Source organism: Pseudomonas asplenii (genome assembly GCF_900105475.1).
GTDB lineage: Bacteria > Pseudomonadota > Gammaproteobacteria > Pseudomonadales > Pseudomonadaceae > Aquipseudomonas > Aquipseudomonas asplenii.
The window spans coordinates 5,387,361-5,445,031 of record NZ_LT629777.1 but is presented as its reverse complement, the minus strand read 5'-3'; the positions used below and the strand labels follow the sequence as shown (position 1 = coordinate 5,445,031).

Genomic DNA, 57,671 nt, shown 5'->3' with positions numbered 1-57,671 from the left:
TACCCCGGCACAACTGCAGGCCTGGCTGTTCGATGGCCGGGAAATCGCCCTGTTCGATATTCGCGAGCACGGCCAGTATGGCGAGGCGCACCTGTTCCATGGTGTGCACCTGCCCTATAGCCGCCTGGAGCTGGAAGTCCGGCGCCTGGCGCCGAACCCGGCGGTGCGCCTGGTGATCTACGACCAGGACGGCGGCGAGCTGTCGTTGCGTGCGGCGCAGCGCCTGGCCGACCTTGGTTACACCCGCGTGCATCGCCTGGAAGGCGGCGCCGACGGCTGGCAGGCGGCCGGCCTGCAACTGTTCGCCGGCGTGCATGTGCCGTCCAAGGCCTTTGGCGAACTCGTCGAGGTGGCCTGCCATACGCCACATATCAGCGCTGGCGAGTTGGCGAGCTGGCAGGCCGAGGGCAAGCCGCTGGTGCTGCTCGACGGCCGGCCGTTCGACGAATACCGCAAGATGACCATTCCCGGTTCGCTCTGCTGCCCGAACGGCGAGCTGGGCTACCGCCTGCACGACCTGGTGGCGGACGAGTCGACGCCGGTGGTGGTCAACTGCGCCGGGCGTACCCGCAGCATCATCGGCGCGCAGACGCTGATCAACCTGGGGGTGAAAAACCCGATCTACGCGCTGGAGAACGGTACCCAGGGGTGGTACCTGGCTGACCTGCAACTGGAGCATGGCAGCACCCGGCGTTATCGCGACGAACAGAAGCCGGCCGGTGTCGAACGGCAGCGTATCGCTGCGCGGCAACTGGCGCAGCGCGCCGCCGTAGCGAATGTCAGTGCTGCGCAGGTCGCAGCCTGGGCGGCGAGCGGCGAGGGCAGCCTGTTTCTCTGCGACGTGCGCAGTGCCGAAGAATTCGCCCGCGGCAGCCTGCCCGGCGCGCAACACACCCCGGGCGGCCAGTTGATCCAGGCCACCGACCTGTATATCGGCGTGCGCGCGGCGCTGCTGGTGCTGTTCGACGACGACGGTGTGCGTGCGCCGATCGTGGCCAGTTGGCTGCGGCAGCTGGGGCATGATGCCCGGGTACTGGAAGGCGGGTTGAACAGTGGCCTGCAGTTGTCAGTGCCGGCTACGCCACCGCCGCCGGCACTGCCGACCCTCGATGCGACGCAGTTGCAGCGGGCCCTGGCCGAAGACCAGGTGGCGCTGATCGACCTGCGTCCGGGTATGAGTTTTCGCAAGGGCCACCTGGCGGGTTCGCAGTGGTCGATCCGGCCGCTGCTGGCGGCCCAGGTGGCCGGGGAAACCCGCTCGCTGGTGCTGGTCGCGGATGATCCGGCGGTCGCTCGTCTGGCGCTGCTGGAACTGCCGTCGGCGCAACAGGCCAATGCGCGCTTGCTGTCGGGCGATCCTGCCCGTTGGCAAGCTGCCGGCCTGCAATGGGTGAGCGATGCCACGGCGTTGCCGGATGAGCGTTGCATCGACTTCCTGTTCTTTACTCATGATCGCCACGCTGGCAACAAGGACGCCGCGCGCCAGTACCTGGCCTGGGAAACCGGCCTGCTGGGGCAGATGACCGAGGCAGAGATTGCCAGTCTCAGTCCGCTGGTGCCGACGGTCGATGTCCGTACTCGCCTGGTTCATGCCGGGCGTGCTGGGCAGGGCAGTGGCGCGCGAGCGGTGAATGTGCCGGTCACGCGCCTGAGCACGGTGCTGTTCGACAACGTCGCCCAGCAACGGGATGCCCGCAGCCGGCGCGACAGCGAGCGGTTACTGAGCTACGGTGCCCGCGGCAACCCCACGGCCTTCGCCCTGGAAGACCTGGTGACCGAGCTGGAAGGTGGCTACCGTACCCGGTTGTTCGGTACCGGTCTGGCGGCGGTGGCGCAGACCCTGCTGGCCTACCTGCGGCCGGGCGATCACGTGCTGATCACCGATGGCGTGTATGGCCCCGTGCGCCGGCTGGCGAGCGAGTTTCTCGGGCCGTTCGGCATCGAGGTCGAGTATTTCCCGGCCGATGGTCGCGACCTTGAATCCCGCCTGCGCGCCAATACGCGGATGGTCTACTGCGAAGTACCCGGTTCGCTGCTGTACGAGTTGGGCGACCTGCCGGCGATTGTCGCGCTGTGCACGCCGCGCAATATCCTGGTGGCGGTGGACAACACCTGGGGTTCGGCCTACCACTACCGGCCGCTGGCCTTGGGCGCCGATATCTCGATCATGGCCCTGACCAAGTACCTGGCCGGCCACAGCGATGTGGTAATGGGCAGCGTCTGCACCACCGAGGCGGCCTGGCCGGCGTTGTCGCGAATGAGCGACAGCTTTGGCAACACGGTCAGCCCGGATGATGCCTACCTGGTGCTGCGCGGTGCGCGGACCCTGGCGGCGCGACTGGAGGTGCACCAGCGCCAGGCGCTGGAGATTGCCCAGTGGCTGAAGCTGCAACCGCAGGTGCGGCAGGTGTTCCACCCGGCCTTGCCCGAGCATCCGGGGCACGCGTTGTGGCTGCGGGACTTCAGCGGCAGCAATGGCTTGCTCTCGTTCGAGTTCGCCGAGGCCGACCAGCGCCAGGCCGAGGCCTTCATCGACGCCTTGACGGTGTTCGGGCTGGGCGCCTCTTGGGGCGGTTATGAAAGCCTGGTGACCCTGGCCGACCTGGCGGATCGGCAATTCCCGCTGCCGTCTCGCCAGCCGGTGATTCGCCTGCACATCGGCCTGGAGGCGGTGGCGTCGCTGATCGAGGATCTGCAGCGCGGGTTTGCCGCGCTCTGACAGCGGCTTGACGGTGACTGGAGGTCCCACACCCTCTTGTGGCGAGCGGGCTTGCCCGGCGCTGGGCTGCGCAGCAGCCCCCAGCCCTCTGATCTCATTCGTCCTGACACCATGGGGGCGCAGGCTTCAGGGCCGCTGTGCGCCCCAGCGCGGGCAAGCCCGCTCGCCACAGTTCCAATCAGGCTCCCCACCTCTTTCATCGTTCCAGGTGGCCTTCCTGTGCTCCTCACAGAGCCCGGCGCTGCCTCAGCAGGCGCTTGACCCCTTCGAGCACCAGGACCAGCACCGCCAGCCAGATCGGCAGGTAGGTCAGCCATTCGCCCGGGGCGATACTTTCTCCCAGCAGCAGCGCGACCAGCACCAGCAGCACCGGCTCGACATAACCCAGCAGGCCGAATAGACCAAAGGCCAGCAGGCGGCTCGCCAACAGGTAGCAGATCAGCGCCGCCGCACTGATCGCTCCCAACAGGGGAATCAGGGCATACAGTGCCGGGCGCTGGTCGACCACGGCAAAACCCTGTGGGCCGCTGTGCACGAACCACCAGGCCACCGGCAACAGCAGCGCCATGTCCAGCCACAGGCCGCCAAGGTTGTCGGTACCGTTGCGCCGGCGCAGCACGAAGTACATCGGGTAGCCCAGGGCAACTACCAGGGTGGTCCAGGAAACACTGCCGATCTGGATCAACTCGTTGAGCACGCCGCCGAACGCGAGCAGGGCGGCGAGGATCTGTGGCCGCGAGAGTTTTTCGCCATAGGCTATACGCCCGGTCAGCACCATGCTCAGTGGCAGCAGGAAGTAACCCAGGGAAACATTCAGGCTGTGGCCGTTGAGCGGTGCCCAGAGAAAGATCCACATCTGCACGCCGAGCAGGGCTGCTGACAACAGCAACTGAGGTACCAGCAGCGGTTTGCGGCGGATCTGCGCACAGATCGCCAGCACTAGCTTCCAATCGCCGGAGAGCAGCATGAACACAGTCATGCACGGCGCAGTCAGCAGCATGCGCCAGCCAAAAATGTCCTCGCCGTTGAGGGGGTCGAGCAAGGACGTGTAGAAATACATGATGGCGAACAGGCAGGACGCCGATACCGATAAAACGATGCCTCTGGACACAACAGCCTCGCTGGTGGGCGGGTAAAGGTTTGCGGGTAATGGTTTTTATGGGGCGACAGCTTGCAGCTTAGCGGCGCGTGACGCAAACCGCCTGGCACATCTTGTGGGTTGTCGGTTTTGGGAAGAGCTCAGTCGCCCTTGGGGTAAGCGGGTTTTGTGGTGAGCCTGCTCGCCACGGTACATTCCTGCCAGATGGGGGATGGTTCTTGTCAGCCTTCGCTGCCATGCAGGCGAAACACCAGGGCCTTCAGGCCACTGTTGGTATCGCTGTCGGGGAACTCCGGCGGGTTCTCCAGGCGCTGCTCGAAGCGCAGGGCCGGGGCTTCGCGGGTCACGCCGTCGATCAGGAAGTCCGGGCCGATCGACGGGTCGTTCATGCATGCCAGTACCGTGCCGCCCGCGCAGAGCAGTTCCGGCAGGCGGCGCAGGACCCGTTGGTAATCCTTGGTCAGCAGGAAGCTGCCTTTCTGGAACGACGGCGGATCGATGATCACCAGGTCGTATGGGCCGCTGTTGATCACCTTGCCCCAGGACTTGAACAGGTCATGGCCGAGAAACACCACCTTGCCCAGGTCGTGGCCGTTGAGCCGGTGGTTGTCGCGCCCGCGGCTCAGGGCTGCACGGGACATGTCCAGGTTCACCACATGCTCGGCACCGCCGGCGATGGCCGCCACCGAGAAGCCACAGGTGTAGGCGAACAGGTTGAGCACGCGTTTGCCTTGGGCATTGGCGCGGACCCAGTCGCGGCCATGACGCATGTCGAGAAACAAGCCGTTGTTCTGCTTCTTGCCCAGGTCGACGCGGTACTGCAGGCCGCCTTCGGTCAGGGTCCATTCGTCGATGGCCTCGCCCAGTAGCCATTCGGCCGGGCTCAGCGGCAGGTAGCGGTGTTGCAGCAGTAGGGTGTGGGCGCCACTGCCTTGCCAGGCCGGGCACTGGGTCAGTTCGCCGAGCATGTCCTTGAGCGCGGCCAGTTGCGCCGGTTCCGGTTCGCGGAACAGCGACACCATCAGCACCCCCTGCAACCAGTCCACGGTCAGTTGCTCCAGCCCCGGCCAGCAGCGGCCGCGGCCGTGGAACAGCCGGCGGGTTTCCTCTGGCGCACAGGCTAGTGCGTCGAGCAGGTGAGCGTGAAGGGTGGACAGGGCTTGGGGATTCATCGGGCAGGATCGGCAATGTGAACGGGCCGGCAGTTTAACGCCATGTCGACGGAAAATCGTCGGTTTCCTGGCTCGGTACTGTCAGTCTGCCAGCTTTCACGCTGGGTGCAGGGCGGCCGGATCATTTTCCTGTCATTTGTCTGCGGCAGATGGTAGAAGCCTCGCCGAGCCGCGATATAGAGGGCTCTGTAGGATAATTTTCGACCACCCGAAGTGAAGAAGCGACGCATGAAACCAGGCAAGATAGCAGTCGGTTTGTCAGCCCTTTTATTGTTCACCAGCGGCGCGGCCCAGGCCCGCAGCGTACTGGATCTGCTCGATCCACCGGCACAACAGGAAAAATCCGCGCACCGTTCCGGCTCGATCAGCCAGGGCGCGGCGCTCGACCTGTATTCCAGCCAGGAGCGGCAGCCCTCGTTCGATGGCTGCGCGCAGATGTTCCCCAACGCCCGACCGATCAATCTGGGCAGCATCCCGGCCAGCATGAAACCGCTGGCGCTGTGTTCCGACACCTTCGCCGTGCTCTATTCGCAAACCAGCAAGACCCCGCTGGTGGTGGTCGAGCGCCTGAACTCGGCGCAGCTCAAGGACGCCAAGGGCGAGGAACGGACCAACCAGTTCTACCCCGACCCGCGCATACCCAAGGGCGCTCGGGCCGAACTGAGCGACTACCGTGGCCAGCACCCGGCAGTGGACCGTGGGCACCAGGCGCCGGCTGCCGATGCGCCGACCCCGAATGCCATGGCCCAGTCCTTCGCGCTGTCGAACATGGTGCCGCAGGACCCGACCAACAACCGCAAGATCTGGAGCAAGGTCGAGGCCGATGTGCGCAAGTTTGCCCAGCGTGCCGATGGCAACGTGTACGTCTTCACCGGCCCGTTGTTCGATGACGGCCACGGCACCATCGGCGACAACCACGTCTGGGTGCCGACGCGGCTGTTCAAGCTGGTCTACGACAGCGCCTCCGGGCGGGCCTGGGCCTATGTGCTGCCCAACGCCGAGACCCGTATCGAGCGGCCGATGGATTATCCGACCTTCGTCAAGACCACCGGCCTGCGGCTGCTCGACAGCCTGCCGGTGTCGGGCTCGCTGGCCAAGGGCTGAGGCGCCGGGGGCAGACCTACTGGAACGGCTGATACTCCACGGGCCTGCCCAGGTGGGCGATCAGCAGGGCCAGTGAGTCGGCATTGTCCAGCGTGACATCGACCCGCTTGTCGGCGTCGCTCAGAAAAACCTGGCGGGCGGCATCCAGGTCCGGGGTGTCGGTGAGGCGCAGCAGCCGGCGCTTGGGTTCGCCTTCCAGGTCATACCAGTGGCGGTCGTATTCATCGAATGCCTTGAACAGCTCGTTGGCTGGCGTGGTGGTGGAAAAGGCCTCCTTCTGTAGCTGTTTGAGCGTCGAGTAGCGCAGTTGGCCCTGCGTTGTCCGGGTATCGATCAGATCGAGAAACGGCCGGCTCGCATCCAGGTAGGCGAAATCGAGGGTGTCGAGGCCGATATGACTGATTTCGTGCAGTAACACCGTGCCCATGTTGTGCCCATACGCGTCGAAGGTTCGCGGCCGGATAGGCAGGTAGACCTCCAGGCCAGGGTCGAAAAAGCGTTCGGTGAGGTAGATTTTTCCTTCGCGGTCCTTGGGCAGGACGAAGGCCTGGCTGATCTGGTCCGGGTGCTGGAATGAGCCGACGACGAAACGTGACGAGTTCAGCGGGTTGAGTGAGGGCCTGAGCAGCTCATCGAGCATGATCTGCAGGCGAACCTTGATTTTCCTGACGGTGTCCGCACTGACCGAGGGGATATCGAAGAAGTCTTGCAGGAACAGTCGGCGCTTGTTGTCCAGTCGTGTGTCGCTGAACAGGCTGTCCATGTTGCGTATGGCCGCGTTGAGGTAATCCACGGCCTGCTGGTGGGCACGGTGGATCATCCGGGCGCGGTTGGGATACAGCCGCCGGATATTGTTGATGCCGACCGCCTCCACGCGGATTTCCTGCTGGACCGTTCTTCGATTGATGCACTCATCAAGCATTTTCATCATGACGCTCCTCGCGGCACTGCGCTGGCAGGTCGAATACCCAGCGGCCCTGGTTATCCTGGCGCAAGCGCGGGCCTTTGCCGATGTCGGTGACGATGCGCCAGCGCTGCTGCTCCTGGCGTACCTGGAACACTGTTCCGCCGACGGCGACGAAGGTGTCGCCAGTGGTCGGGTCGGTATACAGGTCGCCGGCCGGGTTCGGGCGTGTCTGTTCCAGCGCGATGCGATGGGCCTGTAGCGCCAGAAGCCGGGTTTTTTGCCGTGGAACGAGGCCTTGCCCGTTCCACGGGGTTTCGGGAAAGGGCGATTCGAGGAAGCGTTCGGCGCTGGTCTGGGTGACCCCACCAAGGTTGGAGTGGCTCCAGCCACGGCGCGCCGTCGCCAGATGGGCCAAGGCCATGACGAACTCTTCGATCGCTTCGCTCCAGCGGCCCTGCCAGGCGTGTTGCGTGGCGTCCTTGAGTTGGGAAAGGCTCTGCCAGACCAGCCAGGGCAGGCGCAGGCGGCCGAGCAGGTGCGTCGCGCCCTGGTACAGCTCGCCCTTGAGCCAGTCCAGTGCCTTGCTCCAGACCGAGCCCTGGCCCTGCACACTCTGTCGACCGAGCATGTCCTTGAACAGCTCGGTCATGTCCTCATAGAGCCGATGGAACAGATTGCCCCGCAGCGGGCTGCCGCCGATCCCCAGGGCTGGCGACGAGGCCTTGAACAATTGCGCGTAATGTCCGTGCCGCTCGGGCGCCAATCGTTCAAGGAGTTGCTGCTGCAGGCTGGGCGAGGTGCGGATAGCGCCGAGGCACGCCGCGTCGTTGGCGTACTCCTGAAACATCGGTCGCTCCCCCTGTGGGCTGAACAGAATGCTCGGGCCTTGCCCGCCTGCGTCCGGACCGATCAGGTAAAAACCGCGCACCGCGTCGGCCGCGGACTGCAGGCCACTGAGCAGTTGCAACGGGCGCAATTCGATCGATTGGCCGTTGAGGGGTAGCCGGGCGATGCCGTCCGGCATCGCCAGCAGGTGCTTGATGAAGCCGTGGGCGGTACGCGACAGGGTTTTGCCGAGCAGTTGTGTGAACGCCTGCAACAGGCCCTGCCAGTAACCGTGCCGGCTGAACATCGGGCGTCGATGGATGTTGTGCGGCTCGTCGGGCGCCAGGTGCGAGGCCAGCAGCACCGCATAGTGACTGCCGATGGCGGCCTCCTGCACCAGGGCCTTGATGCGGTCGCCGGTCAAGGCGTCGGGCAGGGTCCCGAGCGCCAGGCTGACCTCGATCGAGCGCTGCCCGATGTCGTCGAAGTGCCGCAGGGCGAAGTCGGTCAGTGCTTCATGAACCGGCAGCGCCGAGTCGCTAGGGGTCAACCAGATCCTGATCTGGTTCGGGTCGAGCCGCTGGTCTGGAAAGTCCCGCGACAGCAGGCTCCTGAGCTTGGTCCTGGCGGTATCACGCAACAGGGGAATACCCAGGTGATAATCGTCGGTCGTCGCCGCAGCCTGACGATAGCGGTCGAGCAGGGCGGCCAGGGCGAATTGCCGGCTGTCGCTGACGCTGCCCAGCCACGACGGCAGGGCCAGGTGGGTTGCGGTGTTCTGTGCGGCCTGGATCGCTCGCTCCAGCATGGGCACCGTCGAGTGGCTGTCGAGGCAGCTTTGCAGGTTCTGCTGGAACTGCTTGCCGGTGTACCCGGAGGTGGCGGCATGGTTCAGGTCGGCCAGGGCCTTGTCCGTCAGCGAATTGAAGCGGTTGCTCAGCAGGCTGGTGTGGATGAGCTTGAACCCCAGGCTGGGATAGACCCGGTGATTGCCGCGTGGCACCGGCGTGATCGGCGGATGGGCCGGCCGTTGGTCATTGGCGAGGTTCTCCAGCAGCGACAGGCGCTCCACAGGGTGATGCAGGCGCCGCTGCAGTTCGACTTCGGCGTCGTGAAAGGTATCAAAGGGTTCTGTGCCCTGGGCCGGTGTCCACAGTAGCGTGGTGCCGCAGTGCTCACTGTTCAGGCCGCCACGGGCGGTCAGCAGGAAGCAGTTGTGCAGTTTGCTCGGTGGGCTCGTGCTATCGCGTTGGTAGGTCAGTTCGAAGGCATCGGGGATGAACCCGCGCAGGCCCGGCCGCTCGGCACGTGGGTGACCATCGAGCAGGTTGTCGAGCAGGGCCAGGTCGTCGGCTCCCAGGGCACCGCGGACTTCCTTCAATTGCGCCTCTCGCCGCAACCCGGAGGTGATCGCCTCGTTCAAGGGGGTGGAGAGCGAGCCGTATATCGAGCGATGCCGACGCAGGTAATGGCCGAGAAAATCCGGCAGCAGCCGCTCGACAATAGCGTTGAGCTGGTCGATGTCCAGGTTGGGCACCCGCGCCCACAGGCCGCTGGTATCTTTGCTGAACAGACCGCTGCTGCTGACGGAGGCCAGCGCACCGCTGTGCTGGCTCAGGCGTTCGAGGACATGCGCGACGACACTTTGCGAGGCAATCGGCTCCAGGCTGGTGTTGCCGAATCGGGGCAGGGCGGCGGCATAGTGATTGATATAGAGATTGTCAGGTGACAGGTTGCCCACCTGAGCGCGTTGCAGTGCGCTGGACAGTTCGCCACGGATAAAATCACTGAGCGCTGGACGTTGTTTGAACCCGGCGCTCAGTTGGGTACGGATCTGCACCAAGGTGGCCAGTTGATGCCGGGCGGTGTCCAGGCTCGGTTTCAGGGTGTGAGTCAAGCCCGGCTCCACAGGTTTTTCACTGGCCGTCAGGTCCAGGCGATGGCTCCAGCGGGCCAGGGGCACAAGTTCCGCCAACTGTGGCGAGAGCAGGTCGCGGATGTCCAGCGCGCTCTCGAATGCCGAGGGCAACGCCAGGGCCGCATTGCTGCGGCGATAACGTTCGAGCACGTAGCGGACATTGTCCAACTGCTTGTCGATACTGAGGTTGAACAGTGCATCGAAGATCGACGCTTTGCTCGCCATCAGCGTGACCCGGTCGATGTCGGTGTTGTGCAGTTCACCGCGCTCGCGCAGCGACAAGCCCAGGCGCAAATCATGTTCGCGGCTGGGAGCCTCCAGTTGAATTTTCACCGAATCGAGCAGGGCCTGTTCGCTTTCGAAGGTCTGCAACCATTCACCCCCATAGAGGAAGTAATCGGCGTACCCGGAACGATCGTGGCGCACCACGAAGGCGTTGACCAGGCTGAGCGAACCGTTGGCGACCTGTACATCCAAGGTATGCAACGTCACCGATTCGAGCCGGGATCGATCCAGTGGGTACAGGCCGCAGAGCCACTGGTAGTCCTCGGCGGCGATTGCGTTCCAGTCCAGTTCCTGCTTCAGCAGTTCGGCACGAAAGCGGCTGCCCAGGGCATCGATGAACAACTGACGGCGTGGTTCGCCGCTGCTCAAGGGGGTGTCCCAGAATGTCTTGAGCCGGTTTTGCAGGTGTTCCTGCAACTGGTTGGCGAGCGTCGCTAGGGTGCTCTCCCAGAGGGTGATTTCCGCGGGCTGGGCGCTGTAGCCCGGGGCGATGAATTCGCGGCTCTGCCCACTGGGCCAGCCGCCGCGGTTATAGTGCTCCAGCAGGCTTTCGCTGAGTGTCTGGATCGACACCTGGCGCAGTGGAAGGCCGGTCGAGGTGTCATGGCTGATGACCCGCAGGGCGGGCAGTCGAATCTGGGGAAAACGCGCGCCGAGGGTGTTTTCCAGCAGTTGATTGAGCAGGAGCGCAAGGCTCGGCAACTGCAGGAGTTCGTTGCGCAGATCATTCAGGGTGCTGTCGAGGTAGGCTTGCACCGATTGCCGGCGATCGCTCAGCACGATGCCCTGAATGGGTCGCGTGACCAGGCCGGGCGCTGGCTCGACGCCGAGGGTGTGCCTGATCTTCAGGGGAACGAACCGCAGCAGTTCGTCGCGTTGGGCCGGGACGCGCAGGCGTGCACGCACTTGCTCCAGCGCCTGCTGGCTGGACTCGAAGCGCTCCAGGCCGAAGCCGGGTGAGCAGAGGTACACCGGGTGTCTGGCAGGGCCACGGATCAGGAAGGTGCCGGCCAGGTCTGCGGTGCTGGCGTTTGCTGCGATGATGAACAGCTTGTCGACGAACATCGGGGTGTCGAGTGCCTCGCGGGCGCTCTGACTGGCCAGGAACAGATTGCTCAGCCAACTGCGCTCGGTGCTGTCGATCTGCAGCGTCTGTTCGGCGGCGCTGAGGGTATCGCGCAACTCCAGGGCCTGGGACAGGTAGTAGAGGGGAGTGGATTGGGTCATGGATGATGCCTTCGTTCGGGAGGGCCGCACGGCCCCGCCGTAGCGGGAGCGTGCGGTTGCAATGGCGTCAACGCTACGGTGAGCGCATGGCGTGTCGGGTGTAGAGCGTGTCGGGCGGGGCTCGGTCCGCCTACAGGCCGTGCTGGTGGCGAAGTTCCTCGGTCAGTTGCGCCAACTCTCGGCGATAGGTCCTGGCGATGCGTTCGGCGTGGTCCTTGTAGGCGCTGTCCTTCATGGCCTGGATGAACACTTCGCTTTGCATCAGGCCCAGGGTCCGGGCCGACTGGCTGATGGCCTGTTGCAGTTCGGTCTTGCGTCCCGTATCGAGGTCGCTGCCGGTGAACCATTCGCGCTGGGCATCGAGCAGGTCGTCGAGTGCACCGATCATCTCGTCACGTTGCTCCCTGGGCGCCTTCAGCCGGGTCGGGCCATAGCGGGTTTCCAGGTATTGCTCCCAGAACGGCTGTTCGAGCAGGCGCCTGGCGAGTTCGCCGGGCAGGCGCTCCTCGGCCAGGACGGCCTGGCTGGTCTGTTCGAGGAGGTGTTTATCGACATTCGCTTCGTCGGTGTACAGCATGCTCCGTGCTTGCCAGGGCAGTTCGAGGCGGTCGGCCAGGCCGATGCGCATGGCCAGGTGGATCTCGGCTTCATGCACGGTCTCGTGGCGGGCCTTGCGGCTCTCGATCAACTGGTGCGCCGACTGTTTCACCTGCGCCAGCCGGACCTTGCCGCGCGCCAGGCGCAGCAACGGCGCTTCGCGTTCTTCCAGGGGCAGGCTCTGCGCCTCATGCAACAGCACGTCCAGCCCCATGTCGTCGAAGGTCACGGTCATGCCGTCTTCGCAGGTGTCCGCCTCGATCAACGGGCCGGTGGTGTTGACGGCCCGGTTGGCGAGGAGGAACAGCCGTTTGCGCAACACGCTGTCCTGTTCGGCGGCCTTGACCATGCGCCACACGCGTTCGCGCAGTGCGGGCCGATGGGCGCCGTTGTCGCGCAGATAGTCAGCACTCTGCCTGAGGTCGGCCAGTACCTTGAAGAACGCTTCGGACGCTTCGATGTCGTCGCTGGCCAGGCGCAACCAGACGTCGCGCCGGGCCTGCTGTTCGGTCGTGGTCAGCCCGTCGAGCCAGGGCTGACTCTCGCGGGTGACGGGCGAGGGGCTGCCCCAGCGGTTGTGGTAGGAGCCGGCATGGGATTGCGGGCGCGAGTCGCTGCTCCACTCGGACGGTTCGTCGCTCTCGATCAGGGGTTCCAGGCCCAGGTCGATACCGGTCTGCTGTCGATAAAGGTCGATCCGCCGGTGCAGGTCGACGGGTATCAGGTTGTCATCGAGGTTGATCGTCATGTTGAGCCGCTGGCGGGCCGTACTCATGCCGAAGACGGCTTCGGGCACCTGGCTGATCCGGTTGTCGCGCAGGTCCAGGCGGCGCAGTTCGGGCAACTGCTCATAGCCTGGGGGAAACGTGCTCAGGCCGGTATTGCGCAGGTACAGGCAGCGCAGGCGCGTCAGCGGGCTCAGGTCGGGTAGCAGGGACAGTTCGGGGTTGCTCTCCAGGTTGAGGGTCTCCAGCCGCGTCAGTGGAATGAGCAGGGGCGCGGTGGCTGGGGTGATGACGATCTGGTTGTTGCGCAGTTCCAGGTGCCTGAGCTGGGTCAACTGTTCAAGGGCCGCTGGCAGGCGGGTCAGCAGATTGCCGGACAGGTTCAGCCGCTGCAGGTTGGGAAAGAGGCCGAGAAAACCGTTCAGTTCCGTCGAGTCCGGCAGCAGTATTCCGCGCAGTTGCAGCTCGGCGACGTGCGCCAATGGCACGGAGAGGCTGGGTGGTCGATCCACCGGGTAGCTGGTGAGGGTGAGTTCGTAGCCGTCCAGCGGTGTGCCCTCGGGGTTGAGGACAATCGGGTCGCCTTCATTGTCGATGGCGCGGTCGGTTTCACGACGCCAGCAGCGCCTGATTTGGGTGGCCCAGCGCAATCGGCCGTGATCTGTCGGGTCCGTGGATTCACCGACCCAACTGTCCAGCTCGTTCTCCAACGCACGGTATTCCTCTTGCAGCGCTCGCAGTCGGTTGATCGCCTCGCCCAGGCTCAACTCGCGCAGGCCGTGCAGGGTTTCCACCTCGGCGATGGTCAGTTGCGGGTACAGCTCGCGGGCGAGGCGGCCGATGGCGTACGAGCGTTGACCGCCGGCGGTCCGGCCGCTGAGGCGATAGCCGATCCGGCCGTCGGCCAGACGCATGGGGGGCACGAACCCTGGCTTGATCGAGGGCAAGGCTTGCAGCCGCTCCAACTCCTCGCGAGGGAAGGGCGGCAGGGCACGCAGCGCCTGTTTCAACGCCGCGCCCTGGCCCACGTGGGGAAAGCCCAGCGCGGCCCGTTCGGCATCGGGCAGGGCGTGCAGGATACTCGCGTACAGGTCGTCCGGTCCGTGCAGCGACAGGCCGACATCGTCGTGGGCCTCATACTGCCCGCCATCCTTGACCAGGATTTTGCTGATCGCTGCCGACTCGGGGCCGCAGCTGTCGAGCAAGGGACCGTCGAAGTGGCCGTCGCGGATCTCCAGGCGTACCCGGTTCGACCAGCCCGGCAGTTTCCCGAGCATCGGCAGGACGATCCGATGCGCCTCGGCCTGGCTCACCGAGTCGAGGTACAGCGGTTCGTACAGGCGTGCCAGACGCGCCGCCCGCAGGTAATACCGCGCCTCTTCGGCCAGGCGTAGCGGTACGCGCGACTTTTCGAGGTGCTGGCGTTCGAGACTGTTGGCTTGCCGTGCCAGTTCCTGCACCAGCGGCTCGGGCAGCCCGGGAAAGTCGCGGCGCAATACGGCGGTGCCGGGTTCGTCGGTCGCGGCGCGGGTGCGATGGCGGTAGTGCGACTCGAACAGGTCTGCGCGCCGCTTGAGCGCGTCCCCGGCCAGGCGCCGACGCAGGGCTGTGACCCGCGCGGAAAGGCTGAGCGTGCCTTGTCCGAACTCCTCGCGCAGGAGGACGCGGATGTCGCGCTCGTCGAGCTTGCTCAACACTTGCCGAAGCAGGCCGTCGGCATCCAGCCCCGGCCAGTTCACCTCGATCCGGGTGACCTCGGCGCCTGCGTTCGCCGGGTATTTCTGGATGACCCGGCCGCCGTCGTTGAGCAGTTGCAGCACTTTGCCGCGCGGCCAGACCGGATCGCTGGTCAGCAGTTGCAGCACCATGTGCAACTCGTCCGGGGTACCGCTGGCGTTCCCGTCGCCCCGCAACCGTCGTACCAGGCGTGCCAGCTCCCGGTCGAGGGCAAAGCGGACCAGGCTGTCGTCGAGCAGTGCCGGCGGCTGCCAGCCGTTGTGATGGGTGGCGCGCAACACATCGCCATCGATACCGGTGATGTGCAGCAGGCGCTTGGCCGTCTGTTCGTCGAGGCTGGCGGCATCGGGACCGAGACGCTGGAACAGGCGTTCGTCCGTCCAGTCCAGGGGCGTGTCGAGTTCGTGGCGCCAGGCGCCGGCGCCATTGCTGCGAAATTCCACGGCATAGGGATTGAGCAGCTCATGGGCGCGGGTGTGGCGCGCGCGATAGCCCCCCGGCCTCGATGGGTCGGGTTGCAGCAGGTAGTCGCTGTCCTCCAGGCGCAGATAGCGGCCATTACGACCATCGTGCAGCCCCAGTCGATTGGGGCGGGTGAGGGCTGGCTGCGGTGGTGGGTGGCGATAGGGACCGAGGTCGGCTTTCCACAGCCGGGTAACGCCCTGGCGGACGCTGACCGGTATCAACGCGTCGATAAAGGCCGAGGTATCGAGGGCCGACAGGGCCGCCCCGAGGCCGCCGACAAAGGCCGCGTTCATCGCCACCCCGAGCAGATGGGCCCAGGCCTGGCGGGTTTCGCCCGCTTCCCAGGCCTCGATGCCGGAGTAGACCTCATGGAGCATCCGGGTGCCCATGGCCAGCAGCATGACCTGGCCCAGGCCCGGGATGAACACCAGCAGGTTGAGCAGGTCCATGGCCGCGTCGGAGACCGCCAGCAGGCGTGCAGTGCGGGCGGCGCGATCCTCGTCGTCGGTGGGCACGGCCACGACGCGTGCGTCGCCGAGCATACGGCCGATGTTCAGCTCGCACTGGTCCTTGAGGAAGGTTTCCAGTGTTGGCCATGCCCCCACCCGTGGTGCCAGTTCGACCAGGTCCAGGCCGACGCGCAGGTCTGGATCAAGGCTGTAGTCATCCCACAGGTCGTGTCGGTCGGCGTGGTCGAGGCGCTTTTTCAAGGCGCCGAAGAAGGCCGGCTGGTCGCGTACCGCCACGAAGCGGCTGAAGAAGCGTCGATAGCGGGCGCTGTGCAAGCGCGTGCGCAGGTCGATCATGAAGGCCGTACTCGAGGCATAATGGCGCACGGGTTGCGCATCATCGCCGGGTATATAGACCAGGCAGCGCCAGGGCGTGGGCCCCGATTCCGGGCGCAGGAAGACGATTTCGCTCAAGTCGATGCCGAGCATCCGCAGGCGCCAGGGGCGTAGCCGCTGGTCATCCAGGCGAATATCTGCATGCCCGTTCAACCACTGCAGCAGAGCCTGGTAGGCATCGTCCGGGATCAGATCCTGCATGCGCGCCAGGTGCACGGCTTCCGCCAGTTCGTTGTGCAGGTGTTTTGTCCAGGTCTGACGTACCTGGGCCTTGCGCTGGGCGTCGGCGGGGTTGAGCTGTGCGTTGATATGGTCCTGATAACCCTGGCCCAGGTCGAGCTTGCGGCACAGTGCGGCGAAGCGCTCCGGGCGCAGGGCCAGCTCCCGGCTCTGGTCGTAGGCGGCGATCTGCACCTCGGCGGTGTGGTGGTCGTGGGTGATGAACGCGTCGCCCGAGGCCGGTGGCTTGCCGGCTTCATCGGCGCTGAAGTTGTGCAGCGCGGCTTCCAGCAGGCTGATATCCCAATACCAACTGCGGACCTTTGGGTCACCAGCGGAGAAGTCGAGCAGGCCGCCCAGGTTGGAAGGGCGACGGTCCTGCATCCGGCGTACGAAGTAGGTGCTGTTGACCTCCAGCTCCAGCCCGGATTCCTCGCGGATTGCCTGTTGCAGCCTTGGCGTGGCGAACAGCTCCACCGTTGTGATGCTCTGCAGGATGGCTTCGAGTTGATGCTGGCTAGTGCAGCGTGCCAGCTGGCTTTTCTCCAGGGCGGCGCGCAGCTCGGTCGAAGCCTGGGAGTACCAGGAGGGCGTGGTCGGGGTGATGTTGGCCAGCGCCTTCAGGCAGGCTGAGCCCGGCTGTTTCAACGGCGCCGGCACACGGCTTTCGATGAACGCCTCATGGCGATTGAGCGGTGGCCGGACTGAGCCGTCGGTCGCGTTGGCGCTGGGGGTGATTGAGGGGGATGCAGTCATTGCGTTGAGCCCGTTTCGTTAGTCGAAGGGGCAGGGTAGGCGTGATGCGGGCGGTGGCGGCGGTAGGTATGCATACCTACCGCCGCCTTTGGGCTCAGGAACCTTCGGTCGTTCCTGGAGCAATCGGCTCCGTGCTGGTCAGCGTCTGGATCTGCTCCCAGGTGTAGCCATGATTTATCCGCAACTCCTCGTCAACCATGACGGCCTGGCGGGTGAACAGCGCGGTGATGTGATAGCGGTCCAGCTCGACGCGGCCGCCAGCGGTCTGGATATCGACCGGAAAAGCCACTGCCTCGACGTTGTAGCCGTTCTCGGCCTGGCGTACGGCAATGCCGTCCTCATAGTCGAAGCAGGTATTGATTCTCGACAGAATGTTATCGCCGGTCAGGCAGGCGTGCGCCGCTTGGGGTTGGTCGCCTGGACAACGGATCAGTTCCAGCGAGCGCTGGTTCTGGACCCAGGTCGCGAAGGGGTCGCGCCGATGGTGACTGACGATCAGCGGAATCAGCATGCCGCCATAGACGCCGAGCAACTCGCCCGCCGCGAGGTCCTGCCGGGGCGCGACCCGGAAGCGATAGATCAGGTGGTCTTCATCTTCCGTCAGCCTGTGCTCCTCCCGGAAGCGCCTGATGCTCAGCTTGTCTTCGTACAGCCGCGCGACCTCCACGCCTTGTCCGAGATACGGCAGCAGTTGCATCGCACGCGCCATGGACTGGGGGCTGCCATCGGCGATGGAGTAATGCAGCGCGGTGATGGTCATGGGCTGCCCGTCCAGATCGCGCAGGGGATAACGGGCGTTGTCGACCCGGTCGTAGGTGAGGGGCGAGTTGCTGCAGGAATGGTAGGACTTGGGCGTTTGCAGGCGTTGCCGCTGTTGCGGGGTGAACATCTTCTTTTGCAGGTTTTCATCACGGGTGATCTGGTCCGGCAATACCTGCAACCTGCCTGCCTGCGCCAGCAGCGCGGGTTCCTGCTCCGGATGATGAAGGGTCCAGCGGTTATCCCGTGGGCTTTTGTGTTGCAGTCGCGGTTGGTAGAACCCGTAGGGGTTGTTCGCGTTCTGCAGTCGCCAGCCCTCGGGCGACCAGCACACCGGATAATAGCGGCGATTGTCGAGCACGTAGTGCCGGTAGGCACGGTTCGAGGCGGGTTTGCGATTGAGGTTCCAGTAAATGCCGTCATCGCGCAACTGCAAGCCCGAGACTAGCCGGCCAGGCACCGCGAACGCCTCCGGGAGCGGGGCCGCGGCGGCGCTCATCGGCGGCTCCGGCACACGGTGTTGCGTGCGTACGGGTGGGGTCTGGCGGCGCAGTTGCGAGGCCTGGTTGAACAATGCCCGTTTAAGGTCGACTGGCGCCTCATCCTCCACCAGGCTGATGCCGTGCAACAGGCCCAGTTGTTTTTGCGTCAGGGTGGGCAGTGTTTGCCAGGCGGCACTGTAGAAGTCGGCATGGGTCGAGAGGGTCTTGCCCTGTCGGTCCTGGACCTCGTAGTGCATGGCGTTTTTCTTCAGCCGTCGGTAGTTCAGGCTGCTGTCCACACCGATGCTTTGCAGCACACCTGACGGATCGACTTCGGCGTCGATGAATTCCAGGCGCAGATCCTGGGGCCAGGGCGCCAGCGTCTCGAACAGTGAAAAGGCCAGGCCGTCACTCTGCTGGGGGCGAGGCCAGTCCGGATAAAGCCCCTCGAACACCCGGGCAATACGGATCTGTTCCCGGGCGCGCTCAATCTCCTTGTCCAGCGCCGGTAGTGTTGTATTGGCGGGTTCCAGGGCCTGCTGGGTGAAGGCGAGATCGGCCTGGTAGCTTTTGGGCAGGTCGGGATATTCGCCGCACAATTGTTGCTGCTGCAAGGTATCGGGCTGCTCGAGCTGCTGATAGAGATGGTCGAACAGACCGGGCAGCCATTGTATTTCGTCGATGTCGCTGAACGGTGTGCCTTTGGCATCGTGGATGAACTTGCGCGACTTCTTTTTCCTGATGCGCAGCGGTGTTTGCCTCGGTAGGTCAGGCAGCATGCTCAGCAGTTGTGGCTGGATCTGCGAGCAGAGTTCGGTACAGGTGTTGCCGCGGGTCTGATCGAGGTCGAAGTGCTCGATTTCCCGCAGGATCCACAGACGCTTGAGGCTGTCGAGCAACAGCGGGGGCGTGCGTCGACTGTGGCGATGCAGTTGCCTGAGGGTGTGCGACCGGGTTCCGCTCAGGGCCAGCAGCGCCTTCGTCATCGGCTCGGGCAGTTGCGCGGCATGCGCGCTCAGGCGTCTGACCAGCTTTGCCTCGGGCCATTGCGTGACGTCCTCGTGGAGTGCCCGCCAGGCGCCGACGCCATTATGCCGTATCGGCGGGGAATAGAGCCCGGGCTGGTCCTGGGAGACGATGTGCCAGTTGTGGGTGTCTTCGTTGTAGCTGATTTCATAGTACGACTGATTCAACAGCAGGTAGGTCTTGTTCTCCCAATCATGCTGGCCCAGGCCGTTGGTTTGCCACTGACCGTCCGGTACCCGCAGGTCCACGCGATAGCGGCTCGGGTCGGGTTTCCACAGGCGCGTGCGGCCGTGCAGGCGAATGGGAACCAGCTCCGGCAGGGTGGCGCTGTCGATGTGCATCCGTTGCGTCGTCTGGCCACTGGCCCGCGCCTCGGCGACATTGAGCAGATGGATCGAGCCGCCCAGGCGCTCCTCGGTTTCCCAGGTTTCGATGTCCTGATAGATGGCCTCTGCGTCGAGCAGGTCCATGGGGGCACAGAGGCATTGCTTGAACCAGGGGATATAGCCCTTGAGGGTGGCCAGCAGATCCAGGCCGGCGAGGCGATAGTCATCCAGCAGTTGTTCGCGTTGCGCCGCCTTGACCTTGGCCGTGACGGGCGCCAGCCTGCCCAGGTCATCCCCCAGGCGCAGCATGTGCTGGCGATGGATGTCTTCGAACAGATCTTCTTCGATCCGCTGGGAAAGACTGACCTGGTCGGACTTTGGCGAGCGGGATGCGGCAACCGCACTTCTCAGTTTTGCCATCAGTAGTGGTTCCCGATAGTCAATCGGCATGAGTTGAGTGACCCGATGCCGGGACTCCGACACGTCGAGGTGCGCCATGAATACCATCTGGAAGGTGAGCCACGAGGGGTATTCGCGCAGGGCGTATTCGCGATGGCCGGGGAAGTACACTGCGCACTTGCCCTGCTCATCCTCGGGATCGGAGGCGAAATGAATGACCCCGGGCAGCACCTGGCCCAGCAGCATGACCCGACGGCTGAGCAGGAGCTTTCCGGCGCTTTTGCCGGGTGGCAACAGGAAGTGTTTGAGTTGCCGGGCGCACTCATCGGTGATGTCGCCGCGCAGATGAGCCATCTGCAGCACGGCATTGAAACGATCGCGCTGGTGTTCGACGAAATAGGCATGTTTGTCCCGCGCAACCAGCGGCTCGTTCGCCGGGTCGGTCTGGTCGAGCACCTGCTTGAGGTGTTGCAGGTATTTCTGGCCGAGGTCGAGACCGCGGCAGCGCTGGGCGAAGGCCTCGGGCAGCAGGCGACTCTTGAGGTTCCGGGACTTTCCCGTGAGGTAGATGGCCGAGCCGCTGCCAAAGCCGCTGCTGCGGGTTTCCCAGGTTTCGAAGTTGTACAGGGCGGCCTCCAGCAGGCTGTGCTCCGGGCTGGCCTCGTAGATGGGGATCCACAGGACACTGTCGCGGTGCCAGCGTTTGGCGAGGGTGGCGATCTGCATGTCGCGCAGCTCCGGATAGTCCGCCTTGAGGTCCATTTCCAGGAGGGGCTCGGCAAATTCGTCCAGGCTTTTCAGCGGGTCGAGGAGGGTGCCGATCTTGGCGGCGGACAGATGGCATTGGATCAGGGCCTGGCGCAGCTCGGTTCGTCGTCGGCTGCTGGCGTTCTTCAGCCAGTCCGGCAGGCGGAACCGGACGAAACGCTCGTGCGGCAAGGGGGTCATGAGGGGAAGTTCGGGGAGCTGGGGCATGGGCGCACTCACTGTCTGTCTGGCGGCATCCGGAACGGTTGCCGCGGCGCCAGCTAATGACAGCCGGGGATTGGCCGGGTACTAGATAGTTACTGAAAAACACTCAAAAATTTGCCGGCCTGAGTAATGACGCGGTGAACTTTTTGTGGTTTTTAAATGAACTGGGCGTGGGTGATATTCCTGCATTTATTTCATTCTTATTGTTGTTCGAAAACTTTGTTTTGTATCGAGATAATGAGTTTTTCTTGTGCTCGGGCTGGCGAGTAGTCTTGCGATTCAATGTCGATAGTCATGTGGCATGAAACCGGATTGAAGATTTCCGGTTTTATCGGATGCCATTGAATCAGGTGGGTTTTTGCATGAGAAGGTTACTGTTTGATGATGCATTGAATAACTATGAAGTTCAGGGGGCAGGGCGGGCGGTTGACGATTTCGCACATTTGCAACGCATTGGCGCGCTGCTGAAGGACCTGGATATTGTTATCTCCGGTCTTTACCTGGAAGGTCGGGAGATTCGTATCGCCCACGGTTCTGCCGTTTTTACCGTGGGCCATCTGTATGTGCAGGAGGCGCCGGCGTTTGTCTATCCGTGTTTTCGGGATGAGTTCGTTTTTGATTTTGAACGGGACATTGCATCGTTTGCGCTATGGCAAGCGATGGATGGCGAGTTGTCTGCCTCGTATGGGGCGCTGAAGTCGCAACTGGTGACGGCGGGCGTGAGCCGCGTCAACCTGGCGCTGACTCGGGATTTCGTGGCCATGAGTCGCCCCTCGGGTGAGCTGTTCAGGGCAGGCAAGGCGGAACAGGATTTTCTCAATGGGCTGATGGCCCTCTATCAACTGGGCGTCGCCCAGGCCCGGGTGAGGCGCTATCGCGGTGTCACGCTGCCGAGCCTCGCCGATGGCGCTGCGAACCATCGGCGCAAACGGGCCATCGAGCACTCGTTGAATCTTCTGGTGGGCGATGATGTGGCCGTCGCCAAGCTCTACCAGGTGATCTCGCAGCGGCATGCCGAGTCCCGTACCGGCATGGATATGCTCTCCACCTACTACGGTCATTGGAAAGGCAACATCAAGACCGAGCAGCACATGAGCACGTTCCTGTCCTCGATCAATCTCTGGTCGCTGCCTGCCGATCTGCTGGTGGGGCTGCGTCAGCTCAATACCTTGAGAACGTATGGCCCGCTGCGGGTCCAGCTGTCCCTGCCGGTCGTGGGGTCGGTGGCCTGGAAGGAGATGCTGGTGAACATCGACAAGGAGTTCGGTGTGATCCGCGGGACCGAGCTGGTGCGTCTGTTCGGTCCCTACAGTCATCACTACCTGGACCTGGGGGCCGACTACACGATCAGCAACAGTGGCTTGTCGATCAAGTATTCGATTCCTGCCGTGGAGGGCGTCTCCTTCGATGGCGTGGTCAACGTCATCGGCCACGGCCGAAACATCGACCAGCACATGCGCTCGCAGCCGGAGTCGGTCGCCCAGTGGCTGCATGACAATATCCTGGATGTGCATGGGGTGGCGGGCTTCAGGAAGCTGAAGTTCGTCAACTTCCAGGCCTGTCGTATTCATCAGGTGTTGGCCAGTTACATTGTCTGCCTGCTGCTGAAAAAGTCGCGGCGGCATTTCGAGCTCAACAGAATCCCGGTGGTACTGGCCATTTCCAGCCCCTGGGCGCCGGTGGTACTCAATGCCAATCGAGTGTTTGGCGCCTTGTCGGCGACCTGGCAGGAGCACACGCTGGCATTGCCCGGCCTGGTGCTCAAGGGCCTCGATCATGTGATCCGCACGATCCAGGTGCAAGGCGTGCCCCTGCAATTGGCCGTGCAGAGCGGGTTGACGGGGCTTCGTGGCTTTCAGGACCTGAGCAACCTGCCTTATCGGGACTACCTGAGGCTGAGCCAGGTGCTGGCGCTGGATCACAGCTTTCTATCGGGTGAGCATTACCTGAGCAGCGCCACGCTGGAGCTGCTCGCATCGGGGCTGCAGACTGCGGTCCAGGTGCGTAATGCCGGGTTGGCCGAGTGCGCGCGGCTCATCCGCTCGCGTTTTGCGAGCAATTTCGCGGCTATCGAGCAGATCGTGACAACGGCGTCGATTGTCCCGCGATCCTGGCGGGCCAACCCCTCGACACAGCCATTCCAGGCCCGGTTGTTGAAAGCCGGCGCTGTCGAGACCGTCAAGCAGGTCGTGGATTTTCTGCTGATGTTGAAATCGGCGACGGACCGTGGCGACTGGCTGGAGGGCCTGCGTCTTTATAACGATACGAAAATCAAGTTTCTGATCGATCCCTACGATCACCGCGGCGCGGAAAGGAAAAAGTTCATCGTCGATACCCTGTTCAGCCTGACGAGTACTTCGGTTCAGCGCAGCGCCCAGATGTACAACGATGCCTTCGAGAAGTTCTTCCTGCTCAGCAAGCAGGAGTATCAGGAAATGACGGGCATCGATGTCGATCGGGCCATCAGTTATTTCTTCTTGCGCGGCACACCCGATACCACGATCTCCCCGCAGGTGTTCCGCGATCTCCAGGCGACAGCCCCGGAGCCGGGGATGCTGGTGGTGGATTCCTCGGTCTATGGCAGCCTGCTGGGCAGCGAGCAACTCGGCGTGTCCAGCCGCGACCTGCGGGCCGCGTTCGAGGCCGGGGATGAGCCACCCCGGCTGCTGGCGGCGATGGAGCAGTTGCAACAGAACCTGAAAAACCGCAGGCCTGCGCTGGGCGATGCGCTGTCCTTGAAGCACCTGCAGGACACCGAGGAAAACCTGCAACGGGCGAAAACCGCCCTTGAGAAAAACCGCCTGCCGGGCCCGCTGCTGAAGACCTCGGCCCGCATGGCCAGCGGTGCCAGCCGGTTGCTCGGGGCTTTTGGCGTGTTACTGGACTTTCGCACCCAGCCGTTCCACTTGGACTTTTCCTCGCTGCGTTCCGGGGTTTTCACCGCCAGCGATTCGCTGGCGGTGACCAAGGGGCTGTTCGATTTCACCAGCGACGTGGGCGTGGCCCTGCGTCTGCGGCTGGCCTCGAGTGCTTTCCGGGCCATCTGGCAGTCACGCCTGGACCAGTTGTTCTTCCGGCTGAACAAGGTGCTGTTGCCGCTGGACGTGCTGTTCACGGCTGTCAGCCTCTATCGCAATATCGAAGGCGTGCGGCTGGCCAAGAGCGCGGAGGAACAGGCGCTGTACCTGAGCATGAGCGTGATTGACGGCGTCGCCTTTGGCGTCACCTTGGCCGGTTTTGCCCTGATCGCGGTGCCGGGCGTCGGGGTGGCCCTGATCCTCGCGGGTGTGGCGCTGGCGGTGGTGAACATCCTGCTCAATGCGATCGTTGGCCTGACGTACCTGGAGGACTATCGCTGGGATGAAAAGGTCGGCTTGTTCTTCGACAACCTGTTCGGGTCGTCGTCGCTGTTCGCCGGCAGTCTGTCGGGCCCGCCCACCGCGCTGGAGGGCATTACCGCCCAGCAACAGATGCGTAGTGCGGCGGACCAGTTGTTCGACGAGTTGCGCACCCAGGGGATCGATCTGTTGCTGACCCCGGTGCTCAATGACAGCGACGACGAGGATCAGACCAACCCGCTCAAGGCCATCGGCCCGCAGGGGCCAAACCGAGCGCAGGGCTATACCTTGTCGCCGTTGGGCATGACGGCCGATGAGCTCAAAGGTTGGCCGGATGCCAAGGGCCAGGACAAGAGCCGCCAGGTGCGCAAGGGTTGGTACCTGCGGCGCACGGGCCAGGCGCGCAAGCTGATGGTGACCCTGCCGGCCACGCCCGGTCGCCAGGGCCAGGTGCTGGATTTCGGCCCGCTGCCGGCGGTGCTGCTGTTCGGCGCCACGCCGCACCTGCTGTTGAGCATGAACCCCTTCGGCTGGGCGCCCGGCGAGTCGCCGCAAGAACAGGCGCGCCAGGCCTATCAGGTCAAGCTGTACCCGGGAACGGCCTACACCCTGCAGTTCAAGAAAAGTCTCCTGGGGGCTAAGGACCATGACTCGCACTTTGACAGCCACACCCGATTGCTCGTACCCGAAGGGGATTACCCGAGCCTTCCGCAGGTCGCGCTGGATCTGTCCGCCCAGGGGGATGGGCGCGAAACCCTCCGTGAGCTGGACCTGGCGGACACGTCGCTGGCGGTGATCAAGTTCAAGGACCGCAGTCAGTTTCGGCTGGACCTGGTGCGTGCCGGCGACGGCACACCGTGCGCCCTGGAGCAGGTGGTGCGCACCGTGCAACTGCCGGCGCATATCAACTTCCGCACTGGCAAGACCCATCCGGTGATGGCGGTGGTCGGTGACGGTTCGCGAGTGACCTTGCGCAATACCAGCGGGCAGTCGTTGCTGCTGCTACGGCCGGAGGTGAAGCGCTGCGATATCGAGATCGATGCCGCGGTCGGCGGCTTCGCGATTTCTATCTGAAGATCGATCAGGTCATTCAGCTGGCTTTGAACCATTAAAGGATTATCCGTAGTGAATGACACTAAGGTGATTAAAATCACAGGGCCTGATATTGCCCTGGATACTGCAATAAAGAAAATTGATCTGCTCTTGACCGATAACTCGCTCAACTATTACGACATCACCGTCGGGGTGAGTGATACCCGCGAAGGCGAGGTCAGGAAGTTGTCTTGCCGGGTGGCCGATCGGGCCGGGGCAAAGTTGCAGGTTTCATTGGACGGCGCATTTTTTGTCGCCGATGGCGGCAATGACAAACCGTTTTTACGCGAAGAAGTGGCGCAGGGCCTGAGAATCATACTGCAGAACTTGACCCTGACTCTGAGCCCCGAACTCTATTATGGAAAACGCCTGTACAGCGTCCTCGACATGGATCTGCCCAGGTTGCTGGTGCCCGGCAACAATAAGGCCGTTGCCCTGGGCAGCGCTGCCAGCCGGTCCTATGAGTCGATCGAGCTGATCTTCAACTCGGCCAGGGAGCCAGAGTTGGAAGGGCACCTGAAGAATGGTCGGGTCGATTATGAAATCCATACGACCCGCTACGATGGCCGTCTCACCATCGCGAAATCCGGCTCCTTGAGTTTTGCGCAGATCAAGGGCCCGAAATCGAGTGGGTTCACCTTCGATATCGGTGGACCGATGTCGGCAGTCGACCTGAGCTCCGTCCGGCTGTCCTATCAGCTCACCACCCCTGACGGAGACATCGAGGATGAGCGCAAGGATTTTCTGCAACTGAGGCTGGTGGAGGGGCGCTATCAGAAAATCGACTTGAAGGCCGTCAACCGGAAACATACCCACGAGACGCTGGAGGTGAAGTTCCCGCTCGAGGGGGAGACGCTTTTCAACTACCTGGATATTCGATTTCCGACCCATCCGGTGTTTCAGGAGGGGGCTGGCGCGCTGTCCTTCAATAGCCTGCATCGTCTCGATGTGGAGCATTGCACGCAAAAGACCGCCAGTGCCATTCGGGTCGACCTGAGTGCGCTCGCCTCAACGGTCTACCTGGATCGGCACTCGTTCCTGCGGATCAAGGGTGTGACCTATTTCGAAAGCGAGCCCCCGGCCGGCTTCGTCGATATCGCCTATGAAATGTTCGATGAACACGGCACACGGCTTGGCTCGGGGCGCTACCAGGGGCGTTGCACGTTCAGAGCGGCCGCCCAGGCGCCGGCCGCAAGCGGGTTCATCAACCTGGCGGCGCCAGGCACGTTCTGCTTTTTCGAGCTGGATATCCAGGACTCTCGGGTCGATCCGTCCATCGCCACGGTTGCGTATTACCAGGTCGAACTGTCTGCGGCGTTCCCCGCAGGCGCCCGGCACGCGGCGGTGGTGACTGAGGTGGAGTTCTACTACAACCGATACCTGAACTTTGAAGCGATCGCCAAGGAGCAGGATTTTCCCTTCGACGATTTTCACCTCGAGTCGCCGGTCCTGGAGGAGGGCGCGGGGCGAGTTGCCACGCTCAAGCGCTTTCTTGACCAGCATGTGTTGGCCTATACCACCCTGGCGTTTTCCTTCGAGCGGATGGCCAAAGACGTTGTCATTGACGGCGACCTTTCCGAGAAACTCCAGGAATATGCATCGCTCCATGGTTATTCGAAAACCGGCAGAAGAGTGTTCAGCACCGAGTGGCCGGACAAGTCGGATCTGCTGGAAACCGCCTGGTGGCGAGGTGTCGATGTGCTGGTTTTCGCCGTCTGGATTGACCGGCAGGACCTGGCCGCCGGTGCATCGCCTTTTTTTCGGGGGGTCGAAAGCGAGTTCGGTTATTTCCAGAATGTGCCCTATGCGTTGTCGATAAAGGGCCAGTTCAACCCCTACCTCTACATCCCGTGCCTGAAGGGCAACCATGACTATGAGCTGGACCCGCTGTTTTCCAATACGCTTTATCTGAGACAGGGTCGCAGCCGTGTACAGGGTCGCGGTTCGCTCAATAGGCTGTATCTGCTGTGGGACTCGCAGACCACCTTTGATTTCGCGGCCGAGGAGGATTTTGCACGGGGTGTCGCGCCCACGCGACTGAAACTCATCGGGGTCGACATCAAGAGCATCGTCCTCCGGGTCCCGGAGCCGGAGCATGAGCTGTGGGGCAGCCTCATTCTGGAATGGGCGGTCTGGGTCGACCCGGAAAAACACTTGGGACAGATCGACGATCCTGCGGTACTGGCCTTCATCGGCGAAAGCCATGCGGCGATCAAGGAAGGCTCGCTGACCCTGGTGAACTTCCTGAAGGAGCCGATCAGTGAGTTCATCGAGTTCGAGATCGAGGGCCGGGTCTATACGCTGGAAACCCATCCGGGGGATACCGGGATTCATTGGCGCCGACAGGTTGATCTCAGCCGTGAGGTGCTGGGAGAAAAGACCGTGTTGAGTAGCCTGGGCAGCCAGCGCAAGCACGTGCTTCGACACACGATCCTGGGCCAGCTCAATACGCCGGTTTATCCCACCGAGGATGGCCAGGATATTCTCGTGGCCCGTGGCGAGGTCGCCTATCTGCACGGCGGCGTGCATGAGACCCAACTGGTCGGCAGCCTGCCGGAAAACCATTTCTATCTCGATCGGTCGGGGACGGACAGTGTCGTGGCCGGCGGTCAGCGCAATCGCGTGGAAATCTCCGGCGATGCCGGGGGCCACAAGGTCATTTTCCTTTGCGCAAAACCGGGGGCACTGAATGTCATCCAGGCGCCGGCGATCAGCTTCGCCACGGCCCGCCTGCAGGATGACGACCTGTTCCTGTTCCACGAAACCGCGGCCCGCCTGCTCACGGTCTGTGTGAAAGGCATCCTGGCCTGGGATTCGTCGCGATTGCGCCGCATCAGCCTGACGCTCGCCGAGGGCACCTTTGACGCCGTGCACCTGATCGGCCTGCTCCGGGCCGCGCAGCAGGCCGATGAGCAGGCGTCCTATCGAACCCATGCGCTATTGCCCGAACCGGCACTGCAGCGTGGTTTCGTGCAGTTGGCCGATACGCAGGTCGCGCAGGACACTTCACCGGCCTTTCTCAAGGACCGGATCGGGCGCCATGACGTCATGGAAAAGGACTCTGGGGAGGGACAATGATGTCCGCACACACCACGCCACTGGAGATGCACGAACGTCTCCATACCGTCGACAACCCTTTTTATGGCGAAAGGGACTACAGCTTCAGCTTTGAGTTTTACGCCACTGAACCGATCTGGCAGACGCACGCTGTCGACTATGTCAGCAGTGACCTCGCCAAACCCAATATCTGGATGGGCGAAAGTCGGCAGGATCACTACGTCACCCGCAGTGCGTCCGAGGTGTGGGACGAGCGGGTGTTTGCCGAGCGTGAATGCAAAAGCTTCACGCTGTTTTGCCGAGAGGGTCAGTTGCATCTGGTGCTGACGGTCTGGGGCGAGGATGCCGACGCTAAGAAACTGCCGCGAAGCCGCTACGACAAGCGTTTCACCACCATCGCCACGCGTCAGGTAGCGGGCAAGGGCGATTTTCTCAGGCTGGCCCACGAGCAGCCTTGTGTCATCAAGCTGGAGACCCAGGACGGGTTATCGCGCCTCAAGGTCTGGAACACCCGGGAAACGGGGCAGGAGCCCTTCATCCTGAATGTGCCTGATGAGTCGTTCCGGGATTTTTTCGCCGGGTTTACCACGTTTCAGTTCAATGCTGTTCCCAGCGGGGTCAGAACAGGGAAACATTCACTGATGTTGCAGCGGGTGGCGGCCTGGCGGGGAAATCCCGCACCGGAAGGCAAGCAGAACTTTCGCGACTGTCTCGAACAACAGAAAAACGCCTTGCAACACTTCGGTTTCCGGCAGTTGCCGCTGGAGCATCTGACGGCTCACTATCCGTTGCAGAACGACCGTTGGAGCCTGCTGGAGCAGCCGGGGTTCTTCGCCCTGAAACAGGCCGGGCCCGAATGGATTGCCAGCCAGGGTCTGGGTTTTTACCTGGACCACAACCAATGCCGCATTACCCTGCGCGCGGCCGCCGAACGTGGTGCTTGCGCCAGCGTCATGCTGGATATTCTGCCCCGGGCCGCGGGTCTCGCCAGCATCACCACGCTGGCCGCACAAGTCGATGCGTGGGCTCGCTCAGAAGCCGGTTTCGCCCTGCGCAATCATCGCTTGAAGTTCAGGAAGATCCTCGCGCAGGTGCAGGCCTTTGATGCCAGTCAACCCTTCAGACTGTCGTTTCACGACAGCGATGCCACCATCGCGGCGATCGAGCAGGGGCAGTGGCCTGCGGGGCTGGGCCAGTTCATGGCGCAACTCAAGGTTTCACGGTTTTCCGAGCGCTCGACCCTCAGCCAGACCCTGACGCAATTGCAGGCGGCGTTGAAGAAGGATCAGGCCCTGAATGACCAGCAGACCGAGGAACTGGGTGTCCTGACCCTGAAAATGTCGGCACCCGAAGCCTCGATGGTTTTTCATCTGCGGATCTGCCGAAGCATGACGACTGACCCGGCTACGGGCACCTTGCGCTATGAGCAAAGGCTGGTGTTCCAGGACAGCCAGGGTGAGGAGCAGGGAGCGTTTGCCCTGGAACAATCCTCGGGCTTTCTCCTGTTGTGCCTGAGCGACGACCGGCAGGCGTTCGAACTGTTTTTCGCCGATCCGGGCCGTGAGCTGGCCACTTCGTTGACGGCTTCCTGGCGCTATTCGCTGGCGCAGGTTCAGGGGGCGGTGAAGGGCCAGGTCATTGACGAGGCCACCCTGGAACTCGGTCGTGATGGCGGGACGCGCGAGGGCTCGCGGATTGCCCTCAGGCATTTGAGTTGCTGGAACCGTGCCCTCTGGAAGCGTGAAGGGCTGATTGGCGCCGAGGAGAAACCGGACCCGGATTACAACGTGAAGACCTTGGCCCACCTGCATTTTTCCGGTTTGTTCGGAGCCTTGCTCGAACCTTACCTCCAATCGCGGAGCGTGGCCTTGGAGACGCAGTCTGCCTGACCCCGTGTGCGGTGTGCGGCCACCGAGGCGCCGCACACCGCGAGGCTGCTACAGGTCGAGCGTAGCGGGCGGCTATTTGACTGAACAGTGCTTGCATGTGTCGAACACTCGGAATACTGTATGGATGATCAGTATATCGAGTAAGAACCATGCAGCTCATCGCCAAGCTCGGCATTCTCGCCGATGCCGCCAAGTACGACGCCTCGTGTGCCAGCAGTGGCGCGCCCAAGCGCAGTTCCCGGGGGCGTGACGGGCTCGGTGCCACCGACGGCATGGGCATCTGCCACAGCTATACGCCCGATGGCCGCTGCGTCTCGCTGCTCAAGGTGCTGCTGACCAATTTCTGTCTCTACGACTGTCAGTATTGCATCAACCGGCGCTCCAGCAATGTGCCCAGGGCGCGTTTCTCGCCGGAGGAGGTGGTGCGCCTGACCCTCGATTTCTATCGGCGCAATTGCATCAGCGGGCTGTTTCTCAGCTCCGGCATCATCCGCTCCGCTGACTACACCATGGAGCAACTGATTCGGGTGGCGCGGCTGCTGCGCGAGGAGCACCAGTTTCGCGGCTACATCCATCTCAAGACCATTCCCGACGCCGACCCGTTGCTGATCGAGGAGGCCGGGCGCCTGGCGGACCGCTTGAGCGTGAACATCGAACTGCCCACCGAGGCCAGCCTCAAGCGTCTGGCACCGGAAAAGCAACTGACCACCATTCGCCAGGCCATGGGCATCATTCATCTTGGCCAGCAGGCGGTGGCCGGCGAAGCCAGGGCTCCGCGTTTCACGCCGGCGGGGCAGAGCACCCAGGTGATTGTCGGGGCCGATGCCACGGATGACCGGACCATCCTGCGCAATGCCGAATCGCTTTACCAGGGTTATGGCCTGAGGCGGGTCTACTACTCGGCATTCAGTCCAATCCCCGACAGCCCTGACAGCGTGCCCCTGGCCGCGCCACCACTGTTGCGCGAGCACCGCTTGTACCAGGCCGACTTCCTGATGCGTGGCTACGGCTACAAGGCGGGCGAGCTATTGAGCCAGTCGAGTAACCTGGAGCTGGATATCGACCCCAAGCTCGCCTGGGCCTTGGCCAATCGCGAGGTCTTTCCGCTGGATGTGAATCGCGCCGAACCGGCGTTGCTCGCCCGCATCCCGGGAATCGGCTTGCGCAGCGTGCAACGCCTGGTGGCGTTGCGCCGGGAGCGGCGGATTCGCTACGACGACCTGATCCAGTTGCGTTGTGTGCTCGACAAGGCCCGGCCGTTCATCGTCACCAGTGACTATCGACCGCCCCAGGCGGAAACCCGCAGTGGCCTGTTGCGAGCCCGTCTGCGTGAGCCACAGGCACCGTTGCAGATGGGTTTGTGGGGATGATCGCGCTGGACTGCGACGACCATTTCGGCACCTGGCGCGATCAGGCCCGGATTCTGTTGGGGCACGGTATCGACCCGGTCGAGGTGAACTGGCACCAGGGGCCGGTCGCCGATCTGCTGGCGGGTTCCAGCGCATTGCCGACAGGGCCGGGCGTATTCTGCGCACGGGTTCCGGCAGCCTTGCTGACGCAGCTTGAGCAGGCCGCCCGCTATCATGGCGAGCAGCGCTGGAACCTGCTCTATGAAGTGCTCTGGCGGGTCGCGCACGGCGACCGTACCGCCATGCTGGCCGGCGACCGACTGGGCAGTGAGCTGCAACGTCGGATCAGGCAGGTGAGGCGCGAGGCCCACCATCTGCATGCATTCGTGCGCTTCGTGCCGCTGCCCGAGGCACTCGCCGAACGGTTGCAACTGGACCTGGTGGCTTTCCATGAGCCAGCCCATGACATCCTCGCCAGCGCCAGCAGCCATTTCGCCGAACGCCTGGGCCGGCAACGCTGGCTGATCGCGACGTCCCGCGACGGCATTCGTTTCGATGGCGAGACGATGGACTATCGGCGTCACTGTCCCGAAGAGTGGCGACAGTGGGCTCGTCATGCCGATGATCCTGGCGCTGAGTTGTGGCTGACCTACTACCGGCACATCTTCAACCCGGCCCGGCTCAACCCCGATGCGATGCGCCAGCATATGCCGGGGCGTTTCTGGCGGCATCTGCCGGAGGGGCCGCTGATTCCGCAGTTGGTGGGACAGGCGCGGCAGGGCAAGCAACGCGATGGGCAGGCCCAGGAAGTGGGGTTGCAGGAGGGCAAGCGGATTGCACAGCGCAAGGGCTCGCCAGGCCACGGGCTGGCTGGCGAGCTCAGATAGCGTGAGGACGCAGGCGCCCGATCAGGCCAGGTGAGTGAACAGATAGTCTTGCGGCAGGCGTGACTTCGGCAGGCTGGCATTGAAATCGCTGTCGCTGCGGTAACCCAGGCAGACCAGCACCACGCAGGTGAGGCCTTGCGCATGCAGGTCCAGTTCGGCATCCACCGCCCTGGCGTCGAAGCCTTCCATCGGCGTGGCATCGATACCCAGCGTCGCGGCACCGAGCAGCAGGCTGCCGAGGGCCAGATAGGTCTGTTTCTCCATCCAGTGCTGCAGGTCCTTCTGCTCGTAGCGATGCAGGTCGACGAAGCCCGAGCGGATCTGCTGCTGACCGCTCCTGGCGGTATCACTGGCAAAGCGTCCAGCTTCCTGTTCCTGCTGCAGTATCTTGTCCAGATGGGCATCGTTCATGCCCGTACGGGTGCACAGAGCAATCACGTGGGAGGCATTCATGATCTTCGGTTCGTTGTAGGCAAAGCGTCCTTCGGCGCCCTTGGCCAGGCGCGCCTTGCCCTCGGCGGTCGAGGCCACGATGAAGTGCGAAGGCTGCGAGTTGACCGATGAAGGCGCGTTGCGCAGCAGGGTCAGCAGTTCGTCGATAGCGGCCTGGGGGATACGTTTCGAGGCGTCGAAGGCCTTGGTGGTGTAGCGCTGGGCGGTAATGTGCGCGAGATTCATCGGGGGGCTCCGTGACAGCAGGATGAGGGATCGGCGCTGATTCTGATCTTCGTTACTGGAGAGATAAAGAGCTAATATCGAGTAGCTCTTTCACTTCTGGTGTGAAAATGATCCGATTCGACGACTTGGCGCTTTTTGTCCGCTCCGCCGCCCTGGGCAGCTTCTCCAATGCCGCCCGCGAGGTCGACCTGCTGCCCGGGCAGGTCAGCGCGGCGATCCGGCGGCTGGAGCGTGAGCTGGATATCTGCCTGTTTGCCCGTTCGACCCGCAGCCTGCGCCTGACTGCCGAAGGCGAACGTTATCTGCCGTATGCGCGGGGTGTGCTGGAGACCTTGCGCGAAGGGCACGAGCAATTGCACGTCGAACGCCTGGAATTGCAGGGGACCTTGCAGATGTCGGTGTCTTCCGACCTGGGGCGCAACCTGCTGTCGCCGTGGTTGATCGAGTTTCGTCGATTGCATCCCCGGTTGACCTTGCGGCTGTCGGTGTCGGACCAGATTTCCGACGTCTTCCGGGATCCGATCGATGTCGCGATACGCTACGGTCAACTCAATGATGCGAGTTTCGTCGCCTTGCCCCTGGCAGAAAATCGTCGGGTGCTGGTGGCGGCCCCTTCCTATCTGGAGGCGCATGGGCGACCGCGCAGCCTCGATGACCTGGCCGGGCACAACTGCCTCTGTTACGTGCTGCAGGGCCGCTATTACGACAAGTGGGCGTTTTACCAGGCGGGTCAGCGCCGGGAGGTCTCGGTGACGGGAACCTTGCTCAGTGATGACGCCGATGTCGTGCGGCATTGGGCGCTGGCGGGCGAGGGCATCATCTACAAGGCCTGGCTGGAGGTGCGGGCCGACATCGCAGCCGGGCGCCTGGAGCTGTTGTTGCCCGAGTACCATGGCGAGAACACCCGATTGCAACTGGTGTGCCCGCATCGCCGACAAATCTCCGCATCGGTGCAGGCTTTGTACCAGTTTCTCCAGAGAAAATTCCGCGAGCTGGATCAGGCGGGGCCTGTGCTGCCGCCCTGAAACAGGGTCATGTCCCCACGAAAAATCCGTGAAAGGTTATCGGCCTGTGTTGCGGTAATGCGTCGGCCTGCCTTGGGTAACGTGCAATCCTTTGAAAATCATAAGCTTGCGAAATGTACAGAATACGGAAAATTGGCGCCGGTGAACTTGCTTCGGGGGGAGGGGATGTATATATTCGTGCCCTTGTCACATCGGTATCGTCAGGCCATGAGCTTTTCCGGCTCCGCGTCTGCCGCCATGTCGACCGCTTCACCGCGCTGCCGCCCGAATGGCGAAATTGGTAGACGCATGGGACTTAAAATCCCCCGTTCGTAAGGACGTGCCGGTTCGACCCCGGCTTCGGGCACCATCCTAGATTCCAGAGAAGGCTTACAAGATCTCTGGAACCCCCGAAAAACCTGCCTTCTGGCGGGTTTTTTCGTTTTTACCTTCCATCAGGTTTGTAGTGGTCAACTAATTCCGGACACCTCGATAGGTAATTTCGACACCATCGCCCGCTCGTAAACGGTCGGTGGCAGATATCCCAGTTTCGAGTGCAGCCGTTCGTTGTTGTAAAAACCAACGATGTACTCGGTGATGTCACGTATGGCCTCACCATGGTTGGCGTAATCGCGCCGCCACACCCGCTCCATTTTCAAGCTCAGGAAGAAGCGCTCCATCACTGAGTTGTCCCAGCAGTTACCTTTGCGACTCATGCTCTGTTGCATGCCATTTCGCTCCAGCAACGCTCTGTAGCTCGTGCTTGCATATTGGCTGCCCCTATCCGAATGGGCGATCAGTCCCGGTGGCGGCTGGCGCTGGGCAATAGCCAGTTGCATGGCGTTGCATACCAGCTCGGTAGGCATGTTCGGGGCCATGGACCAGCCCACGATCTTGCGCGAGAACAAGTCCAGCACCACGGCCAGGTACAGCCAGCCACTGCGAGTCCGGATGTAGGTCACATCCGCCACCCACGCTTTGTTCATCGCATCGGGCTTGAACTGGCGATTCAGCACATTCTCGGCGATCGGCAGATCGTGATTGCTATCAGTCGTGTGCACAAATTTGCGCTTCCAGGCCGAGCGCAGACCATTGGCTCGCATCAAGCGGCGGACTTTATAAAGGCCTATCTCCATCCCCTTGGCGCGCAGGGCTTTACGCAATGGGCGACTGCCGTAGCAGCCGCCACTTTCGCTAAACGAGGTCTTGAGCTGTACCGTGACTGGGCAAATCGGTGCCGGCGCTTGGGCGCGTTTGTTGGCCTCGTAAAAGCCAGAACGGCTGATGCTCAGCAGCCGGCAGACGTGAGCCACTGAATAAGCCTTCTGTTGCAGCTGTCGAACCAGTCGGTAGGTCACCTCAGCTCGCGAGCAAAGAAGGCTGTAGCTTTTTTTAGGACATCGTTGTCCATCTTGAGCTGCCGGTTCTCTTGCTCCAACTGCCGAATACGCTGCTGCTCAGGTGTCAGCGGCTTACCAATCCCGGCTTGCCCCAATTGCTCCGACTCATACTGCTGGACCCAGCGTCGAACCGCCGAATCGACCAGATTGAGATCCCGGCAAACCTGTGAAACGGCCAACCCCTGGTCCGTGATCATTTTCACGACTTGCAGCTTGAAGCTGTCGTCGAATGTCCTGCGCTTGTCGGTCATGAAGAACTCCTCGATAGATGCATTTTCCACCTATCGAGGTGTCCGGGGAAATTAAACCACCACATTTCTGCCAAGTTCTCCGTCTTATACGCAGAGAACAACCGTAGGCCATGCTCCAGCACGTACTCGTTGCTCTGTTTGTCTTCATCGTCGAGGTACTCCCCAGTCGCCGGCCAGGTGTCGATTGAGGTAGGCCGATGCGCTCAGCTGTCGCTGTTTCATCAAGGTATGCACAGCCTTCGTGGCTACAATCTGGCCTGGTGGGAAAAACAGCCCAGGTACACGTTATTCAGGGTCATGAACCTCATTCCTGAGCGTGATGCGCAAAACGCGAGGTCGGCGCTCCGTGTGCAACTGTAGTGGCCAACTAACCCTGCATGCTTTTTTAGGCGAGAATGTTTGTCTTACAGGGGGCGGGTTCAGTCAGTAGGCCACTACAGTTCGTATAGTTGTCACCTGACTATCTCGTGGCAATGCCATCGGAGGTCGATGGGGCAGGGGGGGTGTACACTTTGGCAAATTTTGTCAAAAACGAACAAAGCCATGAGCACCCTGAACATCTCTCTCCCGGACGCCCTGAAGGCCTTTGTCGATGAGCAGGTAAGCTAGCGGGGCTACAGCACCAGCAGCGAATACGTTCGGGAACTGATTCGCAAGGATCAGGACCGGCAGCAACTGCGCGGTCTGCTGTTGGCTGGGGCGGCCTCGTCGCCAACGGCTCCGGTGGATGGCGACTACTTCGAGTCCTTGCGCACCCGAGTGCGGACCGCTCGAGGATGAAGGACAAGCCGGTCATCCCGCGAGCGCTGGCCCATCAGGATGTCGAGGAGGCCATCCGTTATTACCCTGGATGAGCAGGCCGAACAGGCAGCACTCGGTTTTATCGATGCCCTGGAAGGCGCTTTTAGCCATATCAGTCGTCACCCGGCCTCGGGGCTCTCTCGCTAAGCCCATGAACTCGAGTTGCCTGGCTTGCTCTGCTGGCCGCTGAAGCGCTACCCCTATCTGGTGTTCTACGTTGAGCGTGACGACCACATCGATGTGTGGCGTGTGCTGCATGGTGCGCGGGACATTCCTGAATGGTTGGCGGACGGCTGGGGCCAGTGAAGCAACTCGACACACTGTCAGGCCGCGTCTGGCTTGCCTCTCAGCGCCCGCAAGTACACTATCAAGTACAGACCGGCCCCTCTGTGATCACAAACCGTCTGGTTTTTCAGGGAGATAGCGGCTTGTTTCGGGTCTCGTTTCCTCTCCAGCTAGCAATCATCGAATAAACAAATTATCGAAAGCTGCTCATGGCTGAATTCTTTCTCAGGCAGATGCAGCGCTAGCGCCAGGCCTTGAATCCAGATGAGTCACCTTCAGGGTACTGAAAGAGGTAGGAAAAATTATCGAACTCAAATTTTCCTTATTTTTCAATTGATTAGAACATGGTTTGATACCGGCTTCGGCACCATTTAAATCAATGACTTAGAGAGATTTCTCGCTGTCATTAGCATATTGTGAATTGCCGCAATTTTAGAAGCTTGCCGCAATTCACCTGGTTGGCGAGACCTTCTTGCCTATCAGATTTCGGATATATTTCTCCGTCATCACGACAGTGGTGTGCCCAAGCTGATCTCTGACTGGCGTGATATAGCTGCTCGATTCGAACTTGTCAGTAGCCGCCTTTGCCCGAAGATCCCTCATCTGGAAATCATATTTCGGAACCCCAGCTGCATCGCGCGTCTGGTCAAATCTTGATGAGGGCCGAAGCTACTGCGTCGTTGTGCGTCGGTAGAACCGTCTGTTTTCCATCTTGCGTAAGCCTTGTAACCGATGCGTACTCACGCAAGATCGTTGGCCATCATGTGCATGAAAGCCTGCATACAGACTCGGGGATCAAGGCACTTGAAAAAGCGGTGGGTGAGCGAGAAACCGAGCAGGGACTGATTCATCATTCAGATCGTGGCGCCCAGTACTGCTCCGACCTGTATCGCGGTTGCATACGAAGCATGGCATCAGGTGCTCGATGACGGATGGTTCTGACTGCTATCAGAACGCTATGGCCGAGCGAGTAAACGGGATTTTGAAGACCGAGTTCTTACTCCGTCGCCCTAAAAATTTGGCAGATGCAGTAAAAATGGTCGATGAGTCGGTATTGATCTACAATGAGGAACGGCCGCATCTGGCCTTGAAATACAACACGCCCGATGCGGTGCATCGGGCGTGTTGAGACTGAAATAGGTGTAAACTTATTTCAGTACGAGACAGCGGAAAAATGAGGGCGACTCCGAAGGGGGCTGGCACACCCAAAGGAGACGCCAACAAGCAGAGTAGACCTGCAAGCCAGCCAAGGCCCCCACTGCTCGCGCGAGCGGGGCGGAGCCTAGCAGAATCCCTAAGGCTTTGCAGATGTTAAAAGAATGCAGATGCGGTAAGTGCAAAAGATTACTCGCCCGAGTGGGCGGGTTTACTGAGCTCCAGATTAAATGCTCCCGGTGCGGGACGTTGAATCATGTGAAGGCCCCGAGCCTTGAGCGATCGCCTTTGAGCGACATGAGAGCGGAATCCTCCGCGAACAATCATTCGACTCAATAGGTGAAAATATGAATGCTGTAACAATTGGTAGACACGTTGCGAATTTTGACTCTCGTTCGATTAAGGGTGTAACCACTGTGGTTGCTCCATCGGCTAATCCAGCGGGACTGATTATCCAAACCGGCAACATCTGCCCGTCCAATGCGTCCACAAGCCTGTACGCTGGCCCTGTAGCTCCTACCGATGGCGGCGACCTCAGTGTCGCTCTGATCTTCAGCGCAAATGGTAACGGCACGCCTGGCTCAAATTCTGAGGTAGTCCTGCCGTATCCTCTTCGAGTCCCTGCTGGTTGGGGGCTGTGGGTGGTAACCTCCGCAACGACTTCAACCTCGCCACTTACCGTCATGTCGTTGACATACGATTTGCTGGCATAAAGGCGGCCGCAGGCCCTCCTAGTTCGAAAGAGGGTTGAGACGCTATGTTGGCAACGACCCAATACAATTACTGTTCGGTCGTTGCCATCCGTATCCCGAGGAATCGAGAAGAATCTAACCATTTTTCTCAAACTCGGCATCTGCCGAGCTTTTTCAAGTGTCGCCGAGGAAAGTCATCTCTGATTGCTTTCCCGGAAACATTCCAACTCATTGCGTGGTAGAGCAACGGTCAGTTCGTCGGGCTCATATCCCGAAGGTCGGTGGTTCGAATCCATCCCTCGCAACCTGATTGGGTCTAATCAGGTCCAGATCCAGCAGCGCTCCTTCATGCGTCTTTGCCCCTGTACCCCGGGCTTTTTTATCCGGAGAAACCTATGGCAGAACCAACCAGCACCGCAGCCAGTGTTGTGCTGGTGAAGTATGGCGTCGTCACGGCTCAATCCTCTCTCGGGGCTTTCTGAAAGGCCTGGCTCGTGAATAGGCGGTGACCTCTGTAGCGAGCGTCAGACCCGGCGAAAGCACCACCGGTCGCCGATCATGGACGTCTACCATAACGCCTTGTGCGTCGGTGGTGATGATCACAAATCCGTCGTGCTCGCCGCCGGAGAGTTGGTCGAAATGGCCATGGCTGCACATCGTCGCGGGGACACCGCCGAGGTTGGTCAGGCAGACATGCTCGACATGGCCGAGGCAGGTAGATTGTGGGGGCTTGCAGAGAGGGAGTGACGTTACGCTGGCCAGGACGGCGAGCTAGCGGTGCTTAGCCGTTTTCGGCATAGCCTGCATCAGTCAGGCTGGCATCTCGATCCGGATCACCGCGCCGCCGCCGACGCGATTGGCGACGGCTATGCTGCCGCCATGCGCTGCGCAGATGGCCTTGGCGATCGACAGGCCCAAGCCGCTGCCACCGCTGTGGCGGGCCCGGGAGCGCTCGGCCCGCCAGAAACGGTCGAAGATATTGTTCACGTCTGCGGGATCGATGCCGGGGCCGCGGTCGGCGACGCTGAGGATGATCGAGGTGCCGGCCGTGAGCGCACTGATCTGCAGTTCGCCACCTGGGGTGGCGTAACGCAGGGCGTTGTCGATGAGGATGTTGATGACTTGTCCCATGCGTCCATTGTCAGCTCGCAGCCGCAGGCTTGCGGGAATTAGCACCTCGGGCTCGATGCCCGCGCTGTGCAATTGCGTGTTGAACCAGCTCAGGCGTTCATGGACGAGCTGGCCCAGGTTGAACCGGGTCTTGTCCAGCACCAGTTGGCCAGCCTTGGCCAGCGACAGCAGGTGCAGGTCGTCCACCAGTTTGTTCAACTGGTCGAGTTGGCGCTTGACCCGTTCCAACTGGTTGAGGTCTCGGGGAAAGACCTCGTCCAGCATGCCCTGGACACGCCCCAGGGCGGCATTCAGGGGTGTGCGCAATTCGTGGGCGATCATCGCGCTGGACTCACGCACTTCCTGTTCGTAGCCCTGCAATTGGGTGGTCATGCTGTTGAAGTCGCCTATCAGGCGCTGAAGCTCGTCGGGGGCCTTTTCATTGGCCGGCAGGCGGGTCGAAAAGTCGCCCTGGGCAACATGACGGGCCATTTGGGCGATGGAGGAAAACTGCCGTGACAGCGGGTGTGAAAACAGGAAGCCGAACAGCAGGATGAGCGGAATGGACGCCGCCACCAAAAGCCAGAGCAACAGCCAGTCACTGTTGCCCAGGCCCCCCAGGAAGTTGTCGATCGGGTAATACTCGCTCAGGATCTGCCAGAGCCTGGCCTGGTTGAGCTGTGGGTCGGCCCGCAGTTGCTGGAATTCGGCTTGCACAGGCAACGGGATCGTCTGCAGCATCGCCCGGTCTGCCAGGGTGAAATGCACCCACATGGCGAAGGCGATGGCCAGCACCGCACCGATGGCCAGCAGGCTCATGCGCAGGCCCACCCAGTGCCACAGGCGGACCCTTTTCATTTTCAAGTCTCTCGACACGCCATCACCTGAATCGGTAGCCAATGGAACGAACGGTCACCAGCACATCCACGATCCCGTGGACTTCAAGCTTGCGCCGCAGATTGTGCACGTGGGTGTCGACGACCCGGGCCAGGGCGTCGCTCTCCGGCAGGCAGATTTCCAGCAGTTCGTCACGGGTAAAGGCCTTGGCTGGCGTGGCCAGCAAGGTCGCGAGCAGCTTGAATTCGGTGGGTGTCAGGTCGAGCAGGATCGGCGCGGCGCCGACACTGTCGATGGACGCGGTGAACGCCTCCAGGTCCACCCGCAACCGGTTGTAGCACAGCTGGCGGTCATTGCTGGCGCTGCTGTTCGAGCGTCGTAGCACCGCATGGACACGGGCGACCACTTCCTTGGGGTTGTAGGGCTTGACCACATAGTCGTCGGCGCCGTAGCGCAATGCACCGAGTTTTTCCGGTTCGTCGCCCATGGCGGTGACCATGATCACCGGCGTGTCACTGCTGCGGCGGACCGTGGACAGCACCTCGGTGCCGCTGACTTTCGGCAGCATGATATCGAGCAGGATCAGGTCGGGTTTCCATTGCCGGTGCAGGTCGATACCGCGTTGCCCGTCTTCGGCCAGCGCGACCTCGAAGCCATCGCGCCGCAGGTAGGCCTCCAGAATACTGGCGCTGTCGGCATGGTCCTCGACGACCAGAATACGTTTTCCTGACACGGGGGACGCCTCTTGATCAAATCTTGATATTTTGCGAACGATTCATTGAAAGTCGGCCCATAGGATGGCTCGCAGACCTCATTGTCGCGAAGCGATCCTATGCTGACCCATACGCCCTTGTCCAAGTCTATCCGACGTCTCCCACAGCGCTGTTGCGGGCTGCTGCTTGCCTTGGCGGTGGCGGCTTGTTCCCTGGCTCCAGACTACCAGCGACCGGCGCTGGCGGTGCCACGCCAGCAGGGTGACAGCATGGTTGCAACCCCCGCAGCGGTGGTGCCGGCGACCTTGTACGCCGATGAAGAGACCCTGTTGGCGGAGCTGGCACCGGATGGGCAACTGCGCCGACAGGTGCTGCTGGCGCTCGGTTTCAATCGTGATTTCCAGCTGGCGGGCCTGCGTGTGCTCGAAGCCCGGGCGCTGTACGGTGTCAGCGACGCCGACCGTAGTCCGACCTTGAACGTTGGCCTTGAGCGTGATCGTCAGCATTTCGACAACGCGGCGGCCGATGAGCGTTATGGCCAGGACCTGAGTGTCACCTCTCTCGGGGTCTCGGACTTCGAACTGGATTTCTTCGGCCGGGTGAAAAACCTCTCCGAGGCGGCTCGTCATGACTACCTGGCCACGACCCTGGGTCAGCAGGCGGCGCGCCGTACTTTGTTGATCGAGATCGTCCGCGCCTACCTGCTCGAACAGCAGGCTGGTGCCCGGCAGGCCGATGCCCGGCGTATCGCCGAGGCTCGCCAGGGGCTGCTGCGCATGGCCCAGGAGCAGCAACGCGAAGGGGCGTTGTCCGCCGATGATGTGGCGTTGAGCCGGGGCGAGGTGCTGCGCGCCCAACGCCAGTTGCAGGCGGCTATCGCCGAGCATTCGCGCGCTGCCCAGGCTCTTGCGCTGCTGAGCGGCTATGGGGCTGACTGGACGGCTGCACCGCCGGTCTCCGACGCGGCCCTGGCGCTGGCGCCGAGTACGCCCGGCTGGCTGGTCGACCTGCCGTCCCAGCGTTTGCTGGAGCGTTTCGACGTGCGCCAGAGCGAGGAGTCGCTCAAGGCCGCCAATGCCAATGTCGGTGCGGCCAGGGCGGCGTTCTTTCCGGCCATTCGGCTGAGCACGGGAATCGGCGTGGCGAGTGACAGCCTGGGGCATCTGCTCAATGCCGGGAGCGGCGCCTGGCTGTTCTCGCCCCAGGTGACGCTGCCCCTGCTCGATGGCGGGCGATCCCAGGCCAACCTGGATCTGGCCGAGGTGCGCCGGCAGATAGCCGTCGCTAACTACCAGAAGACCGTCCAGGCGGCCTTTCGTGAAGTCGCCGATGTCTTGACCCGGCGGCAGCAGGTGCTGGAGCGCCTGCACAGTGAAACCGACCTGCACGACCTGGCGCAGGAACAGGCCCGTCGCCTGTCCTTCGCGGTGGCGGCTGGCGGTGCCGATCGCGGCCTGTTGCTGACCTCCACCATCCGTCTGGCCCAGGCCGAACTGGCATGGAGGCAGTCCCGTTACGACGCGTTGTTCAATTGCCTGGACATCTATCGCGTGCTCAGTGGTACGGATGCCGCCGCACCTCAATCCCACCCTGATACCGGAGCCTCATCATGATCCCTGTAATCCTGTCATCGCGTGGCTGCGCGACGGGCCCTGGCGTTTTCGGCGGGTTGGCTTTGCTGCTGTGTGCATTGGCGTTGTCGGGCTGCTTCGCAAAGGAGCCCGTGGTCGTTCCCGTCAAGCGAGCGGTCAAGGTCGAAGCGGTCACCGAGTTCCAGGGCCATGACGCGGTGTTCACCGGTACCGTGCGTCAACGTCAGCGTGCCGAGCTGGCTTTCGAGCCCGGTGGGCAACTGGTCGAGCTGTTCGTCGAGGTGGGGGACACGGTCAAGGCCGGGCAGGTATTGGCGAGCCTGGATCTGCAACCGGCACGGCTTCGCCTGCAGCAAGCCCGGGCAAGGCTGGACGCCAGCCAATCACAGGCGGTCGAGCGGGCCAGCAACCTGCTACGCCAACAACGTCTGTTCGCGGCGGGCAGCGTTTCGCAAGGCGTACTTGAGCAGGCAAGCGAGAGCGATCAGCAGGCGAAGGCCGAAAGGCGCCGGGCACAAGCCGATCTGGCCCTGGCCCAACGCGAACTCGAGCGCAGCCGGCTGATCGCACCGTTCTCCGGTCGTGTGGTGTCACGCCGGGCAGACCGTTATGCCCAGGTGGGGGCCGGGCAAGTGGTGCTGGAACTGGAGTCCGCCGGCGACCAGCAGGTCGTGGCGTCGTTACCCGTGGAGGCAGCGGCCAAACTCCAACCGGGCGATCTTGCCTTGGCCTATCGCGCCGATTCATCCCAGACGCGGTTCTCCCTGGTACTTGAGGGCATCTCGCCGAGGGCCGCCAACGGCCTGACGCAACTGTGCATCTTCAAGGTCCGGGAGTCGTCCACGGCCCTCCCCAGTGACCTCACGGTGCTGGTGCAATTGAAGCCTCAGACTTCACCTGTCCTGTCTATTCCCGAGCGGGCCCTGTGGGTGGGGGTGGACAAGCCTTATGTCTATGTCTACCTGCCCACGGAGCAGAAAGTCGTCCGCAGGCCGGTGTCGATCGTGAGGGTAGAGGAGGGGCGGGCGCTGCTCGAAAGCGGCCTGGAGCGAGGCGAATGGGTGGTCACCGCCGGAGCTTCGTTCATTACCGATGGCCAGTCGGTCAGCGTTTTCCAACCCACCACTCGCCTGATCGGGAACTGAACCATGAGCCTTACCCGCAGTGCGATCAGCTCCAGTCGCCTGACCTTGTTCGCCGCCTTGCTGATTCTGCTGGTCGGGGTGCTGACCTTCCTCGGTTTTCCCTCGCAGGAGGAGCCTTCGGTCACCGTCCGCGATGCGCTGGTGAGCATTGCCTTCAACGGGCTGCCGGTCGAACGGGCAGAAGAGCTGTTGGCCAGACCGACAGAAGAAAAGCTGCGTGAGTTGCCCGAGATCAAGAACCTGGTCACCACCGTGCGACCTGGCAGCGTGATCATCCAGGTCACGGCCTACGACGAAATCAAGGACCTGGCAGCGCTCTGGCTGAAAGTCAGAAACAAGGCCGCCGAGGCCGGTGCGGGCTTTCCTGCCGGGACCCAGGGGCCGTTCGTCGATGATGATTTCGGCCGGGTCACGGTGGCCTCGGTGGCAGTGACTGCGCCGGGCTACAGCATGGGGGAAATGCGCGGGCCGATCAAACGTCTGCGCAACCAGCTTTACGCCTTGCCAGGTGTCGAGCAGATCGAGCTGTATGGCTTGCAGGATGAGCGGCTGTACGTCGACCTTGATCGCCAGCGCCTGGCTGCTGTGGGCTTGTCCGTCCAGCAACTGGTCCAGCAACTGCAGGGGCAGAACGTCATCGCCATGGGCGGAACACCGGTATTGGGTGGGCAGAACACCACCCTGACGGTGTCCGGTGAAGTGCTCAGCGAGATGCAACTTCGACAGTTGCCGCTGCGATTGTCCAATGGCGAGACGCTGCCGTTGCAGAGTGTCGCCAAGGTTTCGGTGGGGCCTGCCGATCCGCCGGAGACGGCAGCGGTCTATCAGGCCCAGGATGCCGTGGTGTTGGCGGTTTCGATGCAGTCGGGCCGTAACATGCAGGCGTTCGGCAAGGCACTGCGTGCTCGTCTGACGGAACTGGAGCGTCAGTTGCCGGCGGACTTCGCCCTGCACGTGGTGACGTTCCAGCCGGATGTGGTTCATCACGAAATGCAGAAGATGCAGCATGTGATGGCAGAGACCGTGGTGATCGTCATGGCGGTGGTCATGCTCTTCCTCGGCTGGCGCACCGGCCTGGTGGTCGGCGCCATCGTGCCGCTGACCATTCTGGGCTCCCTCATTGTCATGCGCGCGGTGGGGGTCGAACTGCAGACCGTGTCGATCGCGGCGATCATCCTGGCGCTCGGCCTGCTGGTCGACAATGCAATTGTCATCGCCGAAGACATCGAGCGGCGGATGCACCTCGGGCAGGATCGACGTTCGGCGGCCGAAGAGGCCGGGCGTACCCTGATGATTCCGTTGCTGACCTCTTCCCTGGTGATCGTGCTGGCGTTCTCGCCGTTTTTTCTGGGCCAGACCAGCACCAATGAATACCTGCGCTCACTCGCCACGGTCCTGGCGATCACGCTGCTCGGGTCCTGGCTGCTCAGCGTGACAGTGACGCCGCTACTGTGCTGCTACTTCGCCAAGGCGCCCACCAGGGTGCAGTCCCACGGGCACTCGGACCATTACGATTCGAGGTTCTACCGGGGCTATCGTCGTCTGATCGGCGCGTTGCTGAATTACCCCAAGTGCTTTCTTGCCGGCATGCTGGGGCTGCTGGCGGCAGCGGTCGTCGTGCTGATGCACGTGCCCTATGACTTTTTGCCGAAGTCGGATCGCCTGCAGTTCCAGATTCCGCTCACGCTGGAGCCGGGCAGCAGTTCCAGCGCGACGTTGCAGGCGGTGCGGGAGATCAGTCGCTGGCTGAGCAGTGACCGTGATGTCCTGGACAGCATCGGTTATGTCGCCGGCGGTGGGCCGCGTATCGTTCTGGGGCTCAATCCGCCGCTGCCGGCCCCTGAGGTTGCCTACTTCACGGTCAGTGTTCGCGAAGGCGCCGACCTGGACGCGGTCATCGAGCGCACGCGCCGCTACCTGTTGAGCGAGCACCCGGAAGTCGAAGCACAGCCCAAGCGCTTTTCTATGGGCAGTACCGAGGCCGGCATGGTGATCTATCGGGTGATCGGTCCGGATGAAGCGGTGCTGCGCGAGGTCGCCGGCAAGCTCGAAGCGGCGTTGCTGGCTTTGCCCGGCACCGAGGACGTGCACAACGACTGGCGCACCCGTCTTTCGCGCTACACGGTGCAGGTCGACCCGTACAAGGCTCGGCTGGCCAACGTCGGCAGTACGGATATCGCCCAGGCCCTGCAATTGCGCAACGACGGGATCCAGGTGTCATCGTTGCAGGATGGCGAGACGGTGGTGCCGATCGTCGCCCGCGAGACCGGTTCGTCCGGACTGGATCTGGGCAGCACCCTGATCTTCCCGGCCAACGGTGCGGCGGCATTGCCCCTGTCCGCGATTGCGACGCTACGCAGCGAGTTCGAGCCCTCGACCCTTCAGCGCCGCAACCTGCAACGGGCGATCACCGTGGTGGGGCATAACCCGTCATTGACGGCCAGTTCGATTGTCGAGCGCCTGGCTCCCCAGGTGGCGGCCCTGAATCTGCCTGCCGGTTACCGGATCGAGCTGGGCGGGGAAATCGAAGATGCGGCGGCGGCCAACCAGGCCTTGCTGAAATACCTGCCGCACGCCCTGGTGGCGATCCTGCTGCTGTTCATCTGGCAGTTCAATTCGTTCCGCAAGTTGTTCATTGTCGTCGCCAGTGTGCCGTTCGTACTGATCGGCGTGGCCGTGGCGTTGCTGCTCACGGGGTACCCGTTCGGCTTCATGGCGACCTTCGGCCTGCTCTCGCTGGCCGGAATCATCGTCAACAACGCGGTGTTGCTGCTCGAACGCATCGAGGCACAGTCAACGGACGGTGTGTCACTGCATGACGCCGTGGTGATGGCCGCGGTGATGCGCCTGCGGCCCATCGTGATGACGAAGTTGACCTGCATCGTTGGCCTGGTGCCGCTGATGCTGTTCGCCGGCCCGCTCTGGAAAGGCATGGCGATCACCATCATGGGGGGGCTGGCGCTCGGTACCCTGGTGACGCTGGGGTTGGTGCCGGTGCTCTATACGTTGTTGTTTGGTCGTGTGAGGCCTGTGTCCAGCACCGACGCTTGAGGGCGCCTGGAAAGCCATGCGTGGTTGATAACGGAACGTGGTCAAGGCTTACGGCGCCCGGGCAAGCTTGAACAGTGAGTGGCCAGCCACTTGCTCGTCACCCGTCAGGGGATGACGAGCACACCGCCTCATGGCTTTGCTTTGAGCGTATAGGTCAAGGTGCCGTAGCCCAGTTGGTCATACCCGCCACTGTTGGGGCCGTAGTTGCCGCCACCGCCCTCTGGCCGAACCTTTTCGGCGGCAGCCGTGACGTAGGGGGCCTTGAGGCCTTTGAGCACCACATAGTGGTTGTAGAACAGCTCCCAGACCGGGCGGGTGTCGCCGCGGCCCTTGTCCGCAATCACGTTCTGGGTCACGTCGCTGTTGTGGTAGGGGGTATAAGGCACGTCCTGCCCCAGGTTGTATTTGGCTATGTACTCAATGCCTTTCAGGACGCGGTTGTCCTCGTAGCCGTACAGATCATCGCCCTGACTCCAGGCCATCTGACAGAACGCACCCAACTCGGCGGCATTGAGCGTGTTGTGGCCCTGATCGCGGCCACTTTCCTGAGTCTGTCCCAGGCCCTGCGGATAGAGCTTCCACACGACGTGATCAAGGGCGCCATTACCTTCGCCGTGCTTGAAGTACTCGATGGCCTCGTCATAGAGATCGCGACGGTCCGTCAGGATGCCGATGGCGATGAGCGAGTCCATGTTGGCCAGGTCCCAGTTGGCCCAGTAGTGATCGATCCTGGCGCCGTTGTGGTGGGTGAGGAAGTCGTGGTTCATCGGATAGAACACGGTGAGCATCATGCGCTTGAACCGGTCGAAATCCTGCGCGGGCCAGCCTGGATAGGTGCGCATGATTTCTGCTGCATTGGCCAGCTGATAGCCATAGATACCGGACGCCAGGAACTTGTCGGAGGTGCCGTCGATCCTGGTCAGGGTCTTGCCCCAGGCATCCAGAATGGCGATGGAATTCTCAGCGTAGGTGATGTCACCGCTTATTTTCCAGCGCAGGGCCAGGGCGTACGCCGCCGCCGCGTCGTTGAACAGCAGTGAGTAGTTCTCTTTGTCGGTCCCATTGTAGCCCCGGTAAATCACGCTCTGGGCTCGGGGTTTCCAGTTCAGGGACGCGTGCGGATTCCTGATCAGTACGCTCCAGCCATCGGCCCATGGCTGCGCCTGTCGGGTCACCTGGGTCTTCATGCGATCGAAGTCTGCCTGGGTATGCAGAGCGCCCGGATGAACGAAGGTGCTGGCCAGGGCGCAGGGTGCGATCAAGGCGAGTGCAAAAGCGTTCCCGAGGAGGGAACTGATGGTTTTGAACGAGGAGGTCAAGGTTTTCGGCTCTGGTTGGGGGAGGACAGAAAGAGCTTACGCTGCCAGGATGTGCGCAAGATGAAACATCCTGGTAGTGATCAATCTCGGACAAACTGCTGTCCGGGAAAGAGCAGGTAATTAAAGTTTCCACTGTTCAACCGGTGGCATTGCAAGACGCCCTCAAGTTTCGCCCGAAACAGCCGAAAAAATGGTAACGCCTATATAGTGTTAGTGCATCTTTGCAAAAAAACCAAAAGCCCGGACCAAGGATGCTCCACTATTCGAGTGCATACGTATGTATAGCAAACTCAGTATTTCCCAAAAGCTCTACCTCAGCTTCGCCATCATCGTGGTACTGCTAGGTATCCTGGTCCTCAGCGCCTATCGTGGTTTTGGGCAGGTCGACAACGCAATCAACAGCAATGTTCACAGTTACCAGGTGTTAACTCAGTCCCAGATTGCCCTTGAGCAGTTGATCAATATCGAAACCGGCATGCGCGGCTTCGCCATTACTGGCAAGGACAGCTTTCTTGAACCTCAGATCGCTGGCGAAGCCAAGTTTTCCAGCAGCTTGGCGGCGTTAAAAGCACTGACAATCGATAACGCCGAGCAACAGAAACGACTGGCTTCATTGGCACAGTTACAAACACGTTGGCTGGACGACGACATTCATTCGATCATTGCGCAACGGCGTCAACTGACACAGAGTGGCAACTCCGATGACGCCCTCACTCAGCGCATAAGCAGTGGCGCCGACAAAGCCAAAATGGATGGCATGCGCGGCATCCTGGCAGAACTGTCGCAGGCCGAAGAATCGCTGTTGGCAATCCGGACTCAAGAGATGAACGACGCCAAGGATCACGCGATTATGATTCTGGTGGTCGGTGGTTTGACCGCTGCCTTTTTGGCAATCATCCTGGCCTATGGTTTAGGCCGTACCACTCGCGCCCGCCTGCAATTGGCGATAGACGCGGCGACGGCAGTTGCCGAAGGTCGACTGGACACCGTGATTGATACCAGCAGCAGCGATGAACTGCCCAAGGCATTCGATCGTATGCAAACTCGCCTACGGGAAATGATCCAGCAGATCAATCAAGCCGCCACTCAATTGGTTGAGTCCGTGCAGCAGATCTCCGGGGCTTCGCAGCAGCTGTCCGGCGCGGTAAGTGAACAATCAAACTCAGCATCCGCGATGGCGGCCACGGTTGAAGAACTGACGGTCAGTATCAACCATGTATCCAATAACGCGGGCGAAGCCGGTGGACTCGCTCAGCGCTCTGGTCAGCAATCGCTGGATGGGTCCACCGTTATCCAGAACACACTGACCAGCATGAACGGTATTGCGAAGACCGTGCAGCATGCGTCCAGCAAAGTGTCCGAGTTGGGCCAGCATTCCGAGCAGATATCGACCATCATCAGCGTCATTCAGGGCATTGCCGATCAAACCAATCTCCTTGCCCTCAACGCTGCCATTGAGGCTGCTCGGGCCGGTGAGCAAGGCCGCGGCTTTGCCGTAGTGGCCGATGAGGTACGGTTGCTGGCGCAGAACACTGGCAAATCGACCAAGGAAATTGCCAGCATGATCGACAAGATCCAGACCGGTGTCCGCGAGACGGTGGAGAGTATGCGCAGCGGTGTGATGGAGGTCAGCCAGGGAGTGGAAATGGCGGAATCGGCTGGCAAGGCGATTACCGAAATCAGTGAAAGCTCTGGCCAGGTACTCGTGGTCGTCGAACAGATTTCGCTGGCCTTGCGTGAGCAGACAGTGGCCAGTCAGGACGTCGCACGTAATGTCGAACGATCGGCACAGATGGCCGAGCAGAACAATCTGTCCGTGCAAGACCTGATGCGTACCAGCAGTGATCTGAATCAGTTGGCGCTAGGACTCAAACAGGAAGTGGGCCGGTTCCATCTGTAATGGCCTGCGCGTAAATCAATGCCAGGCAGCGCTGTACGATCGGGCTCACATCGCCTTTGCGCCGACTGAGGATAATCGGGCTGACCGCATTGCGGTCGAGCAGGCTGACGTACTCTATATCGGTGCGGTGCTGCTGTTGAACCGACGCCGGTACCAGGGTCACTCCCACTCCGACCGCCACCAGCCCTATGGCGGTTTGCAGCTCGTTGGCCCACTGGCTGACGCGAATGCTCATGCCGTGGTGAGCGAAGAGGGCCATTACATGGTCGGCATAACTGGGCCGAGGATTAGCCGGGTAGAGAATGAACGCCTCGCCAGCCAGTTGCGCGAGGCTGAGCGGATTACCCGCCAGCGAATGCCCCTTGGGCAGTACGGCAACCAGCGGGTCTTCGCACAACACCTGCTGGTGAATGGCCGGGTCATCGATGCGAATGCGCCCGAAGCCGATATCAATGCGTCCGCATTTAAGCGCCTCCACCTGCTGCAGGGTGATCATCTCGCTCAAGCCCAGCTCCAGCTCGCTATCCTGACGCAGCTCGCGGATCAGATCCGGTAGCACGGTGTACAGGGTGGAGGGGGCAAAGCCGATGCCCAGCCATTGGCGCTGACCCTGACCGATGCGGCGAGTATTGTCGCTGATGCTCTCCAACTGCTGCAGCACGGTGCAGGTCTGCTCATAGAAGAACCGACCCGCCTCGGTCAGCCGCAGCGGACGTTCGCGTACCACCAGCAGGGTGCCGAGCTGCTCTTCGAGCTGGCTGATCTGCCGGCTCAGCGGCGGCTGAGCCATATGTAGCAGGTGCGCGGCGCGGGTAAAGTTGAGGGTTTCGGCCAGGACCTTGAAGTAACGCAGGTGGCGAAGCTCCATCAGACCTCCAGGGTATGGTGGAAGATTCATATGATATTGGACGAGTGCTAGCGTCTCGCGCAATGCTTGATTAATCAAGTAAATGCATAGTGGGGTCTGTGACTTGCAGCCCTGCCTGACGAGACGTGGCACCAATGACCAACGCACTGATTGAAGACATAAACGCAATTATCGTCGATCTGCCGACCATCCGTCCGCACAAATTGGCCATGCACACCATGCAGCAGCAAACCCTTGTGGTATTGCGCGTGCGCTGCAGCGATGGCGTGGTCGGCATCGGTGAGGCCACCACCATCGGCGGCCTGGCCTATGGCTACGAAAGCCCAGAGGGGATCAAGGCCAATATCGACAAGCACCTGGCGCCAGCGTTGATCGGCCTGCCGGCAGACAATATCAACGCCGCCATGCTCAAGCTGGACAAACTGGCCAAGGGCAACACCTTTGCCAAGTCGGGTATCGAGACGGCCTTGCTCGACGCCCAGGGCAAGCGCCTGGGGCTGCCGGTCAGTGAGCTGCTGGGTGGGCGGGTGCGTGACAGCCTCGAGGTCGCCTGGACCCTGGCCAGCGGTAATACCGCCCGTGACATCGCCGAAGCCCAGCATATGCTGGAAATCCGCCGTCACCGGGTATTCAAGCTGAAGATCGGTGCCAACCCGGTAGAGCAAGACCTCAAGCATGTGGTGGCGATCAAGCGCGAGCTGGGCGACAGCGCCAGCGTGCGGGTCGATGTGAACCAGTACTGGGACGAGTCCCAGGCTATCCGCGCCTGCCAGGTGCTTGGCGACAACGGTATCGACCTCATCGAGCAGCCTATCTCGCGCATCAACCGCAGCGGTCAGGTGCGCCTTACCCAACGCAGTCCCGCGCCGATCATGGCCGACGAATCGATCGAAAGCGTCGAAGACGCCTTCAGCCTGGCCGCCGATGGCGCTGCGAGCATTTTCGCCTTGAAAATAGCCAAGAACGGCGGACCGCGCGCTGTGCTGCGTACCGCGCACATCGCTGAAGCCGCCGGTATCGCCTTATATGGCGGCACGATGCTCGAAGGCTCCATCGGTACCCTGGCCTCGGCCCATGCCTTTCTCACCCTGCGCCAATTGACCTGGGGCACCGAGCTATTCGGCCCATTGCTGTTGACCGAAGAAATCGTCAACGAGCCGCCACGCTATCACGACTTCCATCTGCATATTCCACGTACCCCGGGCCTTGGCCTGACCCTGGACGAGCAGCGCCTGGAGCGCTTCGCCCGCCGCTGAAAACTGTATCGAAAGCAAGGAGTCCACCCATGCTGTTCCACGTGAAGATGACCGTAAAACTGCCGCTCGACATGGAGCCGGCCAAGGCCACTCGCCTCAAGGCCGATGAAAAGGAACTGGCCCAGCGCCTGCAGCGCGAGGGGACTTGGCGCCACCTGTGGCGCATTGCCGGGCATTACGCCAATTACAGTGTGTTCGATGTGCCCAGCGTCGAGGCGCTGCACGATACCTTGATGCAGTTGCCGCTGTTTCCTTACATGGACATCGAGGTGAACGGCCTGTGCCGACATCCTTCCTCGATTCACAGCGACGACCGCTGATTTGCACCCGTGTACTCGACAAAAACAAATATGAGGTAAGCATGATGACCGTGAAAATTTCCCAAACTGCCGAGATTCAATCGTTCTTCAAGGAAGTGGCGGGGCTGAACCATGCCGAAGGCAACCCGCGCTTCAAGCAGATCATCCTGCGCGTGTTGCAGGACACCGCGCGGCTGATCGAAGACCTGGAAATCACCGAGGATGAGTTCTGGCATGCAGTCGACTACCTCAATCGCCTGGGTGGCCGTAACGAGGCCGGCCTGCTGGCGGCGGGCCTGGGCATCGAGCATTTCCTCGATCTGCTGCAGGACGCCAAAGACACTGAAGCCGGCCTGACCGGCGGCACCCCGCGTACGATCGAAGGCCCGTTGTATGTGGCCGGTGCGCCGCTGACGCAAGGCGAAGCGCGCATGGACGATGGTGTCTCCCCGGGCGAGGTCATGTTCCTCCAGGGCCAGGTGTTCGATGCCGACGGCAAGCCGCTGGCCGGTGCCGTTGTCGATGTCTGGCACGCCAATACCCAGGGTACCTACTCGTACTTCGACTCGACCCAGTCCGAGTACAATCTGCGCCGACGTATCGTCACGGATGCCGAGGGCCGTTACCGTGCGCGCTCCATCGTGCCGTCGGGTTATGGCTGCGACCCTCGCGGGCCGACCCAGGAGTGCCTGAATCAGCTCGGCCGCCACGGTCAGCGCCCGGCGCACGTGCACTTCTTTATCTCGGCGCCGGGGCACCGTCACTTGACCACGCAGATCAACTTTGCCGGTGACCAGTACCTGTGGGATGACTTTGCCTATGCCACCCGTGACGGGCTGATCGGTGATCTGCGTTTTGTCGAGGATGCGGCGGCGGCGCGTGACCGTGGCGTGCAAGGCGAACGTTTTGCCGAGCTGGCGTTCGACTTCCACTTGCAGGCCGCCAAGGCGCCGGAGGCCGAAGCGCGTAGCCATCGTCCACGTGCGTTACAGGATGCCTGAGCAATCCGGGGGTCATGACAAGGCTTGCTCCTGTTCAGGGAGCAAGCCAGGCGGTCAGGTCAAAGCATGCGGCGAAGCACATCGTTGCGAGGGTCCTTGTCGAAAAAGCGGTGCTTGAGGGCACCCGTGATATGCACCAGGATCAGTACCAGCAGGGTGTAGGCACAGACTTTGTGCAGCCACTGGAAGACGACGAACCAATCGTCATTTTTCGCCAGAAGCTCCGGCAGGTTCACCCCGAAAAAGAACACCCCATCACTCAGGGTGTAGGTACTCGACATCGAGTAGCCCATCAACGGCACGATCACGATCAGCACATACATGGCACGCTGCACCAGTTGCGAAAAAAATCGCTCATGTGCGGCCAGCGTGAGTGGCGGCTTGGGCAGGATCGGGGTTCGCCAGCGCAGGGCGATCTGCGCCAGGACGAGCAGAAACGTCAACACGCCGAAGGATTTGTGCCAAGGGTAATAAAGCGTGTATTTGCTCGCCACTTCATCATTCAGTCCGGTCATATGCCAGCCCACCCAGAGCAGACCTGCAATCAGCACGGCACGTGCCCAATGCAAAAGCCGCAGGGACGTCGGATACCGATCAATGGTTTTTTGATTTGTGGAGCTCATCGGAGTCTCTCTTTTGATCATCAGGGCATCAGGGATGCCCCCCTCTATGGCACCAGGCGTTGAGGGGGGAGTGTCAGGGCTCGGGTGGTTCTCAGGTGGGCACCAATACCGTGACAACCTTCTCCTCGGTGTAGGCCAGTGCGCCGCCGAATCCGCCTTCACGGCCAATACCACTGGTCTTGACGCCGCCCCAGGGCAGGTTGGCGTCCAGCGGACTCCAGCAGTTGATACCGACGGCACCGACCTTCATCGCCGCCGCGACGCGGTGCGCTCGCACCAGGTCAGTGGTCCATACCGTGGCCGCCAGGCCATAGCTGGAGTCGTTGGCCAGAGCGATCGCTTCCTCTTCGCTGTCAAACGTGATCAGCGTGCCGACCGGTCCGAAGATTTCATCCCGGGCAATCGCCATATCGTTGCGTGCATTGGCGAAGATCGTCGGCCGGACAAACCAGCCCTGCTCAGGGGACGATACGCCACCGGCCAGTAGCGAGGCGCCTTGGTCGATACCCAGTTGAATATAACGATTGACTCGATCGAACTGCGCTTTCTTGGCCACCGGCCCCATCTGTACGCCGGGTTGGCGAGGGTCGCCGACCTTGACGGCGCGTGCCGCATCGGCAAGTGCTGCGGCGAAACGCTCTGCGATGTGGCGTTGTACGAGAATGCGTGAGCCGGCGGCACAAATCTGGCCCTGGTTGGCGAACAGACCGAGCGAGCAGCCGCGCAGTGCATCGTCGAAGGAGGCATCGTCGAAGACGATCTGTGGACTCTTGCCGCCCAGTTCCAGTGAGACGTGCTTGAACAGCACTCCGGCGGTACGCTGGATCTCACGCCCGGCTTCGGGGCTGCCGGTGAAGCTGATCTTGGCGATGTGCGGATGCTCGCACAAAGCCCGGCCGACCTCCGTGCCGTAGCCGGTGACCACGTTGATCACGCCGTCCGGGAAACCCGCTTCCTTAGCCAGTGCGGCCAGGTGCAAGGCCGACTGTGGTGTTTCTTCCGAGGGCTTGATGACCACGGTGCAACCAGCAGCCAGCAAAGCCGCAAGCTTCCAGACGGTAATCATCAGTGGTGAGTTCCAGGGAACGATGGCACCGACCACGCCCACGGGCTCGCGCACCGTGTAGGAGAGGGTCGGGGTGCCGAAGTAGCCGCCACTGGGAATGGTGCGTCCTTCAAGCTGGTTGGCCCAGCCGGCTGCAGCGCGCAGGTTGGCGAGCACGTTGGGCAGGTCCATTCGACGTGGTTCGAGCGGTGAGCGGCCGATGGTGTCGGCGTCCAGATCGGCCAGGTACTCGGCATCACGTTCGACCAGGTCAGCCAGTTTCAACAGCAGGCGACCGCGTTGGGCACCATCGAGCTGGCGCCAGGCGCCACGCTCCAGTTGAGCGAGCGCTGCGCTCACGGCTCGGTCCACGTCCGCAGCCGTGCCGCGCGCGGAGCTGCCGTACACCTGTTCTGTCACGGGGTTGACGAGCTCGATGCGATGACCGTCGGAGGATTCGCAGGATGCGCCTTCGATGAAGTGATTCAAGTGCTGAGTCATTTTAGGATCCATGGGTGATGGAGAGTGCTCGGATATACCCGGCTCAGGCCTCGAGGGAGGCCAGGGCATCACGGAAGATGTCCAGTGCCCGGAAGAACAGCGAGCGCGAGATCGTCAACGAGGGCATGACACGCATGACGTTGCTGTAGCGGCCGCACGGAATCATCAGCACCCCGTGGTTCAGCAGATAACCCATGAGCTGGCCGATCTTGTGCGGTTCCAGCGGTGCCTTGGTGTTTGGGTCCTCGACCAGTTCGATACCGATCATCAGGCCGCGGCCACGTACCTCACCCACAAACGGGCTGTTGAAACCCCGGATGTAGGTCTGCGCCTCCTGCCCCAGCGTGTGCGCGCGATTGAGCAGGTCGAGTTCCGGATCCTGGAGGATGCCGATGTTGGTCAGCGCCACCGCGGCGGACAGTGAGTTGGCGGCGAAGGTATTGGGCATCGATCCGTCAGGAATCCTGGCCGCGAGGTCCGAGCGCATGATCAGGCCCGCCATCGGCAGGTCGCTGCCGATACCCTTGCCGAAGGTCAGCATGTCGGGCTTCACACCGGAGTGCTCGACGGCCCACATCTTGCCGGTGCGGCCCGCGCCGGACTGCACTTCATCGACAATCAGCAACGTCCCGCTGCGATCACAGGCCTTGCGCAGAAGCTGGAGGAATTCCGGTGAGGGAGGGACGTAGCCACCTTCGCCCTGCACCGGCTCCACGATCACCGCAGCCACATCGTCGGCGGCGGTGTAGGGCGTGTTCAGGAGGTAGTCCACGTAGTCGCCGGCGATTTGTTCGGCGCTTTTATGGGTGGTATCGAAGGGGAAGCGGTAGGCATAAGGGTAGGGTGCATGAATCACTCCGCCCATCTGGGCGCCATAGCCTTTACGGTAGGCCGTGCCTGTGGTCAGAGCGCCCGAGGCATTCCAGACACCGTGGTAGCCACCATGGAAAGCGATGATCTGGTGCCGCCCGGTGATGCGCTTGGCGAATTTGATCGCGGCCTCCAGCGCATCGCTGCCGCTTTGGGTGAAGAAGGTGATGCAGTCGCCACGCAAGCCGTCGGGGGCGATTTCGGAGAGTTTGGCGGCCAGCTCGGTGCGTCGGGTGCTGTTGATTTCCAGGGCGTGCATCAGCACTTCGGATTGGTCGCGGATGGCCTGCACCACTTTCGGGTGACACCGGCCCACGCTGCTGACACCGACGCCGGCGGACAGGTCGATGTAGGTGTTGCCGTCCGGGTCTATGAAGGTTGCGCCGAACGCCCGGTCCATGGCCACCGGCATGCGTCCGCCGCCGCGTGCCATCGACTCGGTATTCGCCGACAGCGCCAGGGCTGCACTGGTCTTGGGGCCGGGAAGGGTGCTGGAGATAATCCGCGGAGCATCCGCGAAGTGCAGGGATTCAAGGGTGGATTCACTCATGACGGTCTCTCTGGAATGTTGATTCAGGTAGGCCGATCATCTGCGGGGCAGGTTCCGGGCCGGTAACCCGAATCGGCACATGAGCACGTACATTCCAGCGCCAGGTCGATTCCACAAACAGCTTGCAGGACTTGTGCTATGTGCGAATATCAAACGCGAGGGCGATCTGAACACAGGAATATTGGCCGAGGCTTGCGACCCCATGAGAAACCAGACGATCAGCCATTTTCATGACATCCATGTTCATGCGGCCACCGTCCAGCAGTGGAGTCAGGACTACAGCCAGTTAACCGCCGGCTCGGCCGAGAGTTCGCTCATGCAACTGACGACGGCCGATAGTCACTTGTTTCTCGAACGGATCAACCAGCGTGTCGTGCAGCACGGCGTATCACCTCAGGGCAAGATGTGCTTTGCCGTACCGATCAACGTTCCGGGTTCGATTCGAATGCAGGGGCGAGAGGTGGATGACAGCAGCCTGTTCTTTCTTCACGGTGGCGAGGAGTTCATGTTCCACATGCCGATGGGGATGGAGCTGCTGTCCATCACCTT

At 62.0% G+C, this 57,671-nt stretch carries 32 protein-coding genes, 2 tRNA genes and 5 pseudogenes (2 of these 39 cut by a window edge); 22 read left to right on the top strand and 17 right to left on the bottom strand.

From position 1 onward, the window contains the following. Window positions 1-2,719 carry the 3' portion of a cystathionine beta-lyase gene (gene metC, locus BLU37_RS24080; protein ID WP_090209665.1) on the top strand. The gene continues 14 nt to the left of window position 1, outside the view, so 2,719 of the gene's 2,733 nt are visible here — the last part of the coding sequence; its start codon lies beyond the left edge, outside the window; the stop codon is at window positions 2,717-2,719. Window positions 2,720-2,945: 226 nt separating this feature from the next. Here metC and rarD read toward each other — a convergent pair whose 3' ends face one another. Then, window positions 2,946-3,830, bottom strand: coding sequence for an EamA family transporter RarD (gene rarD / locus BLU37_RS24075; RefSeq protein WP_090209663.1), 885 nt, complete (start codon window positions 3,828-3,830; stop codon window positions 2,946-2,948). Window positions 3,831-4,039: 209 nt separating this feature from the next. Continuing rightward, complete coding sequence (locus BLU37_RS24070; RefSeq protein ID WP_090209662.1) at window positions 4,040-4,990, bottom strand: class I SAM-dependent methyltransferase; 951 nt, start codon at window positions 4,988-4,990, stop codon at window positions 4,040-4,042. 228 nt (window positions 4,991-5,218) lie between these two features. On the opposite strand from BLU37_RS24070, the gene BLU37_RS24065 reads away from it, so the two are divergent. After that, window positions 5,219-6,094 carry a DNA/RNA non-specific endonuclease gene (locus BLU37_RS24065; protein WP_090209660.1) on the top strand — a complete coding sequence of 292 codons (876 nt, stop codon included), beginning with the start codon at window positions 5,219-5,221 and terminating at the stop codon, window positions 6,092-6,094. Window positions 6,095-6,110: 16 nt separating this feature from the next. Here the strand turns inward: BLU37_RS24065 and BLU37_RS24060 are convergent, their stop codons facing one another. From BLU37_RS24060 to BLU37_RS24045, 4 genes are all read right to left on the bottom strand, one after another. Further along, complete coding sequence (locus BLU37_RS24060) at window positions 6,111-7,022, bottom strand: hypothetical protein (protein WP_157696410.1); 912 nt, start codon at window positions 7,020-7,022, stop codon at window positions 6,111-6,113. Next, window positions 7,009-11,256 (bottom strand): dermonecrotic toxin domain-containing protein, encoded by a 4,248-nt coding sequence (locus BLU37_RS24055; protein ID WP_090209656.1) that lies wholly within the window; start codon window positions 11,254-11,256, stop codon window positions 7,009-7,011. The genes BLU37_RS24060 and BLU37_RS24055 overlap by 14 nt, the downstream gene beginning before the upstream one ends. 130 nt (window positions 11,257-11,386) lie before the next feature. Beyond that, window positions 11,387-16,600, bottom strand: coding sequence for a dermonecrotic toxin domain-containing protein (locus tag BLU37_RS24050; RefSeq protein WP_090209654.1), 5,214 nt, complete (start codon window positions 16,598-16,600; stop codon window positions 11,387-11,389). A gap of 94 nt (window positions 16,601-16,694) precedes the next feature. Then, window positions 16,695-20,567: a dermonecrotic toxin domain-containing protein gene (locus BLU37_RS24045; RefSeq protein WP_090209652.1), complete on the bottom strand. Its 3,873-nt coding sequence runs from the start codon at window positions 20,565-20,567 to the stop codon at window positions 16,695-16,697. Window positions 20,568-20,926: 359 nt separating this feature from the next. Between BLU37_RS24045 and BLU37_RS24040 the strand changes: the two genes are divergently transcribed. The 5 genes from BLU37_RS24040 (at window position 20,927) to BLU37_RS24020 (ending at window position 32,176) form a co-directional block, all read left to right on the top strand. After that, window positions 20,927-24,976 carry a hypothetical protein gene (locus tag BLU37_RS24040; protein WP_232000383.1) on the top strand — a complete coding sequence of 1,350 codons (4,050 nt, stop codon included), beginning with the start codon at window positions 20,927-20,929 and terminating at the stop codon, window positions 24,974-24,976. Between the two features lie 129 nt (window positions 24,977-25,105). After that, window positions 25,106-28,072 (top strand): hypothetical protein, encoded by a 2,967-nt coding sequence (locus BLU37_RS24035; protein WP_232000382.1) that lies wholly within the window; start codon window positions 25,106-25,108, stop codon window positions 28,070-28,072. Next, window positions 28,072-29,940: a hypothetical protein gene (locus BLU37_RS24030; protein ID WP_090209646.1), complete on the top strand. Its 1,869-nt coding sequence runs from the start codon at window positions 28,072-28,074 to the stop codon at window positions 29,938-29,940. The genes BLU37_RS24035 and BLU37_RS24030 overlap by 1 nt, the downstream gene beginning before the upstream one ends. Before the next feature lie 149 nt (window positions 29,941-30,089). Continuing rightward, complete coding sequence (locus BLU37_RS24025) at window positions 30,090-31,310, top strand: putative DNA modification/repair radical SAM protein (protein ID WP_010451641.1); 1,221 nt, start codon at window positions 30,090-30,092, stop codon at window positions 31,308-31,310. Next, the gene (locus BLU37_RS24020; protein ID WP_090209644.1) at window positions 31,307-32,176 is read left to right on the top strand and encodes a TIGR03915 family putative DNA repair protein; all 870 of its coding nucleotides are present in this window, start codon (window positions 31,307-31,309) and stop codon (window positions 32,174-32,176) included. Before BLU37_RS24025 ends, BLU37_RS24020 begins: the two co-directional genes overlap by 4 nt. A gap of 21 nt (window positions 32,177-32,197) precedes the next feature. On the opposite strand, the gene nfsB is transcribed toward BLU37_RS24020, so the two are convergent. Continuing rightward, complete coding sequence (nfsB, locus tag BLU37_RS24015; RefSeq protein ID WP_090209642.1) at window positions 32,198-32,854, bottom strand: oxygen-insensitive NAD(P)H nitroreductase; 657 nt, start codon at window positions 32,852-32,854, stop codon at window positions 32,198-32,200. A gap of 107 nt (window positions 32,855-32,961) precedes the next feature. Here nfsB and BLU37_RS24010 point away from each other — a divergent pair, with 107 nt between their 5' ends. After that, window positions 32,962-33,879, top strand: coding sequence for a LysR family transcriptional regulator (locus tag BLU37_RS24010; RefSeq protein ID WP_090209640.1), 918 nt, complete (start codon window positions 32,962-32,964; stop codon window positions 33,877-33,879). Window positions 33,880-34,141: 262 nt separating this feature from the next. Further along, window positions 34,142-34,228 (top strand) — tRNA-Leu (locus BLU37_RS24005). Window positions 34,229-34,328: 100 nt separating this feature from the next. Here BLU37_RS24005 and BLU37_RS24000 read toward each other — a convergent pair. After that, window positions 34,329-35,509 (bottom strand): IS3 family transposase gene (locus BLU37_RS24000; protein ID WP_090209638.1). Its coding sequence is split into 2 segments (ribosomal slippage): window positions 34,329-35,254 and window positions 35,254-35,509, totalling 1,182 coding nucleotides; the frame shifts between segments, so codons are not numbered across the junction. A gap of 543 nt (window positions 35,510-36,052) precedes the next feature. Between BLU37_RS24000 and BLU37_RS29580 the strand changes: the two are divergent. After that, window positions 36,053-36,289, top strand: a pseudogene (locus BLU37_RS29580) (ribbon-helix-helix domain-containing protein). Beyond that, a pseudogene (locus BLU37_RS23990) lies at window positions 36,286-36,616 on the top strand (type II toxin-antitoxin system RelE/ParE family toxin). Before BLU37_RS29580 ends, BLU37_RS23990 begins: the two co-directional pseudogenes overlap by 4 nt. Window positions 36,617-37,045: 429 nt before the next feature. Here the strand turns inward: BLU37_RS23990 and BLU37_RS30045 are convergent. Further along, window positions 37,046-37,249: pseudogene (locus BLU37_RS30045) on the bottom strand (integrase); the annotation flags it as partial. Window positions 37,250-37,311: 62 nt separating this feature from the next. On the opposite strand from BLU37_RS30045, the pseudogene BLU37_RS23980 reads away from it, so the two are divergent. The 3 genes and pseudogenes from BLU37_RS23980 to BLU37_RS23970 all read left to right on the top strand — a co-directional run. Further along, window positions 37,312-37,724: pseudogene (locus tag BLU37_RS23980) on the top strand (transposase); the annotation flags it as partial. 173 nt (window positions 37,725-37,897) lie between these two features. Then, window positions 37,898-38,089, top strand: a complete 192-nt coding sequence (locus BLU37_RS23975) for a Com family DNA-binding transcriptional regulator (RefSeq protein WP_090209635.1) — start codon at window positions 37,898-37,900, stop codon at window positions 38,087-38,089. A 585-nt stretch (window positions 38,090-38,674) separates the two neighbouring features. Beyond that, window positions 38,675-38,747 (top strand) — tRNA-Met (locus BLU37_RS23970). 220 nt (window positions 38,748-38,967) lie between these two features. Here the strand turns inward: BLU37_RS23970 and BLU37_RS29575 are convergent. The 3 genes and pseudogenes from BLU37_RS29575 to BLU37_RS23955 form a co-directional block, all read right to left on the bottom strand. After that, window positions 38,968-39,066 (bottom strand): annotated as a pseudogene (locus tag BLU37_RS29575) (SOS response-associated peptidase family protein); the annotation flags it as partial. A gap of 186 nt (window positions 39,067-39,252) precedes the next feature. Continuing rightward, window positions 39,253-40,410 carry a sensor histidine kinase gene (locus BLU37_RS23960; RefSeq protein ID WP_090209630.1) on the bottom strand — a complete coding sequence of 386 codons (1,158 nt, stop codon included), beginning with the start codon at window positions 40,408-40,410 and terminating at the stop codon, window positions 39,253-39,255. Window positions 40,411-40,432: 22 nt separating this feature from the next. After that, window positions 40,433-41,122 carry a response regulator gene (locus BLU37_RS23955; RefSeq protein ID WP_090209627.1) on the bottom strand — a complete coding sequence of 230 codons (690 nt, stop codon included), beginning with the start codon at window positions 41,120-41,122 and terminating at the stop codon, window positions 40,433-40,435. Between the two features lie 99 nt (window positions 41,123-41,221). Between BLU37_RS23955 and BLU37_RS23950 the strand changes: the two genes are divergently transcribed. Genes BLU37_RS23950 through BLU37_RS23940 form a run of 3 tightly spaced genes read left to right on the top strand, consistent with a single transcriptional unit; the run spans window position 41,222 to window position 46,890 of the window. Beyond that, a complete protein-coding gene (locus BLU37_RS23950; protein ID WP_090209624.1) occupies window positions 41,222-42,715 on the top strand; it encodes an efflux transporter outer membrane subunit in 1,494 nt (497 codons plus the stop codon). Further along, the gene (locus BLU37_RS23945; protein ID WP_232000381.1) at window positions 42,712-43,839 is read left to right on the top strand and encodes an efflux RND transporter periplasmic adaptor subunit; all 1,128 of its coding nucleotides are present in this window, start codon (window positions 42,712-42,714) and stop codon (window positions 43,837-43,839) included. The genes BLU37_RS23950 and BLU37_RS23945 overlap by 4 nt, the downstream gene beginning before the upstream one ends. Before the next feature lie 3 nt (window positions 43,840-43,842). Continuing rightward, window positions 43,843-46,890 carry an efflux RND transporter permease subunit gene (locus BLU37_RS23940; protein ID WP_090209621.1) on the top strand — a complete coding sequence of 1,016 codons (3,048 nt, stop codon included), beginning with the start codon at window positions 43,843-43,845 and terminating at the stop codon, window positions 46,888-46,890. A gap of 128 nt (window positions 46,891-47,018) precedes the next feature. On the opposite strand, the gene BLU37_RS23935 is transcribed toward BLU37_RS23940, so the two are convergent. Next, entirely contained in the window at window positions 47,019-48,152 is a 1,134-nt protein-coding gene (locus tag BLU37_RS23935; protein WP_232000380.1) for an alginate lyase family protein, read from the bottom strand. 334 nt (window positions 48,153-48,486) lie between these two features. Between BLU37_RS23935 and BLU37_RS23930 the strand changes: the two genes are divergently transcribed. Continuing rightward, the gene (locus tag BLU37_RS23930) at window positions 48,487-50,109 is read left to right on the top strand and encodes a methyl-accepting chemotaxis protein (RefSeq protein ID WP_090209614.1); all 1,623 of its coding nucleotides are present in this window, start codon (window positions 48,487-48,489) and stop codon (window positions 50,107-50,109) included. Here BLU37_RS23930 and BLU37_RS23925 read toward each other — a convergent pair. Next, window positions 50,078-50,977 carry a LysR family transcriptional regulator gene (locus tag BLU37_RS23925; protein WP_090209611.1) on the bottom strand — a complete coding sequence of 300 codons (900 nt, stop codon included), beginning with the start codon at window positions 50,975-50,977 and terminating at the stop codon, window positions 50,078-50,080. The genes BLU37_RS23930 and BLU37_RS23925 overlap by 32 nt on opposite strands. A 134-nt stretch (window positions 50,978-51,111) precedes the next feature. On the opposite strand from BLU37_RS23925, the gene BLU37_RS23920 reads away from it, so the two are divergent. Genes BLU37_RS23920 through catA form a run of 3 tightly spaced genes read left to right on the top strand, consistent with a single transcriptional unit; the run spans window position 51,112 to window position 53,533 of the window. Beyond that, on the top strand, window positions 51,112-52,233 hold the full coding sequence (locus BLU37_RS23920; protein WP_090209609.1) for a muconate cycloisomerase family protein: 1,122 nt from the start codon (window positions 51,112-51,114) through the stop codon (window positions 52,231-52,233). 29 nt (window positions 52,234-52,262) lie between these two features. After that, window positions 52,263-52,553 (top strand): muconolactone Delta-isomerase, encoded by a 291-nt coding sequence (gene catC / locus BLU37_RS23915; RefSeq protein ID WP_010451081.1) that lies wholly within the window; start codon window positions 52,263-52,265, stop codon window positions 52,551-52,553. A gap of 44 nt (window positions 52,554-52,597) precedes the next feature. Then, window positions 52,598-53,533, top strand: coding sequence for a catechol 1,2-dioxygenase (gene catA, locus BLU37_RS23910; RefSeq protein ID WP_090210996.1), 936 nt, complete (start codon window positions 52,598-52,600; stop codon window positions 53,531-53,533). Window positions 53,534-53,592: 59 nt separating this feature from the next. Here the strand turns inward: catA and BLU37_RS23905 are convergent, their stop codons facing one another. From BLU37_RS23905 to BLU37_RS23895, 3 genes are all read right to left on the bottom strand, one after another. Then, window positions 53,593-54,156: a cytochrome b gene (locus BLU37_RS23905; protein ID WP_090209606.1), complete on the bottom strand. Its 564-nt coding sequence runs from the start codon at window positions 54,154-54,156 to the stop codon at window positions 53,593-53,595. Between the two features lie 91 nt (window positions 54,157-54,247). Continuing rightward, window positions 54,248-55,702, bottom strand: coding sequence for an aldehyde dehydrogenase family protein (locus tag BLU37_RS23900; RefSeq protein WP_090209603.1), 1,455 nt, complete (start codon window positions 55,700-55,702; stop codon window positions 54,248-54,250). Between the two features lie 43 nt (window positions 55,703-55,745). After that, window positions 55,746-57,122, bottom strand: coding sequence for an aspartate aminotransferase family protein (locus BLU37_RS23895; protein WP_090209600.1), 1,377 nt, complete (start codon window positions 57,120-57,122; stop codon window positions 55,746-55,748). Between the two features lie 202 nt (window positions 57,123-57,324). Here BLU37_RS23895 and BLU37_RS23890 point away from each other — a divergent pair, with 202 nt between their 5' ends. Continuing rightward, a protein-coding gene (locus BLU37_RS23890) for a helix-turn-helix domain-containing protein (RefSeq protein ID WP_090209597.1) crosses the window boundary here: on the top strand, window positions 57,325-57,671 show its 5' end (the start). The gene runs 643 nt beyond the window's last position; 347 of the gene's 990 nt are visible here — the first part of the coding sequence; its start codon is at window positions 57,325-57,327; the stop codon falls past the right edge of the window.

What these genes read in the sequence shown, in the direction of transcription:
- BLU37_RS24070 (WP_090209662.1), bottom strand. Translation starts at nt 4,990, where the DNA reads ATGAATCCCCAAGCCCTGTCCACCCTTCACGCTCACCTGCTCGACGCA.
- BLU37_RS24065 (WP_090209660.1), top strand. Translation starts at nt 5,219, where the DNA reads ATGAAACCAGGCAAGATAGCAGTCGGTTTGTCAGCCCTTTTATTGTTC.
- BLU37_RS24060 (WP_157696410.1), bottom strand. Translation starts at nt 7,022, where the DNA reads ATGAAAATGCTTGATGAGTGCATCAATCGAAGAACGGTCCAGCAGGAA.
- BLU37_RS24055 (WP_090209656.1), bottom strand. Translation starts at nt 11,256, where the DNA reads ATGACCCAATCCACTCCCCTCTACTACCTGTCCCAGGCCCTGGAGTTG.
- BLU37_RS24050 (WP_090209654.1), bottom strand. Translation starts at nt 16,600, where the DNA reads ATGACTGCATCCCCCTCAATCACCCCCAGCGCCAACGCGACCGACGGC.
- BLU37_RS24045 (WP_090209652.1), bottom strand. Translation starts at nt 20,567, where the DNA reads ATGCCCCAGCTCCCCGAACTTCCCCTCATGACCCCCTTGCCGCACGAG.
- BLU37_RS24040 (WP_232000383.1), top strand. Translation starts at nt 20,927, where the DNA reads ATGAGAAGGTTACTGTTTGATGATGCATTGAATAACTATGAAGTTCAG.
- BLU37_RS24030 (WP_090209646.1), top strand. Translation starts at nt 28,072, where the DNA reads ATGTCCGCACACACCACGCCACTGGAGATGCACGAACGTCTCCATACC.
- BLU37_RS24025 (WP_010451641.1), top strand. Translation starts at nt 30,090, where the DNA reads ATGCAGCTCATCGCCAAGCTCGGCATTCTCGCCGATGCCGCCAAGTAC.
- BLU37_RS24020 (WP_090209644.1), top strand. Translation starts at nt 31,307, where the DNA reads ATGATCGCGCTGGACTGCGACGACCATTTCGGCACCTGGCGCGATCAG.
- nfsB (WP_090209642.1), bottom strand. Translation starts at nt 32,854, where the DNA reads ATGAATCTCGCGCACATTACCGCCCAGCGCTACACCACCAAGGCCTTC.
- BLU37_RS24010 (WP_090209640.1), top strand. Translation starts at nt 32,962, where the DNA reads ATGATCCGATTCGACGACTTGGCGCTTTTTGTCCGCTCCGCCGCCCTG.
- BLU37_RS23960 (WP_090209630.1), bottom strand. Translation starts at nt 40,410, where the DNA reads ATGAAAAGGGTCCGCCTGTGGCACTGGGTGGGCCTGCGCATGAGCCTG.
- BLU37_RS23950 (WP_090209624.1), top strand. Translation starts at nt 41,222, where the DNA reads ATGCTGACCCATACGCCCTTGTCCAAGTCTATCCGACGTCTCCCACAG.
- BLU37_RS23945 (WP_232000381.1), top strand. Translation starts at nt 42,712, where the DNA reads ATGATCCCTGTAATCCTGTCATCGCGTGGCTGCGCGACGGGCCCTGGC.
- BLU37_RS23940 (WP_090209621.1), top strand. Translation starts at nt 43,843, where the DNA reads ATGAGCCTTACCCGCAGTGCGATCAGCTCCAGTCGCCTGACCTTGTTC.
- BLU37_RS23930 (WP_090209614.1), top strand. Translation starts at nt 48,487, where the DNA reads ATGTATAGCAAACTCAGTATTTCCCAAAAGCTCTACCTCAGCTTCGCC.
- BLU37_RS23925 (WP_090209611.1), bottom strand. Translation starts at nt 50,977, where the DNA reads ATGGAGCTTCGCCACCTGCGTTACTTCAAGGTCCTGGCCGAAACCCTC.
- BLU37_RS23920 (WP_090209609.1), top strand. Translation starts at nt 51,112, where the DNA reads ATGACCAACGCACTGATTGAAGACATAAACGCAATTATCGTCGATCTG.
- catC (WP_010451081.1), top strand. Translation starts at nt 52,263, where the DNA reads ATGCTGTTCCACGTGAAGATGACCGTAAAACTGCCGCTCGACATGGAG.
- catA (WP_090210996.1), top strand. Translation starts at nt 52,598, where the DNA reads ATGACCGTGAAAATTTCCCAAACTGCCGAGATTCAATCGTTCTTCAAG.
- BLU37_RS23905 (WP_090209606.1), bottom strand. Translation starts at nt 54,156, where the DNA reads ATGAGCTCCACAAATCAAAAAACCATTGATCGGTATCCGACGTCCCTG.
- BLU37_RS23900 (WP_090209603.1), bottom strand. Translation starts at nt 55,702, where the DNA reads ATGACTCAGCACTTGAATCACTTCATCGAAGGCGCATCCTGCGAATCC.
- BLU37_RS23895 (WP_090209600.1), bottom strand. Translation starts at nt 57,122, where the DNA reads ATGAGTGAATCCACCCTTGAATCCCTGCACTTCGCGGATGCTCCGCGG.